This window comes from Bacillus paramycoides (assembly GCF_038971285.1).
GTDB lineage: Bacteria > Bacillota > Bacilli > Bacillales > Bacillaceae_G > Bacillus_A.
This window is the reverse complement of the sequence record NZ_CP152427.1, coordinates 5,168,872-5,226,542: the sequence shown is the minus strand read 5'-3', so window position 1 is coordinate 5,226,542 and position 57,671 is coordinate 5,168,872. Positions and strand designations below refer to the sequence as shown.

Sequence of the window (57,671 nt, the reverse complement as noted above, 5' to 3'; positions counted from 1 at the left end):
ATTCTAACCAGTTAAGTCGTGTAGAAGAGGAATTAGCAGAAGGGTTAGCAAAAATATTCTCTACACAACTTGAATTAGGTGAAGCGGAGTTGCAAAGTAAATTATTGCAAGATGCTGAGATAAAAGCATTACAAGCCCAAATTAACCCACACTTTTTATTTAATGCAATTAATACAGTATCAGCTTTATGCCGAACAGATGTAGAGAAGGCAAGGAAGTTATTATTACAGCTTAGCGTGTATTTCCGTTGTAATTTGCAAGGGGCACGCCAATTACTTATTCCATTAGAACAAGAGTTAAATCATGTACATGCATATTTATCTTTAGAACAAGCGAGGTTTCCAAATAAGTATGAAGTGAAAATGTACATTGAGGAAGAGTTAAAGACGACCTTAGTACCACCATTTGTACTTCAGTTATTAGTTGAAAATGCATTGCGCCATGCTTTTCCGAAAAAGCAATCGGTGTGCCAAGTTGAGGTACATGTGTTTGAAAGGGAGGAGATGGTTCATTTTGAAGTACAAGATAATGGGCAAGGGATTGAGAGTGAACGTTTAGGACAATTAGGAAAAATGGTAGTTTCATCAAAAAAAGGGACTGGAACAGCTTTATATAATATTAATGAACGACTTATCGGGTTATTTGGGAAAGAGACAATGCTTCAAATTGAAAGTGAATTAGAGCAAGGGACAAAAATCTCCTTCGTAATCCCGAAAAAAGTAGGGGAGGAAAAACGGAGTGTTAAAAGTATTAGTAGTTGACGATGAAATGTTAGCACGTGATGAATTGAAATATTTATTAGAACAAACAAAAGAAGTAGAAGTAGTTGGTGAGGCTGATTGTGTAGAAGATGCATTAGAAGAGCTAATGCAAAACAAACCAGATATTGTTTTCCTAGACATTCAGTTATCTGATGATAACGGATTTGAGATCGCAAATATATTAAAGAAGATGAAAAATCCACCTGCAATTGTGTTTGCGACTGCCTACGATCAATACGCATTGCAAGCATTTGAAGTAGATGCGTTAGATTACATTTTAAAGCCATTTGATGAAGAACGTATCGTACAGACATTAAAGAAATATAAAAAGCAAAAACAAATAAAATTAGAAACAAAACAAGAAGTAAAGAGTGTAGATGTAACGACGGAGATGCATAAACTAGCATTACCAATTGAGGAATCGATTGTACTTGTAAATATTGAAGATATTATATATGTAGGACTTGTGGACGGAAAAGTGACAGTAAAAACGATGAGGGAAACATATGTAACACACGATACGCTTGTAATTTTAGAAAAGAAGTTGCCGCAAGCAAGTTTTATGCGTGTCCATCGCAGTTTTATTGCAAATATTAATCATATTGCAGAAATACAACCGTGGTTTAACTCTACTTATAACTTAATTATGAAAGAAGGATCAAAAGTACCTGTTAGCCGAACATATGCAAAAGAACTCAAAAAGCTGCTTCGTATTTAAGAAGTAGCTTTTTGCATTTCATCTTCCTATTTTTGTAACTAATTTTGTATATTCGACGTTCTAATATGTAAACGCTTACAGTTTCGTTTGTATCTTATACAATAAAGGTACCAAATCGAAAGAGGTGGCCGAAATGAGTACGAAAAAAGTATATAGTTTCTTATCACAAGCATTCATATTTTCAGCTATTATGTTAGTTTCTAATATTATTGCAACACATTTACCAATTCCGATGCCTTCATCGGTGATCGGATTAGTCATTTTATTTAGCTTATTATGTTTAAAGGTTATTAAATTGGAGCAAGTTGAATCACTTGGAACAGCTTTAACGGGTATTATCGGATTCCTTTTCGTCCCATCAGGTATTTCAGTTATTAATTCTCTTGGTGTAATGGGACAATATTTTGTACAAATTTTAACTGTAATTGTTGTAGCAACAATTATTTTACTCGCTGTAACAGGGTTATTTGCACAATTCATTTTAGGAAAAGACGATAAAGAAACAAAAGATACGAAAGAATTGAAAGTAGTAAATAAAGGACGCAAGCACGGAAAAGTTGCGTAACCAATTTAGTATATATTGTTTGGAGGGAATGAACATGGCAAGCACAATGACTCCATATTTCGGAATTGTCGTTTCGTTGATCGCATACGGAATCGGAACGTTATTATTTAAGCATTCAAAAGGATTCTTCTTATTCACACCATTATTCGTAGCGATGGTATTAGGGATTGTCTTTCTAAAAGTAGGTAATTTTACTTTTGAAGAATATAATACTGGCGGAAAAATGATTAGTTTCTTCTTAGAGCCAGCAACAATCGCGTTTGCAATTCCATTATATAAACAAGTGGATAAGTTAAAAAAATATTGGTGGCAAATTTTATCGGCTATCGTAGTTGGATCTATTTGTTCAGTAATTGTCGTATTTATTGTTGCAAAAGCAATTGGTTTAGATACAGCAGTAATGAATTCAATGTTACCACAAGCAGCAACAACAGCAATTGCATTACCAATCTCTGAAAGTATTGGTGGTATACCAGCAATTACATCATTTGCAGTTATTTTTAACGCAGTTATTGTATACGCATTAGGAGCATTATTCTTAAAAACATTTAGAGTAAAACATCCAATTGCAAAAGGTTTAGCGCTTGGAACAGCAGGTCACGCATTAGGAGTGGCAGTAGGAATTGAAATGGGTGAAGTAGAGGCAGCTATGGCAAGTATTGCTGTAACAGTAGTTGGGGTTGTAACAGTCGTTGTCATACCGATGTTTATGCCATTCATTGGCTAGTAAAACTTACTTGAAAAAATGAGAAAAGCAAGCTATTTGTAGGACAGATTTCTACTGATAGCTTGCTTTTTATGTTACAGTAGTGGTAAGACCTATTTTAACAAAATGTAAGTTTCCTTAAATCTTCATTAATACTGTGTAGAATACGTTTTGAATTAGGTCATTGTATTGTAAAATAAGAAGTAAGCTACTATAGGGTCTGCTAAGGGAGACATATAATAAGCTTATAAAAATCTTCATATGAATGAATAATTAAAGGTAGAGAATAGAGAAAAAATCTACTTATTAACGTTTTACTTTATAGGACAGGAGAGAGTACTCGTCGATTATGCAAATAAAAAACCTGTTTCAAAGCAAAGGATTTCAGAGGTTACTCGTATTAGTAATACTTGCTCTCGTGTTATACGGGCTGCAAAGTATGTTGAATTTAATTTTAATTACGTTTATTCTTACGTATTTAATGGATCGATTTCAAAAGTTTATTTCCCGCAAATTAGATCATTTCATGCCCATTAATCGAAAACTCATTATAGCATTTCTATATGTCATGTTAATTGGCGGAATTGCTATTACGCTATTTAAATATTTACCAGTATTAACGATACAAATTTCACAATTAATTTATCAATTTAACGTATTTTTAAGAAATCCACCAGATAGTGAATTAATTAAGTATGCAGTTAATGCTGTCAATCATATGGAACTGTCGAAGTATGTAGGACAAGGCGTAGACATTTTGTATAAATCGATTACGAATGTTGGAAAATTTGGCCTTCAAGTGTTACTTTCTTTAATTTTAAGCCTATTTTTCTTATTGGAGAAAGCCCGTATCGTTGCATTTACTGCAAAATTTAAAGAAAGCCGACTTGCAATTTTCTATACTGAAATTGAGTACTTCGGTAAGAAATTTGCACGTTCATTCGGAAAAGTAATCGAAGCACAATTTTTAATTGCAGTTGTTAACTGTGTTCTATCCGTTATTGCACTATGGATATTAGGATTCCCGCAATTATTAGGTTTAGCGTTAATGATCTTCTTACTCGGTTTAATTCCAGTAGCTGGGGTTATCATTTCGTTATTCCCGCTTTGTATGATTGCTTACAATATCGGCGGTATTATGTACGTTGTTTATATTTTAGTTATCGTAACAGTCATTCATGCGCTTGAAAGTTACGTGTTAAATCCGAAGTTTATGTCGCAAAAAACAAACTTACCGATTTTCTATACGTTTATGGTATTAATCTTCTCAGAACACTTCTTAGGTGTATGGGGATTAATTATCGGTATTCCAATCTTCATTTTCTTATTAGATGTCTTAGATGTGACAAGTGATGAAATGGAGAAGGAAGTCGGGAAAAAATAAAGTGAAGTAAGAAAAAGCATCGATGTTCGGTGCTTTTTCTTTTATAACATGATGTTCCTTATGCCATACTGTAAGAAGAACATAGAATAGGGGTGAAAGAATGGCTGTAAATGAAAAGGTAGAGTTAGCTACATTTGCTGGAGGATGCTTCTGGTGTATGGTTTCGCCATTTGAAGAGATGGAAGGGATTATAAAAGTTGTTTCTGGCTATACGGGTGGTCATAAAGAGAATCCAACATATAAAGAAGTATGTTCAGAAACGACGGGACATTATGAGGCAGTACAAATTACATTTGACGCAAATAAAATGCCGTATGAGGAGTTATTAAATATATATTGGAGACAAATTGATCCGACCGATGTAGGTGGACAATTCCACGACCGCGGACAGTCTTACGAAACAGTAATTTTTTATCATAATGAAGAGCAACATAAAAAAGCAGAGGCCTCAAAAGCAGATCTTGCAAAGAGTGGCCGCTTTTCAAAGCCAATTGCGACAAAAATATTACCAGCTACTACGTTTTATCCGGCTGAGGAATACCATCAAGGATATCATAAGAAAAATACATTTCGCTACGAGTTATACCGTAAAGGCTCGGGACGAGATGCTTTTATTAAGCAACATTGGCCGAAGGATAATGCTCATTTAAAAGAAAAACTAAATGAGATGCAGTTTTATGTAACGCAGGAAAATGGTACAGAACCACCATTTCGAAATGAGTATTGGAATCATAAAGAAGAGGGTCTTTATGTAGACATTGTTTCAGGAGAACCGTTATTTACTTCTTTAGATAAGTTTGATAGTGGGTGTGGATGGCCTAGTTTTACGAAGCCAGTTATGTCAGCTAGTGTGAAAGAAAAAATGGATGTGAGTCATAATATGACGCGTACAGAAGTGAGAAGTAAGGAAGGAGATTCACATCTTGGGCATGTATTTCCAGACGGTCCAGGACCAAATGGACTTCGTTACTGTATTAATTCTGCAGCCCTTCGATTTATTCCAAAAGAGGAATTAGAGAAAGAAGGATATGGTGATTTTCTAGTCTTGTTTGGAAATAAAAAATAACCTCGCTAACTGCGAGGTTATTTTTTGTTATTTTGCTTTTTTCTTTTTAAATTTGCTTAATACTTCATAAACGATTGGAACAATAAGAAGTGTTAATAACGTTGAACTTGTTAATCCACCAATTACGGTTACACCAAGTCCTTTAGAAATTAAGCCGCTACCTTCAAACCCTAATGCAAGCGGGATAAGAGCCCCAATCGTTGCAATTGCAGTCATTAAAATCGGACGAAGGCGTGTTGCACCAGCTTCTAATAAAGCTTCGCGTGTTGATAGACCTTCATTTTCTTTATGAATAACTCGGTCGATAAGCACGATTGCGTTTGTTACAACGATACCGATTAACATAAGCGCACCAATCATTGCAGAGACACTTAACGTTTCACCAGAGATTAATAAGGCAACAAGAGCTCCGATAATTGTAAATGGTAGCGAGAATAAAATTGCGAATGGTGCAAGGGCACCGCCAAATGTAACGACAAGAACGAAGTATACAATGGCAATCGCAGCTAACATCGCTAAACCAAGTTGCTTAAATGATTCTTCAATATCTTTTGTAACGCCGCCCATAGAAACATCTACGCCAGAAGGAAGCTCCATTTTATCTACTTCTTTTTGAACAGCGGCAGATGCTTTTGAAACGTCATCAGATGTAAGTTTTGCACTTACTTCCGCATAAACACGGCCATCGCGGTGTTTCACTGTATTTGAAGTTTCCCCTTCTTTTACAGTCATCACATCTTTCACAGCCACTTCATTACCAAGTGGTGTTGTAAGTTTTCGATTTGTTAAGTCATCGATTGTTTCATAATTTTGTTTTTCAGCCTCTACATATACATTGACGTCTTTACCGTCTTTTTTAATTGTTGTCAGAACAGGGCGATCATGTTGATTAGAAAGTCCCATTCCAATTTGCGCCGCCGTTAGACCCATTTTACTCAGCTTTTCCTGATCTGCGACTAAAGTGTACTCTGCGTATGTTTTTGCAATACTAGAGTCTATATCTTTTAAGTCTTTGTTTTTCTTCATTATGTTTTGAATATCTTTTACGACAGGCTTAATGTCTTCCGAGCTATCTCCGTAAACGTATAGTTTAATTTCGTTACTACCGCCACTTGCTCCGAAATCTTGGTTTTTCCATTCGCCTTTTCCAGACATCTTCTGTAAATCTTTAACGACCTGTTCTTTCTCTTTTTCGAAGTTTTTCGTGTCGTTATCATATTGCACGAAGAACATTGCCTGGTTTGATTGACCAGGACTCATTGGGTTTTCGCCACCTAATGAGAATTGAATTGTTTTGACGTCTTTATTATCTTGGAAGTGCTTCTCAGCTTTCGTTGCAATTTTTTCAACGTCTTCTAACGTTTGACCTGGTTCAGGATTATACGTTGTAATGATCATTTTTTCTTCTTCAGATGGTAAGAAACTTACACCGATAACTGGAACAAGCGCAAGACTACCAACTAATAGAAGGACAGCGATACTTGATGTAATAATTTTATGATTTAAAGCCCATGCAAGTATGCGTTTATAAATGTTTGCTAATTTACTTGGTTTTTCTTCATGATGTACCTCTTTTTCCCTCATGCTCTCTTTTTTAAATAAAGAGTGAGCTAGCATTGGTACGATTGTAACTGCCACTAGTAACGATGCTAATAAAGCGAAAACGATAGTTAAGGCGAATGGTAAGAACATTTCACCAATCATACCTTTTACTAGTCCAAGTGGTAAAAATACTGCAATTGTTACGATGGTAGAAGACATAATCGGGATAAACATTTCTTTCGTAGCTTCACGAATTAAATCTTTTCCGCGCAGCTTCTCTTCTGATAATGACATACGTCGGTAAATATTTTCAATAACAACAATGGAGTCATCCACAACGCGCCCGATAGCGACTGTCATTGCTCCGAGTGTCATAATGTTAAGCGTAATATCCATTTGCTTTATAACTAATACAGCAATTAATAAAGAAAGTGGTATGGAAACGACAGAGATTAATGTTGTTCGGATATTTCGTAGGAACAGCATAATAATAACAATCGCAAAGATAGCGCCGAAAATAGCTTTGCTCAGCATTGTTTCTACTGATTTCTCAATCGGTGCACCTTGGTCAAATGTTGAAATAATCTCTAAGTCTTTATATTTTTTCTCAAGCTCTTTGACTTTATCTTTTACTGCATTTACAACATCAACTGTATTCGCATCAGCAGCTTTTACAATTTGAATTCCAATTGCTTCTTTTCCATTTGTTCGAGAAATAGATTCAGCTTTTCCGACTTCTTTAATGTCAGCAATTTCGTCTAACGTAACTGTGGGAATCCCGTTCATAGCGGCTGGATTCATTTGCGACGTTTGTGCACCAGCCCCAGGGTTTTGACTACTTTGACCGCTCGGTGAGGAAGGAACAGCTGGGATTTTCAATTCTTTTAATGCTTTCATTGTTGTAATATTGCCATCTACAACAACTGATTTTTCTGTGTCTTTAAATGTATATAAACCAAGTGGTAAAGATACGTCCGATCCTTTAATTACATTTTTTACAGTATCTTCACTTAAACCTAATTCTTTCATCTTATCTTTCTTGAAGACAAGTTGTACTTCATCTACTTGTTGACCTGAAATTTGAACAGATGCAACACCATCAAGTCCTTTTAATCCTGGAACAACATTTTTTTCGACATTTTCAGTTAAGGTAGCTAAAGATTCATTTTTACTTGCTACGCTTAATGAAATAACAGGAAAGGCATTGAAGTTTAAACGTGAAACTTTCGGATCCTTTACGCCTTCTGGCAGTTTTACATTTGCGAGTGCTTCTTTAATTTCTGTTTCAGCCTTTTCCATGTTTTTATCAAAATCATATTCTACTTGCATAGAAGATGCATTTTGAAAAGATGATGAACTAACAACGTTTACACCACTTAAATTTTGCAGTTGCTCTTCCATCGGTTTTGAAACCTTATCCGCTACTTCTTCTGGTGTAGCACCAGGATAAACCGTGGTTACTGTTACAACAGGTGTTGTAATATCAGGAATTGTTTCCAGCTTCATGTTCAGCCCAGAATAAATACCTGCAATGGTAACAATAATGGTTAGTAGCCAAACTGCGAACTTATTTTTTAACGAGAAATTAATGATTTTGTTCATGTTTGCGCTCCCTTTGTATTGTATTGACCAACTGGTCAGTCTAATACATAATATAACTGACTGATTGGTCAGCCGTCAATGAAAAGGGATGGTATAATACATTCATAATAAGATGCGAGATTAAATTTAGGAGAGACATGATATGAAAGAAAAAGAGCGTTTAATTATAGAGATGGCTATGAAGTTATTTGCGACTAAGGGTGTAAATGCGACATCAGTACAGGAAATTGTGACCGCTTGTGGCATATCTAAGGGAGCTTTTTATTTATACTTTAAATCGAAAGAAGAGCTTTTATTAGCAACACTTCGATATTACTATGACAAGATTCAAAATAAAATGATGGATATTGATAAAGAATCATTATTACCACGTGAAAAATTTGCAAAACAATTGCATTGCCAGTTTAACGATATACAAAAGCATAAAGAATTTATTATTATGCATGCGAGGGAAAATGCGATTCCTTTTAATAAAGAAGTGGAAGAGTTTATGATGCGGATGAAGTTAGAGTCTCATGCATTTTATCGAAATAGTTTATTGTCCATTTATGGTGAAAAGGTTATACCCTATTTATTGGATTTAGTAATTATGGTAGAAGGTATATGCCGCGGATACTTGGAATTAATTATTTTACAGGCGCCAGAAATTGACTTATCGTATGTCTCAACTTTTATTTTAAAAAGGATAGATCATTTAGTAGGAGGGCTTGTAGAATCTGCGGAGAAACCTGTTTTGCATGAAGAAAGGCTTGGGGAGTTTCTTTGTAAATCAGAACTTATTAAGGAGCAGGTTAAGGAACATTTTTTAAAAGAGATTATTGTATTTAAGCGAACTTTAGCTGATCAATTAGAGGATGAGGAATTGCTTGTTACATTGGATGTTTTGGAGGCAGAAATGAGAATGCAAAATCCAAGAATTCCAGTTATCCAAGGGATGTTGTTTAATTTAGAGGCATATCCAGCTTTAAAAGAGTTTCGTTTGAGACTTATGGGCTATTACAATATAAAAAGGTAACAATGATAGTTTTCATTGTTACCTTTTTTATTATTTAGGTCTTTCATCTGAATTCACTAGCTTAGAAGTATCGAAATTCCGTATTTCATTAGAGAAGTTAGTTAATCTTTGTTCGTAATCTTGTTTATTAGTAATCGGTTCAGTTGTTGCTAATTGTTTTACAATCCAATCATTTATATATCTGTAATAATGCGTTTGATCAGACATATAATTAGAAATATTATACGTAACTTCTTTTTGATCTTGGAAATCATAGAGTTTTACATTTTTTAGTTGTGCTAATTTAGTGTATACTTCTTTTTTAAATAACATATTTTCCTTTGTATGCTTTGGGTCGTTTTTATCCATAACTACGTGATATGTTACTGGATATGGCGCATAGAAAAATATAAACTGTACTTCTGGGTTTTGTTTGACAAGTTCAATAATATTAGAATCAAAAGATTTAAGCATTTGTTCATGATACCAACCATCGCTGATTGATTGATTGATGAGGTGTTCCGTCAACAACCCTTTTAGCTATATCTACTGAGAATTTTGGCTCGTCATCTCCAAATTTGTATAGCCAATGGGGATCCTGTGGAGATTTTGTTGGATCTAATTTTAATTTCATATTCTGTAATGCTACTTTTCGAGAATACGGGCTAATTAAATATTGGATATCATTCAACTTATTTGTATCATACATGTAAGTTGGAAATGGTGAAGCACCTTCTGATACCCATTCAGGTTTTTCAGAGAATGAATATAAATTAAGCTCCCAAATAACATTTTTAACAGTTTTTGAATGAGTAGCTAACTGGGCTGTCATATTTTGTTCCCTAGCTGTTGAACCTGGAAGAGAGCCATTAAAGCTGTTAGTATGAAGTAATTTATTAGCGTCAGGTTCAAGGAAATTTCTTCCCATAGAAGTCCCTACAAATAAGGTATCATAATCCATATGTTTAATAAGTCCAGGCATTTGATAGCGTTCAGTAGCATAAAAATAATCGTTCTTCTTAAATTTATATACATACAATGGGTCAAGCTTATAAACAATAGAGCAAACTATTCCAGATAAAATGAAAAGGAATATAATAAACCAACATATAAAACGTTTATACATATTTTTCACCTACGGTTATTAGAAATTAAAGTATAAGAATGAACTTACACGATTTAAATACATCAAAGAAAGTATAAACATGCTAGCTAATGCAAGAGCATAAATCGGTTTTGGATGGAAAGATTCTAATTTTTCTATAGAATTTTTTGTAAATAATACAATAGCGATTCCAATTGCTAGGTATAAAATAGTTTGGAAGTTAAAATGATCACCAGTCACTTGGAACGGGAATAAATTAAATTATCCATTATAGACACACCAGTTAATGTTTCTGGACGGAATTGAATAAGTGCTGTTTGGATGTGTAAGTAATTTACGTTGAACATGCGATTTAACATAGTTAATGCATCTTCTACAGAAGTAGCTCTGAAGAAAACCCATGTTACATGTACAAATCCCATTGTTAAAATCCAAGCAATTAATTTAGGCATTTTTCCACCCAAGTTTTTAAATAATCGATGTATTACAATAGCTAATCCGTGTAAAACGCCCCAAATAACAAACGTCCATCCAGCGCCATGCCAAATTCCACTTATAAGAAAAATTGTAAATAAATTTAAACAAGTACGAATTTGCCCTTTTCGACTCCCACCTAATGGAATATATACATATTGAGTGAAAAATCGTCCTAATGTCATATGCCAACGTCTCCAAAAATCTTGAATACTTAAAGATTTATAAGGAGAAAAGAAGTTAATTGGTAGTATAATGTTGAATAACAACGCTGCACCTATTGCCATATCACAATATCCACTAAAATCAAAATACAGTTGTAATGTATATGCAAGTGATGAAACCTATGCATCGGTCGTAGATAGTTGATTTACATTGCTAAAGCCAAAATCAGCCCATTGTGCTAGTGAATCAGCAATTACTACTTTTTTAGTAAGACCAATCCCGAATATGTAAAGTCCTTTTGTAATATTTTCAATGCTCGGACTTCTTTTAGATTCATCTTGAAATTGAGGGAGGACCTTACTATGATGGACAATGGGTCCTGCAATAAGTTGCGGGAAAAACGTTACGAACAAGCAAAAATCAATAAAATTAAACTTTGTTAATTCCCTCTTATAACAATCTACTAAAAAACCTATCTTTTGGAAGGTAATAAAACTAATGCCTAAAGGCAGTAATAACTTTAATAAAGGTACATCAGTTCCAAATAGGGTATTTATATTATCTAAGAAGAAATCAGAGTATTTAAAGTATCCCAATAATGAGATGTTAAATACTAAAACAACTATTAAAAATACTTTTCGAGTTTTTTGATTAATTTTTTGTATAATTTGTTGGCCTATAAATGCGTTTGTAAATAATGAAACCCCTATTAGTAATAAGTATTTCACCTCAAAATATGCATAAAAGTATAGGGACATACCTACTAAAAAAAGTTTCGCGAAATTTTCGTTAACTTTTTGCAATAGGAAATATCCAATTACTGCTATAGGTAAGAATAAAAGCATAAATTCAAAAGAATTAAAAAGCATAATATGGCCCCCAGCATTAATAAAATCTTACTCTATAAAAAACGTGACAACAGAACAAGATGTTGTCACGCAAAGTATAGTATAGCATAAAATATGGATAAAAATCTTATGTCTATTAATTTTTATCTTGAGACCATTCTTCTACATTCCAAACTTTTGTAATCCAATCTTCATAGAAGTCCGGTTCGTGACATACAAGGAGGATTGTTCCTTTATATGCTTTCATAGCCTTCTTAAGTTCCGCTTTCGCTGTAACATCAAGATGGTTTGTCGGCTCATCAAATAGTAGCCAGTTACTTTCTTCACCCATTAGTTTACATAAACGAACTTTTGCTTGTTCTCCACCACTTAATTGACTTAATGGGCGAGAAATATGTTCATTTTTTAATCCGCATTTTGCTAACATCGCACGAATTTGATGCTGGTCTAGGCCAGGGAATGTATTCCATACATCATCAATTGGTGTTATATTGTCCGCTTTAACTTCTTGCTCAAAGTATGCAGGCTCTAAGAAGTCACCAAGGCTTGTTTTACCGCTTAAAGGTTTAATTTTACCTAAGATTGTTTTTAGTAATGTTGATTTACCAACACCGTTACATCCAACAATAGCAATTTTTTCACCACGTTCGATGGTCATTGATAGCTTTGGTAGTAGCGGATGTGTATATCCGATTTCTACATTTTCACCTTCAAAGACGAAGCGACTACTTGCGCGACTTTCTTTAAATGAGAATTCAGGTTTAATTGCTGTTTCCGGGCGATCAATAAGTTCCATACGATCAAGTTGTTTTTGACGACTCTTTGCACGACCTGTTGTTGAATAACGAGCTTTGTTCTTTGCAATGAAGTCTTCTTGCTTTTTGATAAACTCGCGCTGTTTTTCATAAGCGTTTATATGTTGATTTTTATTGATTTCTGCTAGCTCTAGGAATTTTTCATATGTTGCTGTATAACGCGTCATTTTTGTAAATTCTAGATGGAAAATAACATCAACACATTTATTCATAAATTCCGTATCATGGGAAATCAACAGGAACGCATGTGGGTATTCTTTTAAATAATTTGTTAACCAATGAATATGTTCAACGTCTAAATAGTTGGTAGGTTCATCAAGTAATAATACTTCTGGTTGTTCAAGTAATAGCTTTGCAAGCAATACTTTTGTACGTTGTCCACCACTTAGTGCTGAAACATCACGATCTAAACCAATTGCATCAATTCCAAGACCACGTGCAGCCTCTTCAATTTTCATATCTAGTAAATAGAAACCGCCCGCTTCAAGTGCATCTTGTATTTCTGCCATTTGCTCAAGAAGTTCTTCTAGTTCTTCTGGTGTAGCAGTTCCCATTTTTTCTGTAACTTCATTTAAAGCTTTTTCCTTTTCAAATAGCGGTAAAAATGCATCCGCTAGTACGTCACGAATTGTACGTCCAGGCGTTAAAACTGTATGCTGATCTAAGTAACCGTAATGTGTGCCCGGTGTCCATTCTACACGACCTTGGTCATGAATAAGCTGACCAGTAATGATATTCATGAATGTTGATTTACCAACACCGTTTGCACCAACTAATCCAACGTGCTCACCTGCTAGTAATCGCATAGATACATCTTTAAATAATGTACGATCGCCAAATGTATGTCCTAATTTTTCAACTGTTAATAAGCTCATAGTATCCTCCGTCCAACTTGAAATAGTACCTTGAATCATGATACTAAATTCTTTCATGTAATGCCATCATTTCAAAATGTATATTTTTTCAAAAAGAGGGTTGTATTAATTTTCTGAAAATATATAATATAATTGAACAGTGGTTAATTAAATGTGTGAGGTATGAAATATGTCGCCAAGGAAAGCAGTTAAACAAGAACTAACAAGAGAAATGATTATGAATGTAGCTAGGGAGCTATTTATAGCACAAGGATATCAATATACTTCAATGCGCAAAATTGCAACAGAACTTGGATATAGCCATGGTTCGATTTATTATTATTTTAAAAACAAAGCAGAGCTATTTTACGCAATGGTGGAACAGGATTTTCAATTATTAAATAAAAAGTTAGATGAAATTTGTAATCAAAAATTATTGAGAGAAGAGCAACTAAGAGCAGTTTTATTCGGTTTTATTGAATTTGGCCTAAGAAATCAGAGTCATTATGAAATTATGTTTTTAATTAAAGATGCCGAATTAAAAGAGTGTTTGGCAAATAGTCCTAATGTTAGCTATGAAAAATTTGCGAAGGTTATTTCTTCTTTATGTGATGGAAAAGTAAATGCGACGATAATATGGTCTATTTTTTTATCATTACATGGATTTGTAGCACATTATTGCAGAAGTGGCCAAACGTTTGAAGAACTACAAGGTTTGGCTAAGATACATGTAGAGTTTATTTCAAAATCGCTTCTTATGTAAGTGATTTTCTTTTTAACATTAATTGAACAGTGGTTAATTAATTTAGGAGGGGATTTATAATGAAAAAGGCTTTAGTATTAGGTGCTTCTGGTTCAATGGGTTATGCAATTGTAAACGAATTATGTAGCCGAGGTATTTATGTAGTTGCTTTTGCAAGAAATAAGGAGAGATTAGGTGCATTATTTTCTGGGAACAAACATGTAGAATTTGTAGCAGGCGATGTATTTATACAAGAGGATATAATGAATGCTGCTAAAGGTGTTGATATTATATTTCATGCTGTAAATATTCCATATTCAAATTGGGAGAAACAGCAAGAGAAATTATTAATAAACATATTAGAGGTATCGAAACATTACGGTATCAAACTAGGAATAGTTGATAATATTTATGCATATGGAAGTCAAGGGGAAGGGCTTGTAAAAGAAGATGCTAAAAAGAGACCACACACAAAGAAAGGGAAGATTCGTTTACAACTTGAAGAGATGGCAAAACAAGCTAATGTACAAATGTTCATTGCTCATTTCCCAGATTTTTATGGTCCAAATGCAGAAAGCACACTTGTCCATCATACATTAAAGGGAATACTTGCAAATAAGATGTCTAGCTTTGTTGGAGATAAAAAGATTGCTCGTGAATATATCTTTATACCAGATGGTGCAAAAGCCATGGTTGAATTAGCTTTACATGATGAGGCCTATGGACAAACTTGGAACATACCAGGTTATGATGTCATTACAGGTGAGGAAATGATTCAACATATACGGGAATTAACGGGTTATACCAAACGAGTAATAACTGTAAAAAGAAGAATGATCCAGTTCATTGGTTTGTTTGATAAGCAGATGAAAGAATTTGTGGAAATGCTATATTTGACGGAAAAACCAGTTATATTAAGTGGAGAGAAATGTATTGGAGAGTTACCAAAAACTTCTTATTATGATGGGTTAAAAGAAACAATTAGGTATATGCAAAAAAGATGTAAATAAAGAAGTTAAGTTCCTTTTCATGATTTTGAAAAGGAACTTAATTTTATATTACCTTTTTACCTAATTTTTGTTTTATAAACCCTAAAACGAATCCACGTATTTGAGGATCAATTACAATTCCGATTATACCGTATAGTATACCAGTAAGAGTTAAAGCAACTAATGGTGGTAAGTTGATTAATGCAATTCGGTATATACCGTAACTAATAATAAAGGCTAAGGAATTAAATATAATTCCTTTAACTAATAATTGCATGCCTTTACGAATAAAGAGGGTAAATCCGATTAATAGTGTAATTTCGGTAAGAATAGCTGCGACAGCTGCCCCCATCATTCCATATTTACTACCTAATACAATATAACCTATGATGGCAACAACTAATCCAATAGTCATTGTTGTTGCACGTTTCCATTGCTGGCCAATCGTTGTTAAATTATCGGCTAGTGGATAGTTAATTGATTGTAAAATAACCATAAACGCTAGAATAGCAAGAGCGTCACCGGCGGGAGCGTATTCTTCTCCTAATAAACTAACAATCCAGAAACTTGGATCAGCAATAAAGGGGATAGAAATTCCCATTCCTAAAAAAGACATAAGTTTTAATTCAAAACTTGATAATTTTCTATGTTCTTCAATATTTTTCTCATTACCAAAAGCAAAAAGCCTTGGATAAAAGGCAGCTGCAATTACCCCAGGTATTTGATATAGTACAGCAGGTATTTTAGATGCAGCACCAAAGAATCCAACTTGATTATACGTTGAAACCTTTTCTAATATAATAGGGCCCAATTGTGGTAAGAGCATAATGATGATTCCATTGATTGTGAAAATAAGTAGTTGATCTAAAATGCCTTTGTCCCAACCCTTATGGACTTTCGTATAACGTACTGTCATTATAAAGGCGATAACACCTGTTACAAGACTAGATACCCCGTACATGGCAGCAACCATCATAAGTGACCATTGGAAAGACATCCCTAGTAATAGGGCAGCAGCAGCTGTTACACCTTGTAGTACAGAAATAATAGCTGTAAATTGCATGCGTTCTGTTACTTGGAAGTAAGCCATTCCAACACCTTGTAAGGTTGCTCCGAACATTGTTGGTAGAACAACCCAATATACCATCGCACGTAAGTAAGCATCGGGATAGAAGAACTGGGCAAAAATAGCGAAAAGTACAGAAATTACGATAGCTAATATTAAACGAATACGTAAATAACTACTTATTAGCACGCTAATATTAGCATCGCTTCTCGTTCCTTCACGCATAAACGTATGTGTCAAACCTGCATCTGTAAAGTAACAAATAACAGCTGAAACTGCTAACGCAGTTGTAAACATACCGTAATCACTTGGAGAAACATATCTTGCAAAGAAAATTGTTGCAATAGCCAGTACAAAACGGACAGTAATGTTTCCTACAAAGAGGTAGGATGCGTTTTTTAAAATTTTATTTGTTTTCATGAGAAAAGACCTTTCTATTCTTTAGGATCTCGTTAGTTCGTCCTATTTGTAATTTGATCTGTTTACAGAAAGAGAGAGTAGAATTAAATTTTTGGTTTAAGAAAACAGAAATTTAATTCGTACAAACCAAAGCATTGCATATAGTTTTTTACTACGCTTTCCATTCTTTGAATAGATTTTACGGCAATATTTCTTGATATCTTTTTTGATTAATTGAACTTGTGATTTATCTAATTGAGAGTTTCCCTTAATATATATACAAGCGTTATTGATGACTGTATAAGGGAATAAATAAGTCTCAAGAATCTCAATAAGTGACTGAGGGTCTTTTGTAATGAAATCTTGAGATTTATTATGTACCCAGTCCTTCATACGATTGAATATTTCTAGCTCTTTTGTCGTTTTTAATTCATAATCTTTATATTTTGAAGAAAGATTTCCTTCTGATAAGATTCTATAATAAGTTAAGTATTCATCAACATAACATACATTTGTTACACTCATAAGTTTAAATAAAAACTCCAAATCTTCGCCCCAACTACATCCTGGTGTAAAACGAATGTTATGATCCATTACGATGGATCGTTTGAAAATCCAAGTACTTGTTTGAGCAACAACTTGATGTGTTAGGAATGCTCTTGCCATATCACCTTTAATAAAGTTTGTTGTATGTTCAACTTTCTCGCCTGTTTCTTCGTAGAAATTCATATAACCACAATAGCACGCGTCTATGTTGTTTTTATGTATACTTTCGACTTGCTTCTCAATTTTAGTTGGATGCCATAAGTCATCACTATCAAGGAAAGCAATATATTCTCCACTAGCGTTTTCAATTCCTGTATTACGAGCTACCGAAACGCCTTGGTTTTTTTGATGAACGTATTTTACTTGCCCTGGGTATTTTTCAGCAAGATTTTTTACGATAGAAGGTGACTGATCTTTACTTCCATCATCTACAATTACAATTTCGATGTTTTTATATGTTTGATCTAGTATTGACTGCATCGTTTCTTCAATATATTTTTCTGTGTTATACAGAGGTATGACAACAGAAACAAGTTGCTTTTGTTCCATCATAGAATTTTTATCTCCTCAAGTTTTTTATGTCTTGCATCATATATACAAGCCTTTTGAAAGGAAGAAGATTACAAGAACATCTGTATAAGTTTAACGCATATAAACTTTGTAAATCAACTTTCTATTAAAAAGGTGGCGGGAAATGAGATTCTTATGGTTAATTCTCGTATTTTAAACAGTTTTAACATGTCTAGTGCATATAAATTCTTATTCATACCATTTTAACTTATTAGTAAGTAGGATATATTTATTGTAAGGATTGTGAAGGCGAATAAATTATTATTGAGAATAAAAAACCTCTTAATTTTTTGAAATAAATTAAGAGGTTTTTTATATTAGCTTTAAAATATTAGGTTAGTCTTTATCTGGCTCAGTTGCATTTAATTTTTGCTTTAGTAACGCATAATCTTGCGTTAATGTTACAAGTTGATGATGTTGTTTAGAAATTTTTCTTGTTAGGTCAAAAATTAAGATGAAACAGAATAATAGTCCAAATAAGAATAAAATGGAAGGAGGATATTCTACTTTTAATAGTTTTCCAATCCAGTTTATAATTTTATCGGTAGAACTTAAAATAGCCATTGCAATACAAACGAAAATCCATAAAACAGCATATTTTGTTTCTAAAGTTCCACGGCGAATGGAATTAATAATTAATAATAATAATAATAAAATAAAGATGAATGAAAAGGTAATTATAGGCATTTATTATCAACCTTTCACGATTTTTTGCATCAATATAGCAAGACTTACCTTAATCATGTAATATGCAGATTTAAAAGGTGTAATGGAAGATTGTCCACCTTGTCGCTCTTGCATATTTACAGATATTTCATTAATGCGAAGTTTTTTCTTTTTTAAATGAATAAGAACTTCTGGTTCTGGATAATCTTTTGGATAGTTGTGTGCAAAAATTGTAATTACTTCTCGATTGATAGCACGATATCCAGAAGTTGGATCCATAAATGTCTGTTTTGTTAGTATTTTCAATAGGGCAGTAAAATAAAAAATACCGATCCTTCTGGAAATACTACCTTTATATGCTGTTTTTTCTGTAAAACGTGACCCTAGCACCATATCGCATTCATCTTCAGCAATCGGCTTTATAATTTTATATAAATCATCTGGATTATGTTGTCCATCAGCATCGAACTGAATCGCAATATCATATCCGTTCTCATATGCGTATTTATATCCAGTTTGTACAGCTGAGCCAATACCTAGGTTATATGGTAAATTCACAAGGTGAACAGGAAAATCTTTTACGATTTGAGCTGTTTTATCGTGTGATCCATCATTAATAACGCAAATGCTTAATCCTGTAAAATGCTGTTTTAGTTTTAATAATCTTGTTAATGTATCTGCAATTGCTTCTTCCTCGTTATACGCTGGAATAATAATTAACGTTTGTGGTATTGAAATTGGTACTTCAATAGTCATTACCGCACCATCCCTTATATACTTAATCATATTATGGTTATTTTAAAACGAACTTTATTTAATATACCATTAATAGTATAACAAAATAAAGGAAAAGCTGGTGCATGATTTTGGAGAACAGATCGAGAATAAAATGGTGATAGGTGGTATTTTATATAAAAAAATACATGCAAGGAAGAAAAAACCCATGCATGTATATAGAAGAGTATTGTATTAAATATTCCAAGGTTTATTTAAAGTTAAAACCTCAGCCATTTCTTTGCTTTTTAAACGTCCTTTTTTTCTATTTTCCGCGCGTTCTGAACCGGTTGTGTGTAACCAATGTTCTTCCTCAGTTTCAGGAAGTACTTGTGGTACGGACGAAGGTTTTCCATCTTTTATTGCCACAAATGTAATGAAGCAAGTAGCGGCAATTCTACGCTCGCCTGCTAATAAATTTTCTGCGATTACTTTTACGAAAACTTCCATTGAAGATTTCCCTGTATAACATACAAATGCTTCATAACAAACAGAATCAGCTTGGTGAATTGGAGTTAAAAAATCGACTGAATCAATAGATGCTGTTACGCAATGTTTACGACTATGTCTTGCAGCCGCAATTGAAGCAATACTATCAATTTCTGCTAATAATTTCCCTCCAAAAAGTGTTTGGTGATTATTTAAATCGTTAGGAAAAACACGTGTTGTCTTAATTGCTTTAGATTCTCGCATGAATTTCTTTTCCATATATTCAGCCCCTATAGTCTGTTTTCAATCAGAATAATATGTGTAAGCGGAGTACTCATATTAGATATTTAATATGAAGTAAAGTGTATTCCAAAAGAGGAGTATTTAAACTTCTGTATTTGTATTCATGTAACTGAAAGAAAATTTATTTTATCTAAAATGTAGTGTAAAAGAGGATTCGCTTACATTGCAAGAAAAAAGTAATGACTATGTATTTGTCATAGAAATTCTCTATCAGCCGTGTATCCATTCATGATAGAATCATTTTGTTATGAATGGAAATAGAGGTGCAATGGACATATGAATCATATACAAACAAATTTTTCATCTTTCTTCAATAAAACTACAATCGGTGCAATGCTCGCATTTTTTGTTTATAGTTGTTGGACAGCTTTTGAGACAAGTAAGCAATTTTTTGGAGGAAGTACAACAAGTGTAACAATTATATTAGCAATTTTTGTCATACTCATTTTGTTAGTGGCATCAATTCTACAATATCGTTTTACAGATAAACAATTTCTTATTTTTCTTATAAGTATATCTATAGTTGTGAGGCTTAGCATGCTGTTATTTGTAGACGCTCCAATAATTGGTGATATGAAAGTGATGTATGAGTCTGCAAAGCAGATTGCAATTGGTAATAATATAGGGACTGTCACTTATTTGCCTTTTATTATATATGAGTCAGTAATTATCCGTATATTTGGTGATACAATATTCGCTTTACAACTATTTAATGTGTTATTTTGCGCAGGAACTGCATTTTTTATTTATCGTATTGCGGCAATGGTTTTTGGAGAAGAATGCGGTCGTATTGCTTCCATATTTTATGCTCTGTATATTCCAAATATATTCATGAGTTCCGTATTAACTCCTGAGTCACTTGCAATATTTTTATTTTATTTTGCTTGTTACATACTTTTATATAAAGGATTAGATCATCCTTATATGTGGGTGTTTTCAGCGATTTTATTTGCATTTAGTAATATGATTTTCCCAATGGGATTATTTCTTCCTATTTTTATCACGATATATGTATTATTAATTGAAGTGTTTCAATCAGCAACGAAACAAAAAGTGTTACTAAAGACAATAGGGATACTTATTCTATTTTATAGTGCTCATTTTAGTGTGAATTATGGAATTAAGACAATGGGACTGTCACAATATACGATTACGAATGAGACGTATGTTCAATCTGTCTTAATTGGGAAAACGCAACGTGAGGAAAAAGTATCGAAAAATCAAAGTGTAACAGAGCATATTGGTCAAAAGTTAAAAGAGATTGAGGGAGAAAGATTTAAACTTTTAGAACCGATGATAAATCAGTTTTCAGATGAGGGAATAAATTCTATTCTTTTCAAATGTGAAAAACTGATATATATAGCCGTAACATTGTTTATGACTATAGCTCTATTACACTTCCTTATTAAGAAACAACAAAATGAGGGATATATGTTGTTCTTATTTTTAACTAGTGGCTACGTATTGTTAAAGCTCTTCCAAGTAAATATGGCATATTACAATGTAATTATGCCAGCATTGTTTATTTTGCAGAGCTTTGGTGTTTATATGAGTTATGTGTATTGTCAAAAAATATTTTTCAGAAAATAAAAAGAATCCATTCTGGATTCTTTTTTGATGGAAGATGAAATTTAGTAGTCAGTGCAGACGAAAAGTATAACTGACCTGAATTTTATCCCACTATTTTCCGGACAGTAAGACCCCCACCTCAAAATTCAGTGAAAGCAAAGAAATTAGGTGGGGGCGCTGCTATCCGTAAAAGCCTGATTGGTGAGGGCTAATAATCAATGGGGAATAAACAAAACCCCCACTGATTAAAGTTTTACTTTATCTTATCGATTTAGTTCTAGTTGCAAATTATCGGCTGTTAGAGCCATTTTTGAGGAATCGTCTTGAATTCCTTTCATTACTTGTGAAATGGTTTCTAACTCATTTTCAATTTTTTTATTCTGTTCTTTCGAGTTAGACATGTCTTTTACGATTTCTTGGAAGTATTGATCCGTTGCAGACATACTATCAGTTCCTTCAGATACGAGAGAGCTAATTTGTTTCACGGAAGAAGAGACACGAATAATCTGTTCATTTGTTTTTTCAACGAGCTTTGTAACGTTAAATATAGATTCTTTCGTTTGCTCTGATAACTTTCTAATTTCTCCAGCTACAACAGAAAAGCCTTTGCCAAATTCCCCAGCACGCGCAGATTCAATTGCAGCATTTAGTGCGAGTAAATTTGTTTGCTCGGCAATTGATTTTACAATATCTATAATTTCGTTAATTTTGTTAGAAATATCGAGAAGTTCATGCGTATCTGTAATAATCGTTTCCATGTTCGTTTGAATGTATTCCATTCGTTTATTTTGCTCATTTAATTGTTCTTTACCTTTATTTGCTTTTTCTTCTGATGTTGTAGCTAATGACGTACCTGTTTTAGCAATTTCTACAATCGTTTCAGATTTAGCGGTTAACTGCTGAATAGAAGCGCTTGTTTTTTCAGATACAGATGCTAGCTCTGTTGCAATATGCGTAATGGTCATAGCTGTTATTTCTTTTTCTTTTTCAAGTTCTTTTTGCATTCTTTCATATTCAGATTCATAAGCCGCAATAACGAGTTCTTGTTCAAGAGTAAATAATTTATTTATTACGTTTATAGAATAAGAAAAATCGTCAATTGTTGTAATTTTCGTTTTTAAAATCTTCATGATAGAGCGGAATAATTCTTGATAAGCGGCAGTATACCATTTTCTATGTAACCCAATTTGTACATGTCTTTTGGCAATTCTAACACGTTGTTCAATAAAGTCTTCATGCATATTTCCACTAAATAATTCTTTTATATGTGTTTTTAAAGTTTGCTTTAGTTTTGGAATAGAGCTATAACGCTCGATAATCGTAATTAAATTAGGTTGTTTTGTAATATTGGAATAGAATTTTTCAGTAATCCAATCAATTTCTTCATAAATAAAGGGCTGTAGTACCTTTACGATTTGTAAATCTTCTTTTGAAATATGTAGCATATCCATTTGAATTTTCAGTTCAGAATTAGTAGGAACGTTAAAAGTGATTTGTTGATTCTTACTTAATTCAAGTATACTGACGTTTGTTTTATTGTTATGTTTTTTAAAAACCCCAAGCATCGTTCTTCCCCCTGTTTGTAAAGCGTTTTCATTTTTAGTTCTAATATAATTATATATTTTTATATGCAATTACTCTATATTAGTGTGTAGAATAGTATATAAATTAAGAGAATTCTATATAGAATTCTCTTAATGGCCTTTATTAATTTTAGCATGTGTTTTAAAGAAAACTGGGAAATGTACATTATATATGACAGTGACAACACGAATAATGAATGTTACTAGTAAACAAACATAGAAAGCCAATACGTGTGCCCCCATTGCATATGTGATTAGGAAACTAATTGCCCCTAAAATAGAAGCGATGGCGTAAATTTCTTTTCGGAATACGTAGGGGATATCTTGAGCGCAAATGTCACGCAAAATACCGCCTCCAATACCTGTAATGACTCCCATTGAAACAACTAAAAATGAGGCGTCAACATGATGTGACATTGCCGCATTTGCACCAATAGCTGTAAAAACGCCTAAGCCAACAGCATCAGAAAGCATAATAACGACTTGCAGTTTATTGATACGCTCAAAAAACATACAAGTAAATAATGCTGATAATACGCTTACGAAAAAGTAAATGGGTTTAACAAATGCGACGGGAGGCAGGTTACCGATCATAATATCACGAATAATACCGCCGCCGAGCGCAGTAGCTACAGCTAAACAAAGGACACCGAATAAATCTAAATCTTTTTTTAAACCAACTAATGTACCGGAAATAGCAGCGGCGATAATGCCAAGAAACGTAAATATGTCGATTAATAACATTGCTGTAATCCCTTCCTCCTAAAGATGTTCCAGAGAAAAAATATACACTAAAGTATTGGAAATAACAATTACTTTTCGCTACATGTAGAAAAACGGATAAAATACATAAAGAAAGCGTTTGAAAATGTTTGGAAAATAGCTATAAAGTAATTTGAAAAAGATATGAAAAGATTAATTTTACATTTTTTTGGCGTTGCCTAGTTGGTAAAATGTTACAATATTAGATATGTTGTTTACATCTGTATAAAATAATAAAAAAATATGTATATACTGACAAAAATAAGGGGATGGTTGTTAGATAGCTTTTGTAAAAATAGGGAGTATAGCTAAAGGACAGTAATTTCTATTACTGATTAATACTTGTCCTGGCTAGTTTTAGCCAAAAAAATAGTTCTCGATTTGAATATGAGTTATGTTATAATTGCTAGGTGTGTTTGGATGATAAAAAATTATGATTAAAAGATAATGTTAAGATTTTGTATGGAGGTCTTGGAATGTTAGCAAATCAAGCTAGGGTTAGATTTGAGCGTTTTTTGCTCTTTTTTATTATTTTACAGCCTGTTTTAGATTTATTAACGTCTCTTAGCATCACTTTATTAAAGTCAAGTGCTACCGTTGGAATTTTAGTAAGATTCCTTATTATGGCTGTTGGTGGTATTTATATTTTAATTCAGGCAAAAGAGAAGGGAAATAGAAAGTTTTTAATTTATCTTATATTATTAGCCGGAGTTTTAGGGGTAGGATTTATTAATAACAAACTAGTTAAGGATCCTATTGTACTTAGTGAAGAAGTTAAATTCGTTGCGAAAGCATTATATATATATATCATGCTGGGATCATACATTTTAGCTTTAAAATCATTGAAAAAGAAAGTTAATATTAGTGATAAGGTTCGAAATAGTATTGTATATTCTACATTAATCATTAACGCAATTATGGTTATTTCTATTTCAACATCTACTGACTTTGGTAGTTATGAATGGATGAAGGTGGGTTCTCGAGGTTGGTTCTATGCAGGGAATGAACTAGGTTCAATCTTAGCTATTATTTTCCCTATTGTGGTACTATATTCTATTCAAAAAACAAAGAGCTGGAAACACATTTTATATTGGATTCCATCACTTTTAATGATTTATTCGCTAATTCAAGTTGGTACAAAAGTAGGGATGGGCTCAATTGGTGCTACGTTAGCGGCAGCAATCGGGATTATTTTACTACAATTATTATTTGATAGAAAAAATCCGAACAAAAAATCCCTTGCACTTAATGCAGTAATTGCTATTGTCCTATTAGCTGGTGTAGTTGGAACGTTTAGACAAACGCCATTAGCACAAAATATGGGTATTCACAATAATTATTTATCAGAGCAAAATGTGGCACAGCAAGGTCAAAAAGAAAAAGAAATTAAAGAGAAGCTGAAAAAAGAACAAGAACTTAAAGCAAAAGAAGAAAAGCATCATAAAGGTGAAAAGCCAGAAGAAAAGGCGAAGATAGAAGAGGAAGTTAAGAAAGAGCTTGAGAAAGAGCAAAAGAAAGAAAATCAAGAAAATCTTATTTTCAGTGGACGTCAAGTATATGAAGAAAGACATAAGCAGTTCTTTAAAGAAGCACCAGTGTCACAAAAGTTATTAGGAATGGGTTATGCAGGTAACTTTAAATACAATGAACAAAAGCAGCCAGATCCAAAGCTAATTGAAATGGACTTCCACGATTGGTTTTATGACTTTGGGATTATTGGTTTTGCATTACTAATGATTCCATTTATTTATTACGGCTTAAGAATCCTACTAGTATTTATTACAAGGTTTAAAGAGATATTTAATATAAAATATGGAATGATTGCAGCAAGCTTATTGTTAGCATTAGGTATTGCTTATATTGCAGGACATATTTTAACAGCACCAGGAGTTGGGATTTACTTTGTAGTGGTGTTAGCTTATCTAATTGTAGACTTAGAAATTGAATGATCAAAATAAAAGCTAACTTTTGTTAGCTTTTATTTTTTAGTACAGTAAAATAAAGATAGATGGAAATGTAGCGAGGATTTAAAGGAGGAAAAAATATGAGGATATTGCATATGAATGCAGGAGCAGAAGATGGGGGAGGGAAAACACATATTATTTCACTTCTCGATCAGTTTCCAACTGGTGAAGTAGAATTAGCGGTATTTGAAGATGGAATTGTTGCGAAAGATGCAAGAGAGTTAGGGATAAAAGTCCATGTGTTTTCACAAAAATCGCGCTATGATTTATCCATTTTAAAGAATATAAGTGAATTTATTAATAAAGAAAAATTTGATGTAGTTCATACGCATGGTCCTAGAGCTAATTTCTATGTTTCTTTAATGAAAAAGAGAATAAAGGCAAAATGGGTAACGACTATTCATAGTGATCCATTTCAAGACTTTACTAAACAAGGCTTAAAAGGTTGGATTTTTACGAAATTAAATTTGAAAGCCTTAAAAAATATAGACTTATTTTTCGTTGTAACAAATAGATTGAAAAAAAGCCTGGCAGCATTAGGTATTTCAAATGAAAAGATGCATGTTATTTATAATGGAATTGAATACGATAAGGAAAAAGCAGAAAGCTATAATAAAAAGGAAATGTTCAATATTGATGAAGATGTATTTACGGCAATCCAAGTAGCACGATTACATCCTGTCAAAGGACATGAAGTTTTATTCGATGCGTTACAACAAACAAAATTAGAGAAAATTAAAGTATTGTTAGTTGGCGATGGCCCGTTAGAAGAAAATCTAAAGTCATTGGCTACTGAAAAAGGGATTAATAATAAAGTTGAGTTTTTAGGGCATCGTCAAGATGTAAAACAATTATTTGCGTCTTCACATGTAAATTTATTAACCTCCCATAGTGAAGGGTTCCCACTAGTTTTATTAGAAGCGGCAAATCAACGCGTACCATCAATTGTGACTAGGGCTGGAGAAATTGAACCATTAATTGTAGATGAAACGTACGGATGGATTGTGCCAACAGGTGATGGAAAAGCATTAGCATTAGCTTTAGAAGAAGCGTATGATAAGTGGAAAACTGGAGAATTAGCAGCAATGGGGAAACATATTTATGAGCATGCTACTATGAACTTCTCACTTCAAAAACTATATGAAGATACAAAGGAAACATATAAGCAATTAATAGCGAAAAACTTGTAATGATAGAGAGGATAGTTAACTATGGCAGTACAAACAGTTGATATTCTAGGCGTTCCTTTTTCTACAATGACAATGGATGAAACGGTCCAATATTTAAAAGAACAACTAGAAGTGGAGCGAACACATACTTTTCAGGTAGTAACAGCAAATCCTGAAATTGTTATGTGTGCAAAAAAGGATGAAGCATTCCATCAAACATTATTAAATGCAGATTTAATTACACCTGATGGTATTGGAGTGGTAAAAGCAAGTGGTATGTTAGGTACACCTGTAAAGGAACGTGTAGCAGGTTTTGATTTAATGTGTAATTTATTTGCGAAGCTATCAGAAGAGAATAGACCGGTATCTGTTTTCTTACTTGGTGCAAAACCACATGTTGTACAAGCTGCAGCAGATCATCTAACGAAGACATATCCAGCTGTATCTGTTGTTGGTATACAAGATGGGTATTTTAAACAAGAAGAAGAAGAGAATATCGTTTCTCGTATTCAAGAAGCAAAGCCGGATTTATTACTTGTCGCACTTGGTTTCCCAAGACAAGAGAACTTTATCCAAACGAATAAGCATCGTTTAGAAACAAAAATGGCTGTAGGAGTGGGCGGAAGTTTAGACGTATGGGCTGGAGAAGTAAAACGCGCACCAAAATGGATTCAAGCAATCCATTTAGAGTGGTTTTATAGATTGTGTAGTAATCCAACGCGCTGGCGTCGTCAGTTAGTATTAGCGGAATTTTTAAAAGAAGTCATGCGTTCGAAAAAGTAGCGTCCTATCGCTACTTTTTTATTTGGCCATTTTTGATAAAGTAAGGTTTTTATCATCTATCATTCATTGCTCCAGCTGAATTTTGAGGCAAGGGTCTTACTGGGCGCTCAAATAGTGGGATAAGTATTTTATTTTTTGGGAATGATGAAGGAGAATTTTTTACACGAAAGTATTTTACTTATACAATTCACACATGTAAAATGATGTGTAAAGACAGCTGTGTAAGGAGGACTTCTTGTGGGTAAGGTGAAAGAAATTTCGAAGCGAAAGCTACTTGGTATAGCAGGGCTTGGATGGTTATTTGACGCAATGGATGTTGGAATGCTTTCATTCGTAATGGTAGCGCTGCAAAAAGATTGGGGATTAAGTACGCAAGAAATGGGCTGGATAGGAAGCATTAATTCAATTGGTATGGCAGTTGGAGCGCTCGTTTTTGGAATATTATCAGATAAAATAGGACGGAAATCAGTCTTTATTATTACATTATTACTATTTTCTATCGGTAGTGGTTTAACTGCTTTAACGACAACACTTGCGATGTTCCTTGTTTTACGATTTTTAATTGGTATGGGGCTTGGCGGAGAACTTCCAGTTGCTTCTACATTAGTATCGGAGAGCGTTGAAGCACATGAACGTGGCAAAATAGTTGTGCTATTAGAAAGTTTTTGGGCAGGTGGATGGCTAATTGCAGCTCTTATCTCTTATTTTGTTATTCCGAAATATGGTTGGGAAGTTGCAATGGTATTGAGTGCGGTTCCAGCACTATATGCTTTATATTTAAGATGGAATTTACCGGATTCTCCGAGATTCCAAAAGGTTGAAAAAAGACCGTCGGTTATTGAAAATATAAAATCAGTTTGGTCTGGGGAATACCGTAAGGCAACAATTATGTTATGGATTCTATGGTTTTCTGTTGTCTTTTCCTATTATGGGATGTTCCTTTGGTTACCTAGTGTTATGGTATTAAAAGGATTTAGCTTAATAAAAAGTTTCCAATACGTACTGATTATGACGTTAGCTCAATTGCCAGGGTATTTCACAGCTGCTTGGTTTATTGAACGTCTTGGTCGTAAATTTGTTTTAGTTACGTATTTAATCGGTACAGCGTGCAGTGCTTACTTGTTTGGAGTGGCAGAGTCATTAACGGTATTAATCGTAGCAGGCATGTTATTATCCTTCTTTAATTTAGGTGCTTGGGGTGCATTGTATGCTTATACACCTGAACAGTATCCGACAGTTATTCGTGGTACAGGTGCAGGGATGGCTGCAGCATTTGGTCGTATTGGCGGTATTCTTGGTCCGTTATTAGTAGGATATTTGGTTGCTTCACAGGCCTCACTATCACTAATATTTACGATTTTCTGTGGATCGATTTTAATTGGCGTATTTGCTGTAATTGTACTTGGACAAGAAACGAAACAACGAGAATTAGTATAAGGTGAGATTTTAATCAGTGAGGGATTTATTCCCGCGCTGATTATTGGTATTTACCAATAGCAGGATAAAAAGGAAGGGGAACCGTGAAGGTTTCCTTTTTTCTGTTTTTTTAGATAAATAATGGTATAGTAAGAAAAAGGGAATGTTCTTTATAAAAGCGAATGTATACAACAGGACATACGGACAAAAGAATTAGGTGGTTGAAGAAATGAAAATTTTACTGATCATGGAAGAAGCAGAAGAGCGAAGAAGTTTAGCTGAAAAATTCACTGAAAATATAAGGAATGTAGAATGTTTTGAAGCAAACACAGGAACAGAATCGTTATTTATCATGAAAAAGCATACACCAGATTTTGTTTTTTTGAATTCGAAATTACTAGATGGAACAGGTTTTGAATATGCAAGTTTATTACGTGAAGTAAATTGTTATACAAAATTTATTTTTATGGGTGGAGATATAGAAGAGTCGATTACAGCATTTCGTTTTCAAGCATTTTATTATTTACTACGCCCATTTCGCGAAGAAGATTTGCAATTCCTTTTATATAGAATGGGGAAAGAGCAAGGCGAGAAAGCAAAGAGTTATTTACGAAAATTACCGATAGAAGGTCAAGAGGGGATTCGGTATATTTTCCCTGAAGATATTGTATATGTAAGCAAAAATAAGGAAAACAAAACGGTTTCAATTTATACAACAAATAATCAGTATATTTCAACATATACACTTCAGGAGCTGGAAAATAAGCTAAATGTATATGATTTTTTACGTGTGCATAAAAGTTATTTAATTAACATGTCATATGTACAAGAGCTAAAACCTTACTATAATGGCACATATAATTTGTATTTGGATAAATATGATGAGCAACCGATTCCAGTTAGTCGTAATTATGTGAAAAAACTCCGAAATAAAATTGAATTATAGTAGATAATGCAAACTTTTTAACATGATAAACTAAAAATCCTTCATGATAAGGAGGATTTAAGTTAAATATTCAGAAAATTTAGTACAATCCCACTAAGAAATAGTATTGGGGGGATTGTATGTGAGAACATTGAAGTCGATTTTGCTTTGGGGAGTTATTGCAGCAGTAGGAGCGGGTGCTTTTGGTGTAATAGCTTTATCGCAAGGTGAAACTATTAATGCCGTGTGGCTCTTAGTAGCTGCGGTATGTGTATATGCAGTTGCTTATCGATTTTATAGTAGATTTATAGCGAGAAAGGTATTCGGTTTAGATAATAATCGGCAAACACCAGCCCATACATTAAACGATGGAAAGGACTATGTTCCGACGAATAAATGGGTATTATTTGGGCATCATTTTGCAGCGATTGCTGGGGCAGGACCGTTAGTAGGACCGATTTTGGCAGCGCAAATGGGTTATTTACCAGGGACAATATGGATTATTGTTGGGGTAGTTGTCGCTGGAGCTGTACAAGATTTTGTAATTTTATTTGCTTCGATGAGACGTAATGGTAAATCTTTAGGAGAAATGATTAAAGATGAAATCGGTCCTGTTACAGGGCTCATTGCAATGATTGGCATTTTAGGCATTATGATTATTTTATTAGCGGTATTAGCATTAGTAGTAGTAAAGGCGCTTGTCGGAAGTCCTTGGGGAATGTTTACAATAGCAGCGACGATTCCTATCGCTATTTTAATGGGAGTGTACATGCGCTACATTAGGCCTGGACGGGTTGGTGAAGGATCAGCAATCGGAATTATCCTACTTATACTGTCCCTTATTGGAGGGCAGTATGTAGCCGAAAATCCAATGCTTGCAAGTATGTTCACGTTTAGCGGTGAAACGATTGCTATTATGCTTATTGTATATGGATTTATCGCATCGGCCTTACCAGTGTGGATGCTTTTAGCACCACGTGACTATTTAAGCACATTTTTAAAAGTTGGAACAATTGTAGGGTTAGCAATCGGTATTTTAATTGTAGCACCCGATTTACAAATGCCGGCAGTTTCAAAATTTATTGATGGAACTGGTCCTGTGTTCTCCGGAAACTTATTCCCATTCTTATTTATTACAATTGCTTGTGGTGCAGTGTCTGGATTCCATGCTCTCGTTTCGTCAGGTACGACGCCGAAGATGATTGAGCAAGAGGGACACGCACAACCAATCGGTTACGGAGCAATGTTAATGGAGTCGTTTGTAGCGGCGATGGCGATGATTGCAGCTTGTGTATTAACACCAGGAACTTACTTTGCAATCAATAGTCCAGCAGCACTTATCGGTACGGATGTCTCTCAAGCAGCTCAAGTTATTTCTTCATGGGGATTTGCTATTACACCAAATGAATTAAAAGATCTTGCTGTGAATGTTGGAGAGCAAACGATTTTATCACGTACAGGTGGTGCGCCAACGTTAGCTATAGGTATGGCATATATTTTCTCGCAAGTAATAGGCGGAACGGCCATGATGGCCTTTTGGTATCATTTTGCAATCCTCTTTGAAGCTTTATTCATTTTAACAACAATTGATGCTGGAACGCGCGTAGGCCGATTTATGATTCAAGATATTTTAGGGCATGTATATAAGCCGTTTGGGAAAACGGATTCTACATTAGCAAATGTAATAGCTACAACGTTATGTGTATTAGGATGGGGCTATTTCTTATATCAAGGGGTAGTTGATCCGCTTGGTGGAATTAATACATTATGGCCACTTTTCGGCATTGCAAACCAAATGTTAGCAGGTATTGCATTATTACTTGGAACGACAATTTTGTTCAAAATGGGGAAAAAGGCATATGTTTGGGTGACACTTATTCCAACTGTCGGATTGCTTATTGTAACAATGACGGCGGGTTATCAAAAGCTATTTCATGAAAATCCTAAAATAGGATTTCTATCTCATGCAAAGGTGTTTCAGGGAGCATTAGATGAGGGGAAAGTGTTAGCACCAGCTAAAAATGTCGCTCAAATGAAGCAAATCATCTTCAACGATTATATCGATGCAGCACTTTGCGGAATTTTTATGATCGTTGTAATTGCTGTATTAATTTCTGCAATTAGAATTTGGATTCAAGTATTAAGAAATAAGCTAATGCCGCTAAAAGAGGCACCATATATACCTAGAGATGAAAGTGAGTCGAGGAACTATGCTTAAAAGACTACGACAAGTATGGGGACAAAGAAAACACTTTATTAGTTTGCTCGTTGGGGTACCAAGTTATGAAAAATATGTAGAGCATATGAAAAGGCATCATCCAGAAGAAGAGGTTGTATGTCAAAAACAGTTTTTTGCAGAAGCGCAAGAAGCTAGATTTAATGCAAAGGGCGGAAAGATATCACGCTGTTGTTAATGAAAAGGACGAATTTTCGTCCTTTTTTATTTTTGCTGTTTCACGTGGAACAGCAAAAAATAAATAAAAAGCTTTGGGAATTATAGGTATTTCGTATACAATAAAATAAGGAAAGGGATAGATAGAAAAGTAGGGAGATTATTTTATGTTAAAGGACTTATTTGTAAATACAACGATTATTCTTTCCTTTATTTTTGTTGGAGGTCAGATTTTAAGAGATAAACCGTTAAAAGAAGGGCTCTCTTTTTGGCAGAAATGTGTAGTAGGTATTATTACTGGAATGTTAAGTGTATTGTTGATGTACTTTGGTGTACATATTGAAAATATTATGTTGGATCTACGTTATTTAGCGGTTATTTTGGCAATTATAATCGGAGGTCCGATAGCTAGTAGTATAACAGTTACTATTATTTTGATCACCCGATTATTTTTAACTGAGTATTCTTTAGCCTCTGAATTGGCTTGTTATACGATTATATTGATAGGTATTGGGATTACTTTCATTTGGCGGATGAAAGCTTCTATATTTACAAAGTGGATCTGGTTTAATGTATATAGTTTATTTATTTTAGCAGTGCCACTTTCTATTTTATTTAAGGATATGTCTATAGTAGCACTATATTTAGTTTGTAGTAGTGTTGCAGCATATATCACATTTATAAGTGCAAATTATGTATTGCAATCCAATGAGTTATTTCAAACGATGAAGCAATATGCAACGATAGATGCATTGACAGGTTTAGGAAACGTAAGACAATTTGATTTAGAGATGAATCGTCATATTGGTAATAAGCGTATGACAAATGATTCACTTTGTTTACTACTTATAGATATTGATCATTTTAAGTATGTAAATGATACGTATGGGCATCCGGCAGGAGATGAAGTGTTAAAACAAATAGGTTATATTTTAAGAGAAGTTTCACCGTTCCCAAATTTGGCCTTTCGAAAAGGTGGAGAGGAGTTCGCGCTTTTGATACCAAAAAAGGGAATAGCTTATGGAATGCGTACGGGAGAACAAGTTCGTACAGCTGTTGAAAACCATTCATTTCAGTTGTTAAATGGGACAAAAATAAATATTACAGTTTCAGTAGGCATTTCAGTGTATGAAGAATCTCCAGAGCAATTTATTCAAGCAGCTGATGATGCATTATATTATTCCAAAAGAAATGGTAGAAATCAGGTTAGTTCTGCCTCCTAAAGGTAAGATGACCCGAAGAGCTTATAAAAAAACACCCACAGAGAAGGAATATATTCACTCTGTGGGTGTTTTCATTTACAGGTTAGACAAGTTCTTTTGATACAACGAATTTACGATATGCACCGTGATGTGTTGGGCCTACGTATTCGTTAATCTTGAATGAATAACGGATAGCAGCTGTGATAAATTCTTTAGCAGTTTTTACTGCTTCTTTCACAGGTTTTCCTTTTGCAAGTTCTGCTGTAATTGCAGCAGAATATGTACAACCTGCGCCGTGTGTATTTGTCGTATCAATCTTTTCTGATTCTAGAAGATCGAATGTTTCTCCGTCATATAGGACGTCGATAGCAGTTTCTGTACCAAGCTTGCTACCGCCTTTAATTAGGACGTATTTCGCACCTAAAGCGTGGATTTTTTTCGCTGCTTCTTTCATGTCTTCAAGAGAATTAATTTTTACACCACTTAATTGGTAAGCTTCAAATAAGTTTGGTGTTACAACTAATGCTTTTGGAACTAGAACGTCACGTAAGCAATCATTCGTTTCAGGATGTAATGCTTCATCAGCACCTTTACATACCATAACAGGGTCCACTACTACATTTTTGAAATTATGTTTTTCGATTGTTTCTGCAACCATTTCAATAATTTCTACTGATCCGAGCATACCTGTTTTTAAAGCATCTACTCCAACACCTTCAATTGTCGTTTCTAATTGTGGTTTTAATGTAGAAGCTGGGATTGGGAATACGTTATGTGCCCAACCGTTATGTGGATCCATCGTTACGATTGTCGTAAGAGATGTCATTCCGTATACACCAAGTTCTTGGAATGTTTTTAAATCTGCTTGTATACCAGCACCGCCACTTGTGTCAGAACCAGCGATAGTAAGTGCTTTATTTAATGTCATTATGAAAGCCCCCTCAGGTGATATAATGAAAACTATGTTTTCACCATTATATCAATGTTACGAATAAGTACAAAGTGAAAAGTAGATGATTTATGTTAGAGGCTATGTAAAATCTTGTATGTAGGAGACGAATTATGTTTCAAGAGAATCGTACAAATGAATTAGTTATATTAAAAGAAATTGCAGAAACACTAAATACATCAAATGATACATATCATGTATTGCAAGCAGTACTAGAAAAATTACTTAGTGTAACAGGTTTAACGACAGGATGGATTTTTCTGGCGGATGAAAATGGGAGATATACGAAATTAATTGATTACCAGTTACCAGAGGCACTTACATATGAAAACAAACGCCCGATGTGTGAAGGGGAATGTTGGTGTTTACGAGGCTTTGTGGATGGAAAATTAGAGCGGGCTGTTAATATTATTGAATGTAAAAGAATTAATAACGCAATTGAATATAATTGGGGAGATACGGAAGGGATTCTTCATCATGCAACCGTTCCTTTAAAGGCTGGAGGAGAAAAATTTGGTTTGTTAAATGTGGCGAGCCCAGGTAAAACACATTTTTCAGAAGAAGAGCTAGTGTTGCTCCAATCAGTTGCTTTTCAAATTGGAACGGCTTTAAAACGAGCAAAGTTATATGAAAATGAGAAGCGAAGAGCGCATTATTATGTGAAATTAGAACGGTTCATTCAAGTTTTAAGAACGATTCATCAAATTAATATATTGCCTGAAAAAGTTGTAAATCAATTAGGTGAAGTGTTTCAGTGGAATCAAATCGCATTCTTTATTAGGGAAGAAAAAGAATTATCCTTGCGGGCATCTTATTGCCTGGAAGAATTACAAGAAGATATAAAAGAAGCAGCGAAAGAAGCGTTAGAAAAAAGTGAACCTATTTTATTAAATCATCAAACCCATCATAAGGTAGCCTCTAATAGAACGGTTATTGCTACACCAATACAGATTCAAAGTCATATATTTGGTGTTTTATGTGTTAGTTCAAATAATGGTGAATTTGATGTGAATACGATAGATGTACTTCAAGCAATAACAAATCATATTTCTTTTGTGATAGAAAATATAAGATTAAATGAGCAACGACGTGAACTTGTACGAATGGAAGAAAGAAACCGATTAGCAAGGGATTTACATGATTCTGTTTCACAAAAATTATTTTCATTAACCTTTATGACAAAAGGTGCTGAGGCAGTTTTAAAAGGTCAAAATGAAAAGGTAGACCAATCTTTACATGAGATGCGTGAATTAGCGCAAGGAGCTTTAAAGGAAATGAGGACGTTAATTTGGCAATTACGTCCAGCTGGTTTAGAGAAAGGATTACTACCAGCTTTAAAGCAGTACGGTGAAAACTTGGGGCTGAAAATTAGGGAACAAGTTACAGGTGTCCGTGATTTGCCACGCGTAGTAGAGGAAGCGCTATGGAGAATTGGACAAGAAGCTTTAAATAACGTAAGCAAACATGCGAATGTTAGAGAAGCGACGATTTATTTCAAAGTGACGGAGAAGAATGTATCATTGGAAATAGTCGATCAAGGAAACGGCTTTGTAGAAAAGGATATAAAAGAGAAGAAATCACTTGGCATGACTACGATGCGAGAAAGAGTAGAATTAGTCGGTGGAACAATTAAAATTGTAAGTGGTAAGAAAAGGACCAGTGTAAAAATAAGCGTACCATTATGATGTGAAAATGAGGGAAGTTCGTGAAAATAAAAGTATTGTTAGTCGATGATCATACAGTTGTTTTAAAAGGATTGGCATTTTTTTTAAGTACGCAGGAAGATTTAGAGTTAGTTGGAGAAGCAAGTAATGGGAAAGAGGCATTAGTGAAAGTAGGGGAGACAAATCCTGATGTTGTACTAATGGATTTATACATGCCCGAAATGGATGGTGTTGAGGCGACAGCGTGTATTAAAAAAGAATATCCAAATGTGAAAGTAATTGTATTAACTAGCTTTTCTGATCAGGCGCATGTTTTACCAGCATTAAGGGCGGGAGCAAGTGGCTATATTTTAAAAGATGTAGAACCAGATCAGCTTGTTGAAGCGATTCGAAGCGCATATAAAGGTAATATTCAATTACATCCCGATATAGCAAATGCCCTTCTCTCTCAAACATTACCTGTGGTAGAAAAAGAAGAAGAACCTTCTATTCAAGTAGATGTGCTAACAGCAAGAGAAAATGAAGTGTTGCAACTATTAGCGAAGGGGATGAGTAATAAAGAAATCGCTTCTGTTTTAGTTATTACAGAAAAAACGGTAAAAGCTCACGTCAGTAGTATTTTGAGTAAGTTGAATTTATCTGATCGTACGCAAGCGGCGTTATATGCAGTGAAAAATGGAGTCGTATAAGACAAAAGTCGTAAGACCTAGTTCGCCTTTAGAAGGTGGACTTTTTTTATGGAAAAATACGTCTATGTGAGGACGAAATTATCTTGGTATAAAGATAAAATATGTTTGTAAGCAACAAAACAACAATTACAAGGGATACCTTTTTTGAAAGCATATAACAACATACGAGTGAGTAGTAGGAGGAAGAAATAATGGCAACAGTTTTATTTGTAAAAGCAAACAACCGCCCAGCGGAACAAGCAGTTAGTGTGAAATTATACGAGGCATTTTTAGCAAACTATAAAGAAGCACATCCAAACGATACAGTAGTAGAGCTAGATTTATATAAAGAAGAACTACCATATGTAGGCGCCGATATGATTAACGGTACATTCAAAGCAGGTAAAGGATTTGACTTAACGGAAGAGGAAGCAAAAGCAGTAGCAGTTGCTGATAAGTATTTAAATCAATTTCTAGAAGCTGATAAAGTCGTTTTCGGTTTCCCGTTATGGAACTTAACAATTCCAGCAGTGCTACACACATATATTGATTATTTAAACCGAGCTGGTAAAACGTTTAAATATACGCCAGAAGGCCCAGTTGGTCTAATTGGAGATAAGAAGATTGCATTATTAAACGCACGCGGCGGCGTATATTCTGAAGGCCCGGCAGCTGAAGTAGAAATGGCTGTTAAATATGTAGCAAGCATGATGGGCTTCTTCGGCGCAACAAACATGGAAACAGTAGTTATTGAAGGACATAATCAATTCCCAGATAAAGCAGAAGAAATCATTGCAGCTGGTCTTGAAGAAGCAGCTAAAGTAGCAAGCAAATTTTAATTGAAAATAGAATCGTCACTCGAAAAAAGTAGCATTAACAGATCTGCGTTAATGCTACTTTTTTATATTTTAAGTTCGTCAGCCAGTTTTTCCAATTGCATTCGATCTTGTATGTAATAGGTTCTTCCGTCTTTTTTTAAATAGTGTTGTTGGCAAAATTGGTTTAATACATATAAAAGATGGCGGTAGCTGACATTTAAATATTCCGAGACCTCGGTATGTTTTTCTGTATAACTGTTATTTTGTTCTGTTAATAGAATAAATGCCGCTAAACGGCTTTCGAATGGATAACTATTATTTTTAGCATAACTTTCTGTTCGGGTAATTGTTTTTTTACCGATAAATTTGCATAGTTTCTGTAGAAAGGTAGCATCTTGTAACAAAAGATGCTGACAATCTTTAAGAGGAAGCGCTAAGCATATACAATCTTCGATTACTTCCACCGTTTTCGTGACGGATTCCACGCCAATTAATCCTAATTCCCCAATGAACGAAGGTGCTTGAATAAAGTTAATTAAGGAGATCTTTCCGTTTTTGTGACTCATATATATTTTTGCTTTCCCGGAAATTAAGTAATAAAGATAAGGAACATGAACCCCTTCATTACATATCTTTTCTCTCTCCTGAAAGGAATGTAGTTCAGCATACGGTAAGATGTCAAAAGAAAAGAGAGTATGGAAGTTGTAAGTTTGTATGTAATGAGAGATTTCTTCGCTATTTTTGCTGACTTTCATATTTTCACCTCATACTTAGTATGAGATATCTCCTATTATTTTTACAAGAAAGAATGATACGATTTACTTAAATTTGTTTTTGTAGAAAAGAGAGTGTGAGGGGTTTATGAAAAAATACAAAACACTATTATTTGATGTAGATGATACATTGTTAGATTTTCAAAAGGCGGAAAAAACGGCGTTACGTATGCTTTTTGAAGAGAAAGGGATGTCTCTAACTAGCGAGATTGAAGCGCAATATAAAAAAATTAATAAAAGTCTTTGGACCGCTTTTGAAGAAGGTGAAATAAATCGTGATGAAGTCGTAAATACACGATTTTCGATTTTGTTTAAAGAATACGGGGAAGAAGTAGATGGGATATTATTCGAATATAATTATCGCAACTACTTAGAGGAAGGGAATCACCTCATACAAGGTGCATTTGAATTTATAAATCAAATTCAAGGAGAGTATGATTTATATATAGTGACAAACGGTGTTTCTAAAACGCAAGATAAACGTTTGCGTAATGCAGGATTACATTCAATGTTTAAAGATATTTTTGTTTCTGAAGATACAGGTTATCAAAAGCCAATGAAGGAGTATTTTGATTATGTTTTTGAGCGAATTCCTAATTTTTCTCCTGAAGAAGGGCTCATTATTGGGGATTCGTTAAGCGCTGATATTAAAGGTGGATATGTAGCGGGAATTGATACTTGTTGGTTTAATCCAGAAAAGAAATCAAATCATAGCGAGATTATGCCAACATATGAAGTGCAAAATTTTGAAGAATTATATGCACTGTTGAAGCAGCATGTGTAATAAAAATAGGCAGTGGAACTTTTGTCCCTACTGCCTATTTTTATGCGTTTGTAGCTTCGCTGTTTTTAGGAAGTGGAAATGTATTACCAATCGCTGCCGCTCCAAGCATTGGTAATAGTAAATTGAGCGGGAAAAACATGAGTAGTAGTAAGGTTATAGCAATTGGTTTTCTTAATGCATAGCTTGAAATTGCTGTCGTGACGATGGCTACCGAAGCGATTGGATCTATCGGGATAATGGACGCTATCGCATATCCAATACTAGATCCAGCAAATATAATGGGGAAAATATGCCCGCCGCGCCAACCTGTATTTAAACAAACGGCAGTAATACATAATTTTAAAACACCTGAAAGAAGTAGTACCCAGAAGGATAAATGGCTCCATTCCACGACTAAATCTTTTAATTGATGTTCTCCTGAAAATAACGTGTACGGGAGAAACGTTCCTGTAATTCCTAATAAAATACCACCAATAATTCCAAGTGCTAGTTTATATTCTTTTAAGGGATGGATTAATTTCTCTAATGTGAATTCTAATTTGAAATAAAAGAATCCAACTATAGCACCGATACTAGCAAGTGGTAGAAAGGCAATCCATTCGTTAAGAGAAAGAGAACCTTCTCCGAAATCAACGATAAAGGATCCGCGATTATCGAATTTACTAAGTAATAAATAAATGGAAAAACCAGCGAAAGTAGTAGCTAAATATACAATTGCTTTTTGTCCTTTAGAAAATTCATTAATTTGGTCACCCTCATTTTCATTTGGAGCTAAATAACCGAATAGCGGCGCATTAAAAATTACACTTAAAGTAGCACCAATTCCAACCTCTGTTAGTTCATTCATTCCCTTTAAGGCGAATGTAAAACGATCCCCTACCCATGTACAAAGTCCACCAATAATGCCAACAAGTGCTGCTTCAGGACCTAAGCTAGCTCCAAAGATTAAAACGATAATCGCAGTTAAAGTAGCTTTATGTACAAAGCGGTATTCAATTCTACCTGTTTCTTTGTATTCACCCATCACTTCTGGCATAAGACGTGGATATGTGCCGAAATACTTTTGAGTTAAACCAACGAGAATACCACCGATAGTTGTGACGCAAATAGTGTAGTAAGGGGGAGAAGCGAAAATAGTAGGTAAGTACTCCCAAATAAAGTGAATGCCGATATTTATTGTAACTAAAAATAACCAGACTGTTGCTCCTACTATAGAGCCTAAAAGAGTGCCGTATAGGACGAGTATATAGTGCATGTCCTTTGTGTTTGTCATGTTATACCTCCGTTATGTAAGTTGTAATGTTAAAAGGATTAAATATGCTACTTTTAAATGAATATGTATAGTATTTTTTTGAGAGGGTGACTTATTCAATATATTGAGGTCTCGTGAGAATTTGAAATGTATACGTTAAACTACTTATTTAATTCTATATAGTAATCAGGGGTTTTGAAAGGTCTTTTTCACATAGATATGGAATATATTTCTTTTGTTATGCATGTTAAATTCTTCGTAATTAATTTAGAACATTCAGACAAACTGATTGACATTAGGAAATTATTGCTATAAAATCAACGGTAATTGCATAGTCTTATCAAGAAAAGGTGGAGGGACAGGCCCGATGAAACCTTGGCAACAGCCGTATAACGGAATTGTGCCAAATCCTGCAGGTAATAATCCTGAAAGATAAGAAAGAGCCTTTAGAGCGTGTTTTCAAACTGCTCCTTTCTTGTTTTCAGGAAAGGAGCAGTTTTTTATTTTGTATAAAAAGAAAGGAGAATGAGAGATGGGAGAATCATGGGGAAAAGGGACAATTTGTGTGCAAGGTGGCTATACGCCAAAGAATGGTGAACCGCGTGTTTTACCGCTTTATCAAAGTACAACGTATAAATACGATACTTCGGATGATTTAGCAGCCTTATTTAACTTAGAGGCGGAAGGGTATATATATACGCGTATTGGAAACCCTACTTTAGCTGCATTTGAGCAAAAGCTAGCGGATTTAGAGGGTGGTGTAGGAGCTGTTGCAACGGCTTCTGGGCAGGCTGCTATTATGCTTGCTGTTTTAAATATTTGTAGTAGCGGAGACCACTTGCTTTGTTCTTCCACAGTTTATGGCGGGACATTTAATTTATTTGGAGTGAGTTTGCGTAAGCTTGGTATTGATGTTACATTCTTTAATCCGAATTTAACTGCTGATGAAATTGTGGCCCTTGCTAATGATAAGACGAAACTCGTTTATGCAGAATCGCTAGGAAATCCAGCGATGAACGTTTTAAATTTCAAAGAACTTTCAGATGCAGCGAAAGAGTTGGAAGTGCCTTTTATCGTGGATAATACATTAGCAACTCCTTATTTATGCCAAGCATTTGAACATGGAGCAAATATTATCGTTCATTCTACGACGAAATATATTGATGGTCATGCGAGTTCGTTAGGCGGCATTGTCATTGACGGAGGGAACTTCGATTGGAAAAATGGGAAATATCCTGAACTAGTTGAACCGGATCCAAGTTATCACGGCGTAAGTTACGTTCAAAATTTTGGTGCAGCAGCTTATATTGTGAAGGCACGTGTTCAATTATTAAGAGACTACGGAAACTGTATGAGCCCATTCAATGCCTATATTAGCAATATCGGTTTAGAAACACTGCATTTACGAATGGAGCGTCATAGTGAAAATGCTCTTGCAGTTGCTAAGTGGCTTGCTAACCATGATCGTATTGAATGGGTGAATTATCCAGGGTTAGATAGTAATGAAAATTATTCGTTAGCACAAAAGTATTTGAAGAAAGGTGCTAGTGGGGTTTTAACATTCGGCATTAAGGGAGGATTAGAAGCAGCGAAAGAATTTATCGCAAATGTAAAACTAGCAACTCTCGTAACGCATGTAGCTGATGCGCGAACTTGCGTTATACATCCCGCTAGTACAACGCATAGACAATTAAGTGCTGAAGATCAACGTTTAGCTGGCGTTACATCAGATTTAATTCGTTTATCGGTTGGTATAGAAGATGTTTCGGATATTATTGCCGATTTAGAAGCAGCGTTAGTCGGAGGCAAACAACATGCCGATCATAATTGATAAAGATTTACCGGCTCGCAAAGTGTTGCAGGAGGAAAATATTTTTGTAATGACGAAGGAGCGAGCAGAGACACAAGATATACGGGCCTTGAAAATTGCTATATTAAATTTAATGCCTACAAAGCAAGAAACAGAAGCGCAATTACTTCGTTTAATTGGCAATACACCGTTGCAATTAGATGTTCATTTACTTCATATGGAATCACATTTATCCCGTAATGTAGCACAGGAACATTTAACGAGTTTTTATAAGACATTCCGTGATATTGAGAATGAGAAATTTGATGGACTGATTATTACAGGAGCACCAGTTGAAACCCTTTCTTTTGAAGAGGTAGATTATTGGGAAGAGCTTAAACGTATTATGGAGTATTCAAAAAAGAACGTAACATCTACGCTTCATATTTGCTGGGGGGCACAGGCTGGTTTGTATCATCATTATGGTGTTCCAAAGTATCCTCTTGAGGAGAAAATGTTTGGTGTATTTGAACATGAAGTTCGTGAGCAACATGTGAAATTGTTACAAGGGTTTGATGAGTTATTTTTTGCCCCGCATTCTCGTCATACGGAAGTACGAGAGAGTGACATTGGAGAAGTGAAAGAGTTAACGTTATTAGCAAACTCTGAGGAAGCGGGTGTTCATCTTGTTATTGGGCAAGAAGGAAGACAAGTGTTTGCGCTCGGTCATAGTGAATATAGTTGTGATACGTTAAAGCAAGAATACGAACGAGATCGTGACAAAGGGTTAAATATTGATGTGCCGAAAAATTATTTTAAGCATGATAATCCAAATGAGAAACCGCTTGTAAGGTGGAGAAGCCATGGAAATCTATTATTCTCTAATTGGCTAAATTATTACGTGTATCAAGAAACCCCTTATGTATTATAAAAAAAGATTGTGTAACACGTGGCAACGTTTTCTTTGCAATGGTTAACTTATATTTTTCCGAATGTTCTAAAAACATTGTTTTTCAGATTTTTTACTCATATAATTTCATCTAAACACAATTTTTGAGGGGTGGACAGTATTATGAAAGAAATTCAAGTTGGTTTATTAGGTCTTGGGACAGTTGGTAGCGGTGTAGTTCGTATCATTACAGATCATCAAGAGCGACTCATACACCAAGTAGGTTGTCCTGTAAAAGTAAAGAAAGTACTAGTACAAAATATTGAAAAAGAGAGAGAAGTAGAGGTACCTTCTACTCTATTAACGCAAAATGCAAATGAAATTTTAGATAATCCAAATATTGATGTTGTCATCGAAGTGATGGGTGGCATTGATGATGCAAAATCATATATTTTACAAGCTTTACAAAGCGGGAAGCATGTTGTGACTGCCAATAAAGATTTAATGGCGTTACATGGAGCGGAACTCTTAGCGGTAGCAAAAGATAATAAAGCAGATTTGTTTTATGAAGCAAGTGTAGCCGGAGGAATTCCGATTTTACGAAGTATCGTAGAGGGACTTTCTTCAGATCTTATTACGAAAGTAATGGGAATTGTAAATGGAACGACAAATTTTATTTTGACGAAAATGTCAGATGAAGGGAGAGCATATAACGACGTGTTAAAAGAAGCCCAGCAACTTGGATTTGCAGAAGCAGATCCAACATCAGATGTAGAAGGTTTAGACGCAGCAAGAAAAATGACGATTTTGGCTACCCTTGGTTTCTCTACAAATGTAGAGCTTGGAGATGTGAAGGTAAAAGGAATTACTTCTATTACAGAAGAAGATATTGAATACAGTAAGAGTTTAGGATACACGATTAAATTAATCGGCCTTGCGAAGCGAGATGGTGAAAAATTAGAGGTTACAGTTGAACCGACACTACTTCCAAATACACATCCTCTTGCGGCCGTACAAAACGAATATAACGCTGTATATGTGTATGGGGAAGCGGTCGGAGAAACGATGTTTTATGGACCAGGTGCAGGAAGTTTACCAACAGCAACAGCTGTTGTTTCCGATTTAGTAGCTGTAATGCAAAATATTAGATTAGGGGTAACAGGAAATAGTGCTGTAGTCCCGCAATATCAAAAAGTATTAAAAGAGCCAGACGAAATTGTTGTGAAGAAATTTTTAAGACTTCATGTGAAAGATGAAATTGGTGTATTTGCAAAAATTACTTCGTTATTCTCTGAGCGTGGCGTTAGCTTTGAAAAGATTATTCAAATGCCACTTGAAGAGAAAGGAAAGGCTGAAATTGTAATTGTAACGCATCGTGCGTCTCTTGCTGATTATGATTATATTCTACATACATTGCAATCGTATGAAGAAATAGATTGTTTGAAAGCAAACTATCGAATTGAAGGGGATGCTAAGTAGCATCTCGTATCATAAAACAGAAAGGGCCTATTAAGCAGCTTGCTTAATAGGCCCTTTTCTATTTAAAATCTTCGTACCAACTTGAATAAATGCTTGGATAATCCAGCCTGTTGTAAAGGATAAAATGATTGTTCCAAAATAGATAGGTCCATCTAATAAGAAGCTTAATGTTAAAAATAAGAATGCTAACGAAATTTCCGTTCTTCTAAATGTCCATTTCTTTTTCTCAGCAACTGTTAAAACGAAAGCTTCTTGAGGTGCTGCGCAAAGATTTGTAGAGACGTAAAGGCCAATACCGGCTCCAATGAATAGATTTCCACAAACAAGTGTTATATATTTTGGAAGAGAACGGATAGCGTCCATAATAGTTGTAATGGAACCAATCCAATCAACAAAAAGAGAAATAAGAACCATTGTTACAATTGTACCAATTGTAATTTGTTTTTTATTCCAAAAGAGTACGATAAGGGTAAAAGCAAAGTTAATCATGAAAATCCAAAAACCAATACTTATCCCGAAATTTTGATATAGTGCAATAAAGAAGGAATCATAAGGGCTAAGTCCAAAGGAAGTAATTGTCGTCATCATATTAATGCCGATGGCGAGAATGAGTAGACCGCCAATGAAAAATATATATTCTAATTTGAGTCGAAGCATAGTTGTATATCCTTTCAAAAAGTATTTGCTAGGAAAGGATATATTGTGGAAAGCTTACCAGGTCAAGGGAGAATTTTTACAGGGAAGGGGAAAATGAGATGACGAATATAAGGAAGATTGCTGAGCTTGCTGGGGTATCTGTTTCAACTGTTTCACGTGTACTAAATAATCATCCATATGTGAATGAACAGAAACGAAAAGAAATTTTAGCAATTATAGAAGAATTAAATTATACGCAAAATGTGAATGCAATTCATTTAGTGAAAGGAAAAACGAATGTAATTGGCGTGTTATTACCGCACGTAAATGATCAATATTATAGCGCTATTATCGAGGGGATATCAAAGGAAACAGCAAAGAATAATTATAATATGATGCTTTGTCAGACGAATTATAGTGAGAAAAGGGAATTAGAAATTTTAAATATGTTAAAAATGAAAAAACTTGATGGGGTTATTATATGTTCGCGGGCAAATAGTAAGGAAAAGCTTGAAGAATATACAAAATTCGGCCCTATTGTTATGTGCGAAGAAATCGACTCGAATTTCATTTCGAGTGTGCATATTGATTACTATAAAGTGTTTTCGCGCGGAATGAAAAGCTTAATAGATGCGGGCCATACAAGTATTGGGTATTGCATTGGAAGAAGTAATAGCATTAATAGTCAGAGAAGAAAACAAGCATATGAAGATTCCCTTCAACAGATTGCTGTAACACCGATAGAGGCTTGGAAGTTTAAAGGCTGTTTTACAGTGGAAGATGGGCGTAATGTGATTAGGGAATGGACACGTATGTCAGTAAAACCAACAGCGTTTCTTGTATCTTGCAACCATATTGCCGCGGGGATAGTAACGGAAGCGAAAAAACAAGGCATTCGTATTCCGGAAGATATTACGATTATCAGTTGTGATGATCAAGATGTGGCAGATATTTTAGGCATTACGACGATTTCGTATTGTAGTAAAAATGTTGGTGTGAAGGCATTTGAATTATTATATGAAAAGATTAATGATGAGCAAATCGATATAAAGCACGTAGAGTTATTGCCAGAATTAGTACATAGGGAAACAACATAATAGATAAGGTTTGAAAATCGCTTTTCAAAATTGCGTTTGGTATAATTATGGACAATCTATGAGGGCTAAAAGGGGTTTTGATATGAGATCAAAAGTAGTAAAAGTAATTCTACTCATTACAATTGCATCTTTCTGTTTATTTGCATATGGCTTTGTTTCAGGTGTAAATGATGTATTAAATCCGAAAGCTTCAAATTTAATTAAAAAGACCGATGTAGTGGCAAAAGAGAAAAAGAAAACGGGAACGTTACAAATCGTTAGTTTAGGTGATTCATTAACACGCGGTGTTGGTGATAAAGAAGGAATTGGCTATGTTGGACGGATGAAAGAAGATTTACAAAAAGATTATAAGCAAAAGGTTGCTTTAACTAACTTAGCGGTTAGTGGTGCGAAAATGCCTGACTTATTAAAACAAATTGAGAGTAGTGGCGCTCAATATTCAATTAAGCAAGCAGATGTAATCGTTTTAACGATTGGAGGAAATGATTTATTTCCAGGTTGGGACTCGCTTGGAAAGATAGATTTAGAAACATACCGTCCTGATACAGAAACATTCCAGAATGAAGCGAAGAAAATTATAGAAGAAATTCGTAAGTTAAATACAGATAGCCCAATTTTTTGGCTAGGTTTATATAATCCTTTTGAAAATGTAGAAGATTTAAAAGGGTCTTCAAACATTGTTGTAGACTGGAATGCATCTTTAGAAAAATTGGCGATAAATAATAAAAATGTGTATATTACACCGACATTTGATTTATTCCAAAACCGTGGGAAAGATTTATTATACTCCGATCATTTCCATCCGAATGAAATAGGATATACATATATGGCGGACCGATTAGTTCAAAATGTTGCGAGTAAATTAAAACTAGAACAAGGAGGGGTAAAATGACGACGATACTTTCCGTACGAGACGTGAAGAAGGTAATTGGAAAGAAGACGATTGTAGAGAATATTTCCTTTGATGTAAAACAAGGAGAAGTGTTTGGCTTCCTAGGGCCGAATGGTGCCGGAAAAACGACTACCATTCGAATGTTAGTTGGATTGATTAAGGAAACAGAAGGCACGATTTCTATCGGCGGTTATTCTATTAAGGAAAATTTCAGAGAAGCGATGCGTCAAATTGGGAGTATCGTTGAAAACCCAGAACTGTATACCTATTTAACGGGATGGGAAAATTTAAAACAATTTGCCCGTATGTTAGGTGGTATATCAGATGAACGTATTATTGAAATTGCTCAAATGGTTCATTTGGATGAAAGAATTCACGATAAGGTAAAAACATACTCACTCGGTATGAAACAGCGTCTTGGTATTGCGCAAGCGCTTCTTGGAAATCCCAAATTGCTCATATTAGATGAGCCGACAAACGGTTTAGACCCAGCTGGGATTAGAGAACTTAGGGAATTTATACATAAGCTTGTGAAAGAAGAAAATATGAGTGTGTTTATTTCAAGTCATTTGCTAAGTGAAGTGCAAATGATATGTGATCGCGTTGCTATTATTCATAAAGGAAAAATGATAACAGTTGCCAAGGTTGAAGAATTAATTCAAACAGCAAGTGATCGCGTAGAATGGATTGTTACACCAATTCTTAAGGCAAAAGATATGCTAGAAGATGTTGAGGAAGTAAGAGAAGTGAGTATAGAAGGTAATCGATTACTATGCCGCATGAATATCGCATCTATAAGTAATTGGAATAAACATTTTGTAGAAAACGGGATAGATGTACATAGCGTTAAGGAACTTGTATTTACGCTAGAAGATTTATTTATTGAACTCACAAGGGGTGAGCAGCATGCATGAATTTGCGAATCTAGTTTTAAATGAATCAGAAAAGATTTACCGCAAGAAACGTATTTTTGTTGTCATGCTTATTTTAGCAATCTTGATCCCGCTTTTTGTGTACGCGCAGTATCGTGAAATAGAAACGACACAAAAAAGACTCGGTACAACTGATTGGAAGGTTTCATTACAACAGCAAATTGTTGATTCTCAAAATCGATTGAACAATTCTAGGTTGCCAGAAGAATGGCGTGATTGGTTAAAGGTAAGAGTTGAGCAACAACAATATTATTTAGATCATGATATTAACCCGATGGCACCGGGTGCACCGACTTTTGTCAGAGCATTTATTGAACAAGGAATTACGTTATTTATTCCGCTTCTCGTAATGATTGTCGCCATTGATATCGTTTCAGGAGAACGAAGTGATGGGACGATGAAGATGTTACTTACGCGGCCAATTCGGCGCTGGAAAATACTCCTTAGTAAATACGTGACGATGTTATTTTTCATTTCGCTCATACTGTTTCTTGTAGGTTTGTTTGCTTACATACTATCAGGGCTTGTATTTGGGTACTCGGGATGGAATTTACCTGTTTTAACAGGGTTCGTCATTGATAAGGAAACGTTAAATACGAACTTTGTGCACCTTATTCCGCAGTGGCAATACATCTTAATGGCGTATGGACTAGCCTGGTTTGTTGCTATCGTTGTTGGAACTATATCATTTATGGTCTCTGTTTTAATTCGTAATACACCAGCTGGTATGGGCGTTATGCTAGCTGCATTAATTGCAGGCGGTATTTTAAGTTCGTTCGCAACATCTTGGGAAGGCGCAAAATATATTTTTAGTGTGAATTTATCATTAACGGATTATTTATCAGGAAAATTACCTGCATTACAAGGTTTATCGATGGGATTTTCTTTGATGAATTTAACTGTATGGGCCGTTGTGTCCCTAATTATTTCGTTTGTAGTATTTACAAAGCAGGATATGGTGAATTAATTGGACGGGAAGTGAAAGTATGAAAAATGTTTTAAAAAATGATTGGGGGCCATTATTGGCACCGGAATTCGAGAAAGAATACTATCTTACTTTAGCTAATTTTTTGAGAGAAGAGTACAGCACACATGTAGTGTATCCGAAAGTAGAAGATATTTTTAACGCTCTAGAATATACAAGTTATGAAAATACAAAGGTCGTTATTTTAGGACAAGACCCATATCACGGACCGGATCAAGCACATGGTTTAAGCTTTTCGGTACAACCAGGTATTAAAACGCCACCATCATTGTTAAATATGTATAAAGAACTTCGAGATGAATATGGTTATGAAATTCCGAATAACGGTTATTTAGTAAAGTGGGCAGAGCAAGGAGTTTTATTATTAAATACTGTATTAACAGTTCGACAAGGTGAAGCAAATTCTCATAAAGGGAAAGGATGGGAGCACTTCACGGATCGCGTAATTGAGCTATTAAACGAACGTGAAAAGCCAGTTATTTTCATATTGTGGGGACGTCATGCACAGGCGAAGAAAAAGTTAATTACGAATACGAAGCACCATATTATCGAATCTGTACATCCAAGTCCACTATCAGCAAGACGTGGTTTCTTTGGGAGTAAACCATATTCTAAAGTGAATACGATTTTAGCTAATATGGGCGAGAGTGAAATTGATTGGGAAATTCCAAATTTGTAAATAAAAAAGGTAGTTAACAGTCGTTAACTACCTTTTTATTATTGTTGTTCGTTCTTTAATTTAGCATCTAGTACAAAAGTACCAAATGGGATAACTGATGAAACGAATGCTCCAAGTGCCCATAAAATTGATTTACGGTGTGCGATTGTTACTTGAATTACTGCAAAGATGAATAGAATAAATAGAACACCATGAGCCATGCCTGTAATTTTAACAGCCGTTGCAAATCCTGCGAAATATTTCAATGGCATTGCTACAAATAATAGTAATAGGAAAGAAATACCCTCAACTAGTCCAATTGCTCTTAATCGTCCGATTGGTGTAGATAACATAAAGCAACCTCCTTTAACGTATGCTTGTATATAGTAAATTTGTATTCTTTTTCAAAATAAAATAGTCTATTTTGTTTCATTATATACAAAAAGAAAGTTTACACTACGAGAATAGTGCAAAGTTCAAAATATAGTCACAAAAGAGTGGTAATTTAAATAAAAACCTATTTGAAGTATTTGACTTCAAATAGGTTTTATGGGTGAAAATATTAAACAAGCGCTTCTTTTTTTAGTACGAACTTCTCTACAACTTTTGCAACGCCATCGTTCATATTTGTATCTGTTACGTAGTTTGCAATTTCTTTAATATCATCAGGTGCATTGCCCATTGCAACGCCAAGACCAGCAAATTCGATCATCGCTTGGTCGTTATAGCTATCGCCCATTGCGATCACTTCTTCACGCTTAATGCCAAGCTTTTGGATCAGTTTGTTTAAGCTTGTTCCTTTTGTAACACCGGCTTCAGTAAATTCTAAGAAGAATGGTTTAGAACGCATAACGCTTAATTGGCCTTCTAGTTGTTGTTGTAGTTTCTTTTCTACTACAACAAGGCGTTCAGCTTCCTTATTCATTAATACTTTGACTACAGGCTCTTTAACTGCGGCTTTAAAGTCATCTACTACAACAATTGGCATACCAGTAATATCGCCCTCAATTTCAGTATAAGGATTATTTTCTTCCGTTACGATATCATCGCCCATATAAGTATGAATCCATACATCTTCAGCTTTACTAATTTCAAATAGGTTGTGAACGATTTCAGGAGATAGCGTACTACTAAAGATTTCTTCGTTTGTTTTACAGTTAATAATTTTTGCACCATTAAAAGATAGAATGAAACTACCGTATTCTTCTAAACGAAGTTCTTTCGCTACATTGCGCATACCAAACGTTGGACGACCAGAAGCAAGTACAACTTTTACACCTTGCTCTTGTGCAGTCATTAGAGCCTCTTTCGTACGAGGTGAAATAGTATGATCATCACGTAATAAAGTATCATCTAAATCTAAAACAATCATTTTATAAGTCATATTGAAAATTCCTCTCTTTGTTGAAATAGAAATAAAGTTTTATGAAGATATTAGGGAATATATAGTAAGACATCGAACCTCTTCATTCCACATTAACTGCCCGTAAAAGTCCGATTGGTTCAACTAATAATCAGTGGAGGATGAACAAAACCCCCACTGATTAAAGTTTCACTTTATGTGAAGTTAGGAGAAGTTCTATATTGTTAGTATAAATTACCATGAGTGTGTTGCCCATGATAATTTATACTGTTAACTCCTGATTAGCTTTCAATTTATTATTATCGTAACAACTCTATAGGTAGAGTGCAATAATGGAAGTTTTCCAATTTACGATCGTTGTTTTTCTGTTGAACGAGAAAATAGTATTTCGAGCAAAATTGCCATTACAGATCCAAGAACGAGACCGTTACTTAAAAATGATGCTAGAAATGGTGGGAGTGTAGAAAATGCTCCTGCTGGAACGAACATAACGCCGACGCCTGTAAAGATTGAAAGCCCCGCTACTTTAAATAATCGTTCTTTATTCTGCACCGTTTCGTATTCGCGGAAGGCAAGACCGATCATGCTTGCAAATACAGGATAAATGGCAGCGTATCCAACTGCGACAGGTATCGCCGCAAAGAATGAAGTAATCTTTGGGAATATACTAACGAGAATAATAAAGCTTGATCCTAACATAAATGGGAGTCGTTTATAAATATTAGTCGTTGCAATAAAGCCTGCTGATCCAGAAATAGCGACAGGACCAATCGCTGAAAAAAGACCTCCTAGCAATTGATTTATTCCCGTTATAATGCCGGCTTGTTTGAAACGATCTGGTGCAGTATTCTCCTCATATTTAGAAACAACCTTTTGCACAACACGAATGCTTGCTAACATATTTGTTAGAAGTAATAGTGTAACGAAAACGACCGTAATGGCCATGTTCCACTCAATACGAGGCATCCCGAAAACAAATAGAGACGGAAAACGGATTATATCTGTCACAGGCGTTACTGGATTGGATAATCCGAAACATGCAAATAAAATCCAACCGCAGACGATACTGAAAAGAACAGAGTATTGTCCGATAATAGGTAGCTTCATGATGAAGAAGGATAGTAAAATAACAATCAGTGATAGAATAAATACGTCAGCTTGTACTTCTGTATGTTGTCCGTCAAGGCCAAACATTCCCTTTAAGAAGGACCCACTCAGTTGTGCGACAAGAAGAAATAAATATGTTCCAATGACTGTCGGTGTAAAATAGCGAACTAGTTTATCGATAAGTCCAAAAACGCTAAGAATAATACAAATGATTCCGCTTAATAGGAAAGCGTACTGAAGGACCTTAAGTGTTTCATTGCTTGATCCAAATAATACGACACCTAAACTTGCATAAAGGGAGAAAATCCCCCACCAAAGCCCTGCAGGGCCTTCTTGAATAGGAAGTTTATGCCCAAATATAGCTTGCAGTAGGCCAGCAAAACCAAGAACAAATAATGTTCTTTGTACGAATGCAATAGCTTCAGCACCATCGAGACCATAACTAGTTGCGACGCTAATTGGTACGATAAGGCTCCCAGCTAAAATAAAGAGCGCCCATTGTAAGGCGGAAAGAAATGTTTTCATTATATCAACCTCTTTCATAGATTCCGTATCTAGTATATATGTATTTCATTTCCACTGGCAAAGATTGTAGATAGAGAAAAGAGTTGAAACACGATATGAATGCACGTAAGCAATTATGGATAGCAGTTATATGTATGACTTTTGTTGTAATTCTAGGAACGTTAGGATTTATGACGATTGAAGAGATTAGTTTGTTTCAAGCATTTTGGATGACGATGATTACTGTATTAACCGTTGGATACGGAGATGCCGTTCCTGTAACACATGCAGGAAAAGTTTTTGCACTTCTTATTATACCTGTTGGCGTCGGTATCGTTACATATGCAATTGGTGTAGTGGCAGCTATGATTATTGAAGGGAATTTCTTTCATGCAGTGCGGAGGAAGAAGATGGATAAACAAATAGCGCAGTTACAAAATCATATTATCGTATGTGGTTGTGGTAGAGTCGGGCTTCAAGTTGTACATGAATTACAAGAAAAGAAAATCCCATTTGTCGTCGTGGATAAAGATGAAAGCATATTAGAGAAGGAAAAACTTTTGTATGTACATGGAGATGCAACGGAAGACCAAGTGCTACATCATGCCGGAATTTCAAAGGCAGCGGGTTTAGTTGCTATCGTTGCAAATGATGCTGAAAATGTATTTATTACATTAACAGCTAGAGGATTAAACGATGCAATTAAAATTGTGGCAAGAGCAGAAAAACCAGAAACTGAAGACAAATTAAAGAGAGCTGGCGCAAATAAAGTGATTAATCCATCTAGCATGGCAGGGATTCATATTGCAAAAGGTATTGCGAATCCGCTAACAGTTCATTATATTGATACAGTACTGTATGGCGTGGAGCAGTCATTTGTAATTGAAGAGATTGCAGTCGGCGAGGGCTCTATTTTAGCTAGTAAATCATTACTCGAGAGTGATGTGAGAAATCAATTTGACGTAACAATTTTAGCGATTTTGAGAAATGGGAATGTTATACATAATCCAACGGGGCAGGAAAAACTACAAGAACATGATATGATAATAGTATTTGGTTCAGTAGAGAAGCTGGGACAATTTGAGAAAGAACTACAAAGTAAGAGGTGACAAGGAATGCAAATATCGAGTGATAAAATTTTAAATAAAATGGCGAATGAAATTGCAAAAGCAAAAAGTAGTGAAGGACAAAAGTCAAAAGAGCATGTATTAGTTGTGCGTGCTTTATGTGATTTACTATTAGATGAACAGGTTGAATCTTCTACGTATAGAGAGCCACAAATTCAATCACAAATCATCGGATCACAACCAATAACGATGCAACCAATCACACCAATTTCTGATGAGCCAGTATATATAAAAGAAAGTGATGCAAACGGTAATTCTTTATTTGATTTTTAGAAGATAAATCGTTTGGCTTATATGAAAAAATTGCTTATGATAAAGGTAAAAAAGGGGAATTAAGATGAAAATTTTCTTTTTACTAGGTTGTATTGCAGCGGGGCTATCTGTTGCGTTAGGGGCATTTGGAGCACACGGTTTAGAAAATAAAATTTCTGCAAAAATGTTAGAAGTTTGGAAAACAGGTGTTACATATCAAATGTTACATGCAGGTGGGCTATTCGTAGTTGCTTTATTGATGGATAAAATTCAATCATCACTTTTAACTACTGCTGGTTGGCTTATGGTAGCTGGGATTATTATGTTCTCAGGTAGTCTGTATGCGTTAAGCACAACAGGGATTAAGTTTTTTGGTCCAATTACACCTCTTGGTGGTGTAGCGTTTATCGTGGCATGGATCTTAGTCGGAACTGCAGTTGTAAAAGGATTATAAAGAACAAAAGCTGGCATATGCCAGCTTTTTTTATGGTCTTGGAGCATAAGTTGCTTGTTGACTAGGTAAATACGTAATTTCTTCTGGGAATTCTACATAATCTAAATAAATCATTAATAGTAAATAACGTTTCCCTGATTGTGGCTCACTAATTACAATATGATCACGACCAGCAGCCTCAATAATACCTGTATACGATTGTGTACCGAGTGAGCTACCGCGCTCATAAGTCATTACAACTGTAGCTTGCTTGCCCTTGTTCAAGCGAAGGATATTTTCAATATAGGATTGTTCTAGAGGCAACATGCCTTGAGAAATTGCATATTGAGCTTGCGCAGCTTGAGCTGCTTGTTGTTGCATTGCTTGCTGTTGTTGCTGTTGGGTCATTTGTTGCGGCTGTACGTAAGTTCCAGATGGTTGATAAAATCCAGTTCCGTAATACGGATTTTGTTGCTGTGCCATTCAAAAATCCCTCCTCATTATCAATCCTTAAAATACGCTAGGACAATCCGCGCCAGATGGCTGAAAGAAGCAGTGCTTTTTAAAGCGACCAGAGTTTTGCTGGTTATACCAAGTTGGTGGACATGCACCTTCAGGTCTAAAAAACCATAAGGCAAAATTTGCAGGCCAAAAGCGTTGTCCTTGAATCGTTCGTCTTGCTAAGGCAATATCTTGTTCCCTTGCACGTTGATAAAAATATCCTTTTTGCGTTGCCTCAAAACCACCAGGATTTTGATATACCATTTGACGTAAATTACGTATTTTTTTAAAATCTAAACAATTTCCGCGGACACGATTTACTCCAACGTTTCCGACCATCAACATTCCCTGTTGACCTTCTCCTTCAGCTTCAGCACGCATCAGTCTAGCTAATAACTTTACATCTTCTTCGTTATACGCGATAACGCCCATTATGTGTCACCTCTCTTTTTGGAATCCCTTGTGGAAAGAGGTTTATCTCTAGATGAAGTGTGTAACAATTACTAGTTCATACGTATGAGAAAAAGGACTCAGATATGACAACCAAACGAAGTTTTAAATTGAGGGAAGAAAATAAAAAAAGCTAGCTTTTCATCATTAAAATACTTTAGACCATAAGTTTGAGAAGAAATCTCCGATAGAGCGCATTGATAACATAAACCAGTTTGCTTTTTCAACTTCTTCTGTCGTTTTTGCGGTAACCTTCATACTTTTACTACCGTCTAAGAAACCATATTTATCAGTTGATTCTAAAGTAATCGATCCTACCTTGGCATCTTTCTTAACAGGGGCAACTAAATGTCCATCCTCAGCGAGGGATTTATCTACCTCAGTCCCAATTTTATAAGAATCTTTACTACCTTTCTTCGCAATTACTGTTATTTCTTTTTCCGGTGTAACAGTGACTTGGTCTTCTTTCCCTTTTACTACAGAGATTGTATTGTTTTCATCCACTTTTAGTTTTTGTTTTTCGAAATTATTAAATCCGTATTCAATTAATTCACGGGATTCAGTGAAACGCTCGTCCATTGATTTTGTTTTTATAATTACTGAAATGAGGCGTAAGTCACCACGTTTTGCTGTAATAGTGAATCCGTATCCAGCAGTATCAGAACTACCGGTTTTTAAACCATCTGTTCCTTCATAAGAGAAGGCGGCACCTGGTAACATCCAGTTCCAGTTTTCCATACGGATTGGTTTCGGATGATTATCTGGGAAGTTTCTAAATCTTTGTTTTGTATCCTCTAGCATTTCTGGATACTTTGTAATCATTGCTTTTGAAAGCATACCCATATCGCGAGCTGACATGGAATTTTCTCCATTCGAATCAGTTCCTTCAGGATGTTTTCCTTTTAAGTCAGCGTTATTTAACCCAGTAGCGTTTACAAACTTATATTTCTTTAACCCTAGTTTTTTTGCATGATCATTTGCAAGATTTAAGAAGTTTTTCTCACTGCCTGCAAGAAGTTCTGCTAAGGCAATACTAGATCCGTTTGCAGAGAAGATAACGATAGAATGATATAGTTCTCTTACAGTATATTGACGTCCCTTTTCGAAGGGAACGTTAGAGAATTCATTATTACGTGAAACTTCATAAGCGTAATCAGAAATGTTTACCTTTGTATCCCAAGTGATTTTTCCTTCTTTAATTGCTTCTAACACGGCATAAACAACAATTAATTTTGACATACTAGCGATAGCTAGTAATTCATCTGGATTTTGTTCATGCAGTATTTTTCCTGTATCTGCATCAAATAGAAGTGCAGCAGCTGCCTCAATGTGTATTTTTCCTTCGGCATGGGATGTTGTTACTGATAAGGAAGAAATTGACAATAAAAGCATTAGTAAAACAGATAAGATTTTCTTCATATAGATTATCACCTTCGCATCGTTATTAGCATATAGCTCGTACCATTTTAGCATAAATTTGGATATAGAAAGGTTACAATTTTGTAAGGAATTTGAAAGGTATTTGTCGATTTTTGTTCAAATTTGTGGAGAAAAGAAGTTTTTTGAAGAGAAATATAGAAGGTAATAAAAAAAGGAACGAATTTCGTTCCTTTTTTACGATTTTATATGTGTAAAAATTTCTCTACTTTTTCGTCTGGTAAAATGTTTCCAACGAAAAATGTTCCGAATTCACCATAACGAGCACTTACTTCATCGAAGCGCATTTCATATATAAGTTTTTTAAATTGAAGAACATCGTCAGCGAATAATGTTACGCCCCACTCAAAATCGTCGAATCCAACAGATCCTGAAATAACTTGG

53 protein-coding genes, 3 pseudogenes and 1 riboswitch (2 of these 57 only partly in view) are annotated in these 57,671 nt (G+C 34.8%); of the genes and pseudogenes, 33 read left to right on the top strand and 23 right to left on the bottom strand.

The window, feature by feature from the left end:
- The 6 genes from lytS to msrB all read left to right on the top strand — a co-directional run.
- Positions 1-761, top strand: partial view of a two-component system sensor histidine kinase LytS gene (gene lytS, locus AAG068_RS27160; RefSeq protein WP_342716519.1) — the 3' portion only. The gene continues 1,009 nt to the left of window position 1, outside the view; only the last 761 of its 1,770 coding nucleotides appear in the window; its start codon lies beyond the left edge, outside the window; its stop codon occupies positions 759-761.
- Positions 739-1,479 carry a LytR/AlgR family response regulator transcription factor gene (locus tag AAG068_RS27155; RefSeq protein WP_342716518.1) on the top strand — a complete coding sequence of 247 codons (741 nt, stop codon included), beginning with the start codon at positions 739-741 and terminating at the stop codon, positions 1,477-1,479. Before lytS ends, AAG068_RS27155 begins: the two co-directional genes overlap by 23 nt.
- Before the next feature lie 133 nt (positions 1,480-1,612).
- The gene (gene lrgA, locus AAG068_RS27150) at positions 1,613-2,044 is read left to right on the top strand and encodes an antiholin-like murein hydrolase modulator LrgA (RefSeq protein WP_016085373.1); all 432 of its coding nucleotides are present in this window, start codon (positions 1,613-1,615) and stop codon (positions 2,042-2,044) included.
- Between the two features lie 34 nt (positions 2,045-2,078).
- Positions 2,079-2,771, top strand: a complete 693-nt coding sequence (gene lrgB / locus AAG068_RS27145; RefSeq protein ID WP_000168869.1) for an antiholin-like protein LrgB — start codon at positions 2,079-2,081, stop codon at positions 2,769-2,771.
- A gap of 328 nt (positions 2,772-3,099) precedes the next feature.
- A complete protein-coding gene (locus AAG068_RS27140; protein WP_342716517.1) occupies positions 3,100-4,134 on the top strand; it encodes an AI-2E family transporter in 1,035 nt (344 codons plus the stop codon).
- Positions 4,135-4,234: 100 nt separating this feature from the next.
- A complete protein-coding gene (gene msrB / locus AAG068_RS27135) occupies positions 4,235-5,200 on the top strand; it encodes a peptide-methionine (R)-S-oxide reductase MsrB (protein ID WP_342716516.1) in 966 nt (321 codons plus the stop codon).
- 27 nt (positions 5,201-5,227) lie between these two features.
- On the opposite strand, the gene AAG068_RS27130 is transcribed toward msrB, so the two are convergent.
- Positions 5,228-8,344, bottom strand: coding sequence for an efflux RND transporter permease subunit (locus tag AAG068_RS27130; protein WP_342716515.1), 3,117 nt, complete (start codon positions 8,342-8,344; stop codon positions 5,228-5,230).
- 142 nt (positions 8,345-8,486) lie between these two features.
- Here AAG068_RS27130 and AAG068_RS27125 point away from each other — a divergent pair, with 142 nt between their 5' ends.
- Entirely contained in the window at positions 8,487-9,359 is an 873-nt protein-coding gene (locus AAG068_RS27125) for a TetR/AcrR family transcriptional regulator (RefSeq protein WP_342716514.1), read from the top strand.
- 30 nt (positions 9,360-9,389) lie between these two features.
- Here AAG068_RS27125 and AAG068_RS27120 read toward each other — a convergent pair.
- The 3 genes and pseudogenes from AAG068_RS27120 to AAG068_RS27105 all read right to left on the bottom strand — a co-directional run bounded on the left by AAG068_RS27120 (position 9,390) and on the right by AAG068_RS27105 (position 13,620).
- Positions 9,390-10,464, bottom strand: a pseudogene (locus AAG068_RS27120) (hypothetical protein).
- A gap of 18 nt (positions 10,465-10,482) precedes the next feature.
- Positions 10,483-11,951: pseudogene (locus tag AAG068_RS27110) on the bottom strand (MBOAT family O-acyltransferase).
- Positions 11,952-12,066: 115 nt separating this feature from the next.
- Complete coding sequence (locus tag AAG068_RS27105; protein WP_342719825.1) at positions 12,067-13,620, bottom strand: ABC-F family ATP-binding cassette domain-containing protein; 1,554 nt, start codon at positions 13,618-13,620, stop codon at positions 12,067-12,069.
- 169 nt (positions 13,621-13,789) lie between these two features.
- Here AAG068_RS27105 and AAG068_RS27100 point away from each other — a divergent pair, with 169 nt between their 5' ends.
- Both AAG068_RS27100 and AAG068_RS27095 read left to right on the top strand, forming a co-directional pair.
- Entirely contained in the window at positions 13,790-14,362 is a 573-nt protein-coding gene (locus AAG068_RS27100) for a TetR/AcrR family transcriptional regulator (protein WP_342716512.1), read from the top strand.
- A gap of 59 nt (positions 14,363-14,421) precedes the next feature.
- On the top strand, positions 14,422-15,351 hold the full coding sequence (locus tag AAG068_RS27095; protein ID WP_342716511.1) for an SDR family NAD(P)-dependent oxidoreductase: 930 nt from the start codon (positions 14,422-14,424) through the stop codon (positions 15,349-15,351).
- A gap of 43 nt (positions 15,352-15,394) precedes the next feature.
- Here AAG068_RS27095 and AAG068_RS27090 read toward each other — a convergent pair whose 3' ends face one another.
- The 5 genes from AAG068_RS27090 to AAG068_RS27070 all read right to left on the bottom strand — a co-directional run bounded on the left by AAG068_RS27090 (position 15,395) and on the right by AAG068_RS27070 (position 20,059).
- Positions 15,395-16,816 carry an oligosaccharide flippase family protein gene (locus AAG068_RS27090; protein WP_342716510.1) on the bottom strand — a complete coding sequence of 474 codons (1,422 nt, stop codon included), beginning with the start codon at positions 16,814-16,816 and terminating at the stop codon, positions 15,395-15,397.
- A gap of 96 nt (positions 16,817-16,912) precedes the next feature.
- Positions 16,913-17,893 carry a glycosyltransferase family 2 protein gene (locus AAG068_RS27085; protein ID WP_342716509.1) on the bottom strand — a complete coding sequence of 327 codons (981 nt, stop codon included), beginning with the start codon at positions 17,891-17,893 and terminating at the stop codon, positions 16,913-16,915.
- A 354-nt stretch (positions 17,894-18,247) separates the two neighbouring features.
- Positions 18,248-18,598, bottom strand: coding sequence for a DUF2304 domain-containing protein (locus tag AAG068_RS27080; protein WP_001121774.1), 351 nt, complete (start codon positions 18,596-18,598; stop codon positions 18,248-18,250).
- Between the two features lie 6 nt (positions 18,599-18,604).
- Positions 18,605-19,333, bottom strand: a complete 729-nt coding sequence (locus AAG068_RS27075) for a glycosyltransferase family 2 protein (protein ID WP_342716508.1) — start codon at positions 19,331-19,333, stop codon at positions 18,605-18,607.
- A 213-nt stretch (positions 19,334-19,546) separates the two neighbouring features.
- The gene (locus tag AAG068_RS27070) at positions 19,547-20,059 is read right to left on the bottom strand and encodes an acyl-CoA thioesterase (protein ID WP_000412121.1); all 513 of its coding nucleotides are present in this window, start codon (positions 20,057-20,059) and stop codon (positions 19,547-19,549) included.
- 300 nt (positions 20,060-20,359) lie between these two features.
- On the opposite strand from AAG068_RS27070, the gene AAG068_RS27065 reads away from it, so the two are divergent.
- Positions 20,360-21,673 carry an ArnT family glycosyltransferase gene (locus AAG068_RS27065; RefSeq protein WP_342716507.1) on the top strand — a complete coding sequence of 438 codons (1,314 nt, stop codon included), beginning with the start codon at positions 20,360-20,362 and terminating at the stop codon, positions 21,671-21,673.
- A 242-nt stretch (positions 21,674-21,915) separates the two neighbouring features.
- Here the strand turns inward: AAG068_RS27065 and AAG068_RS30005 are convergent, their stop codons facing one another.
- The 3 genes and pseudogenes from AAG068_RS30005 to AAG068_RS27055 all read right to left on the bottom strand — a co-directional run bounded on the left by AAG068_RS30005 (position 21,916) and on the right by AAG068_RS27055 (position 23,979).
- On the bottom strand, positions 21,916-22,722 hold the full coding sequence (locus AAG068_RS30005; RefSeq protein ID WP_428846010.1) for a methyl-accepting chemotaxis protein: 807 nt from the start codon (positions 22,720-22,722) through the stop codon (positions 21,916-21,918).
- Positions 22,720-23,097, bottom strand: a pseudogene (locus AAG068_RS30000) (protoglobin family protein); the annotation flags it as partial. The pseudogene AAG068_RS30000 and the gene AAG068_RS30005, both read right to left, overlap by 3 nt.
- 249 nt (positions 23,098-23,346) lie before the next feature.
- The gene (locus tag AAG068_RS27055; protein ID WP_000924376.1) at positions 23,347-23,979 is read right to left on the bottom strand and encodes a trimeric intracellular cation channel family protein; all 633 of its coding nucleotides are present in this window, start codon (positions 23,977-23,979) and stop codon (positions 23,347-23,349) included.
- 494 nt (positions 23,980-24,473) lie between these two features.
- Here AAG068_RS27055 and AAG068_RS27050 point away from each other — a divergent pair, with 494 nt between their 5' ends.
- The 8 genes from AAG068_RS27050 to AAG068_RS27015 all read left to right on the top strand — a co-directional run bounded on the left by AAG068_RS27050 (position 24,474) and on the right by AAG068_RS27015 (position 33,869).
- On the top strand, positions 24,474-25,946 hold the full coding sequence (locus AAG068_RS27050; protein ID WP_342716505.1) for an O-antigen ligase family protein: 1,473 nt from the start codon (positions 24,474-24,476) through the stop codon (positions 25,944-25,946).
- Between the two features lie 95 nt (positions 25,947-26,041).
- Positions 26,042-27,151, top strand: coding sequence for a glycosyltransferase family 4 protein (locus tag AAG068_RS27045; protein ID WP_342716504.1), 1,110 nt, complete (start codon positions 26,042-26,044; stop codon positions 27,149-27,151).
- A 21-nt stretch (positions 27,152-27,172) separates the two neighbouring features.
- Complete coding sequence (locus tag AAG068_RS27040) at positions 27,173-27,913, top strand: WecB/TagA/CpsF family glycosyltransferase (RefSeq protein WP_342716503.1); 741 nt, start codon at positions 27,173-27,175, stop codon at positions 27,911-27,913.
- Positions 27,914-28,150: 237 nt separating this feature from the next.
- Positions 28,151-29,350, top strand: a complete 1,200-nt coding sequence (locus tag AAG068_RS27035) for an MFS transporter (RefSeq protein WP_342716502.1) — start codon at positions 28,151-28,153, stop codon at positions 29,348-29,350.
- A gap of 208 nt (positions 29,351-29,558) precedes the next feature.
- The gene (locus AAG068_RS27030; protein ID WP_342716501.1) at positions 29,559-30,275 is read left to right on the top strand and encodes a LytR/AlgR family response regulator transcription factor; all 717 of its coding nucleotides are present in this window, start codon (positions 29,559-29,561) and stop codon (positions 30,273-30,275) included.
- 121 nt (positions 30,276-30,396) lie between these two features.
- Positions 30,397-32,472, top strand: a complete 2,076-nt coding sequence (gene cstA, locus AAG068_RS27025; protein ID WP_342716500.1) for a carbon starvation protein CstA — start codon at positions 30,397-30,399, stop codon at positions 32,470-32,472.
- Positions 32,465-32,668, top strand: a complete 204-nt coding sequence (locus AAG068_RS27020; RefSeq protein ID WP_342716499.1) for a YbdD/YjiX family protein — start codon at positions 32,465-32,467, stop codon at positions 32,666-32,668. Before cstA ends, AAG068_RS27020 begins: the two co-directional genes overlap by 8 nt.
- A gap of 145 nt (positions 32,669-32,813) precedes the next feature.
- A complete protein-coding gene (locus AAG068_RS27015) occupies positions 32,814-33,869 on the top strand; it encodes a diguanylate cyclase (RefSeq protein ID WP_342716498.1) in 1,056 nt (351 codons plus the stop codon).
- Between the two features lie 82 nt (positions 33,870-33,951).
- Here the strand turns inward: AAG068_RS27015 and pdxK are convergent, their stop codons facing one another.
- Entirely contained in the window at positions 33,952-34,776 is an 825-nt protein-coding gene (gene pdxK / locus AAG068_RS27010; protein ID WP_000174252.1) for a pyridoxine/pyridoxal/pyridoxamine kinase, read from the bottom strand.
- A gap of 134 nt (positions 34,777-34,910) precedes the next feature.
- On the opposite strand from pdxK, the gene AAG068_RS27005 reads away from it, so the two are divergent.
- From AAG068_RS27005 to AAG068_RS26995, 3 genes are all read left to right on the top strand, one after another.
- The gene (locus tag AAG068_RS27005; RefSeq protein ID WP_342716497.1) at positions 34,911-36,482 is read left to right on the top strand and encodes a GAF domain-containing sensor histidine kinase; all 1,572 of its coding nucleotides are present in this window, start codon (positions 34,911-34,913) and stop codon (positions 36,480-36,482) included.
- 20 nt (positions 36,483-36,502) lie between these two features.
- Positions 36,503-37,150 carry a response regulator transcription factor gene (locus AAG068_RS27000; protein ID WP_342716496.1) on the top strand — a complete coding sequence of 216 codons (648 nt, stop codon included), beginning with the start codon at positions 36,503-36,505 and terminating at the stop codon, positions 37,148-37,150.
- Between the two features lie 191 nt (positions 37,151-37,341).
- Entirely contained in the window at positions 37,342-37,968 is a 627-nt protein-coding gene (locus tag AAG068_RS26995) for an FMN-dependent NADH-azoreductase (protein ID WP_342716495.1), read from the top strand.
- Between the two features lie 62 nt (positions 37,969-38,030).
- Here the strand turns inward: AAG068_RS26995 and AAG068_RS26990 are convergent, their stop codons facing one another.
- Positions 38,031-38,702 carry a transcriptional regulator YeiL gene (locus AAG068_RS26990; RefSeq protein ID WP_342716494.1) on the bottom strand — a complete coding sequence of 224 codons (672 nt, stop codon included), beginning with the start codon at positions 38,700-38,702 and terminating at the stop codon, positions 38,031-38,033.
- A 106-nt stretch (positions 38,703-38,808) separates the two neighbouring features.
- Between AAG068_RS26990 and AAG068_RS26985 the strand changes: the two genes are divergently transcribed.
- Positions 38,809-39,504 (top strand): YjjG family noncanonical pyrimidine nucleotidase, encoded by a 696-nt coding sequence (locus AAG068_RS26985; protein ID WP_342716493.1) that lies wholly within the window; start codon positions 38,809-38,811, stop codon positions 39,502-39,504.
- A gap of 40 nt (positions 39,505-39,544) precedes the next feature.
- On the opposite strand, the gene AAG068_RS26980 is transcribed toward AAG068_RS26985, so the two are convergent.
- Entirely contained in the window at positions 39,545-40,777 is a 1,233-nt protein-coding gene (locus AAG068_RS26980) for a chloride channel protein (RefSeq protein WP_342716492.1), read from the bottom strand.
- A 313-nt stretch (positions 40,778-41,090) separates the two neighbouring features.
- Positions 41,091-41,195, top strand: a riboswitch (SAM riboswitch).
- A 93-nt stretch (positions 41,196-41,288) separates the two neighbouring features.
- Between AAG068_RS26980 and AAG068_RS26975 the strand changes: the two genes are divergently transcribed.
- The 3 genes from AAG068_RS26975 to AAG068_RS26965 all read left to right on the top strand — a co-directional run bounded on the left by AAG068_RS26975 (position 41,289) and on the right by AAG068_RS26965 (position 44,913).
- Positions 41,289-42,587, top strand: a complete 1,299-nt coding sequence (locus AAG068_RS26975) for a bifunctional O-acetylhomoserine aminocarboxypropyltransferase/cysteine synthase (RefSeq protein ID WP_342716491.1) — start codon at positions 41,289-41,291, stop codon at positions 42,585-42,587.
- Positions 42,571-43,476: a homoserine O-acetyltransferase MetA gene (metA, locus tag AAG068_RS26970; protein WP_342716490.1), complete on the top strand. Its 906-nt coding sequence runs from the start codon at positions 42,571-42,573 to the stop codon at positions 43,474-43,476. The genes AAG068_RS26975 and metA overlap by 17 nt, the downstream gene beginning before the upstream one ends.
- 141 nt (positions 43,477-43,617) lie before the next feature.
- Positions 43,618-44,913: a homoserine dehydrogenase gene (locus tag AAG068_RS26965; protein ID WP_342716489.1), complete on the top strand. Its 1,296-nt coding sequence runs from the start codon at positions 43,618-43,620 to the stop codon at positions 44,911-44,913.
- A 30-nt stretch (positions 44,914-44,943) separates the two neighbouring features.
- On the opposite strand, the gene AAG068_RS26960 is transcribed toward AAG068_RS26965, so the two are convergent.
- A complete protein-coding gene (locus AAG068_RS26960; RefSeq protein WP_342716488.1) occupies positions 44,944-45,570 on the bottom strand; it encodes a YczE/YyaS/YitT family protein in 627 nt (208 codons plus the stop codon).
- 98 nt (positions 45,571-45,668) lie between these two features.
- On the opposite strand from AAG068_RS26960, the gene AAG068_RS26955 reads away from it, so the two are divergent.
- Genes AAG068_RS26955 through AAG068_RS26935 form a run of 5 tightly spaced genes read left to right on the top strand, consistent with a single transcriptional unit; the run spans position 45,669 to position 50,134 of the window.
- A complete protein-coding gene (locus AAG068_RS26955) occupies positions 45,669-46,646 on the top strand; it encodes a LacI family DNA-binding transcriptional regulator (protein WP_342716487.1) in 978 nt (325 codons plus the stop codon).
- Positions 46,647-46,656: 10 nt separating this feature from the next.
- Positions 46,657-47,538, top strand: coding sequence for an SGNH/GDSL hydrolase family protein (locus tag AAG068_RS26950; protein WP_342716486.1), 882 nt, complete (start codon positions 46,657-46,659; stop codon positions 47,536-47,538).
- Positions 47,535-48,452, top strand: a complete 918-nt coding sequence (locus AAG068_RS26945; protein WP_342716485.1) for an ABC transporter ATP-binding protein — start codon at positions 47,535-47,537, stop codon at positions 48,450-48,452. The genes AAG068_RS26950 and AAG068_RS26945 overlap by 4 nt, the downstream gene beginning before the upstream one ends.
- A complete protein-coding gene (locus AAG068_RS26940; protein WP_342716484.1) occupies positions 48,445-49,437 on the top strand; it encodes an ABC transporter permease subunit in 993 nt (330 codons plus the stop codon). The genes AAG068_RS26945 and AAG068_RS26940 overlap by 8 nt, the downstream gene beginning before the upstream one ends.
- 19 nt (positions 49,438-49,456) lie before the next feature.
- A complete protein-coding gene (locus tag AAG068_RS26935) occupies positions 49,457-50,134 on the top strand; it encodes a uracil-DNA glycosylase (RefSeq protein ID WP_342716483.1) in 678 nt (225 codons plus the stop codon).
- A 38-nt stretch (positions 50,135-50,172) separates the two neighbouring features.
- On the opposite strand, the gene AAG068_RS26930 is transcribed toward AAG068_RS26935, so the two are convergent.
- From AAG068_RS26930 to AAG068_RS26920, 3 genes are all read right to left on the bottom strand, one after another.
- A complete protein-coding gene (locus AAG068_RS26930) occupies positions 50,173-50,466 on the bottom strand; it encodes a DUF3817 domain-containing protein (protein ID WP_098668222.1) in 294 nt (97 codons plus the stop codon).
- A 209-nt stretch (positions 50,467-50,675) separates the two neighbouring features.
- Positions 50,676-51,497 (bottom strand): Cof-type HAD-IIB family hydrolase, encoded by an 822-nt coding sequence (locus AAG068_RS26925; RefSeq protein WP_342716482.1) that lies wholly within the window; start codon positions 51,495-51,497, stop codon positions 50,676-50,678.
- 327 nt (positions 51,498-51,824) lie between these two features.
- Positions 51,825-53,108, bottom strand: coding sequence for a purine/pyrimidine permease (locus AAG068_RS26920; protein WP_342716481.1), 1,284 nt, complete (start codon positions 53,106-53,108; stop codon positions 51,825-51,827).
- Between the two features lie 95 nt (positions 53,109-53,203).
- Between AAG068_RS26920 and AAG068_RS26915 the strand changes: the two genes are divergently transcribed.
- From AAG068_RS26915 to AAG068_RS26905, 3 genes are all read left to right on the top strand, one after another.
- On the top strand, positions 53,204-54,196 hold the full coding sequence (locus AAG068_RS26915; RefSeq protein ID WP_342719824.1) for a potassium channel family protein: 993 nt from the start codon (positions 53,204-53,206) through the stop codon (positions 54,194-54,196).
- A 6-nt stretch (positions 54,197-54,202) separates the two neighbouring features.
- Complete coding sequence (locus tag AAG068_RS26910) at positions 54,203-54,487, top strand: YwdI family protein (protein ID WP_098668218.1); 285 nt, start codon at positions 54,203-54,205, stop codon at positions 54,485-54,487.
- A gap of 64 nt (positions 54,488-54,551) precedes the next feature.
- Positions 54,552-54,920, top strand: coding sequence for a DUF423 domain-containing protein (locus tag AAG068_RS26905; RefSeq protein ID WP_342716480.1), 369 nt, complete (start codon positions 54,552-54,554; stop codon positions 54,918-54,920).
- Positions 54,921-54,950: 30 nt separating this feature from the next.
- Here AAG068_RS26905 and gerQ read toward each other — a convergent pair whose 3' ends face one another.
- From gerQ to hemQ, 4 genes are all read right to left on the bottom strand, one after another.
- The gene (gene gerQ, locus AAG068_RS26900) at positions 54,951-55,382 is read right to left on the bottom strand and encodes a spore coat protein GerQ (RefSeq protein ID WP_342716479.1); all 432 of its coding nucleotides are present in this window, start codon (positions 55,380-55,382) and stop codon (positions 54,951-54,953) included.
- 27 nt (positions 55,383-55,409) lie between these two features.
- Positions 55,410-55,832, bottom strand: a complete 423-nt coding sequence (cwlJ, locus tag AAG068_RS26895; protein WP_342716478.1) for a cell wall hydrolase CwlJ — start codon at positions 55,830-55,832, stop codon at positions 55,410-55,412.
- 165 nt (positions 55,833-55,997) lie between these two features.
- Positions 55,998-57,269 carry a serine hydrolase gene (locus tag AAG068_RS26890; RefSeq protein ID WP_342716477.1) on the bottom strand — a complete coding sequence of 424 codons (1,272 nt, stop codon included), beginning with the start codon at positions 57,267-57,269 and terminating at the stop codon, positions 55,998-56,000.
- Positions 57,270-57,472: 203 nt separating this feature from the next.
- On the bottom strand, positions 57,473-57,671 hold the 3' end of the coding sequence (hemQ, locus tag AAG068_RS26885; protein ID WP_001287590.1) for a hydrogen peroxide-dependent heme synthase. 545 nt of this gene lie beyond the right edge of the window; the window shows 199 of its 744 coding nt (coding positions 546-744); the start codon falls outside the window, past its right edge; it ends in the stop codon at positions 57,473-57,475.

Coding starts and splice junctions, on each gene's coding strand:
- lrgA (WP_016085373.1), top strand. CDS start 1,613: ATGAGTACGAAAAAAGTATATAGTTTCTTATCACAAGCATTCATATTT.
- lrgB (WP_000168869.1), top strand. CDS start 2,079: ATGGCAAGCACAATGACTCCATATTTCGGAATTGTCGTTTCGTTGATC.
- AAG068_RS27140 (WP_342716517.1), top strand. CDS start 3,100: ATGCAAATAAAAAACCTGTTTCAAAGCAAAGGATTTCAGAGGTTACTC.
- msrB (WP_342716516.1), top strand. CDS start 4,235: ATGGCTGTAAATGAAAAGGTAGAGTTAGCTACATTTGCTGGAGGATGC.
- AAG068_RS27130 (WP_342716515.1), bottom strand. CDS start 8,344: ATGAACAAAATCATTAATTTCTCGTTAAAAAATAAGTTCGCAGTTTGG.
- AAG068_RS27125 (WP_342716514.1), top strand. CDS start 8,487: ATGAAAGAAAAAGAGCGTTTAATTATAGAGATGGCTATGAAGTTATTT.
- AAG068_RS27105 (WP_342719825.1), bottom strand. CDS start 13,620: ATGAGCTTATTAACAGTTGAAAAATTAGGACATACATTTGGCGATCGT.
- AAG068_RS27100 (WP_342716512.1), top strand. CDS start 13,790: ATGTCGCCAAGGAAAGCAGTTAAACAAGAACTAACAAGAGAAATGATT.
- AAG068_RS27095 (WP_342716511.1), top strand. CDS start 14,422: ATGAAAAAGGCTTTAGTATTAGGTGCTTCTGGTTCAATGGGTTATGCA.
- AAG068_RS27090 (WP_342716510.1), bottom strand. CDS start 16,816: ATGAAAACAAATAAAATTTTAAAAAACGCATCCTACCTCTTTGTAGGA.
- AAG068_RS27085 (WP_342716509.1), bottom strand. CDS start 17,893: ATGATGGAACAAAAGCAACTTGTTTCTGTTGTCATACCTCTGTATAAC.
- AAG068_RS27080 (WP_001121774.1), bottom strand. CDS start 18,598: ATGCCTATAATTACCTTTTCATTCATCTTTATTTTATTATTATTATTA.
- AAG068_RS27075 (WP_342716508.1), bottom strand. CDS start 19,333: ATGACTATTGAAGTACCAATTTCAATACCACAAACGTTAATTATTATT.
- AAG068_RS27070 (WP_000412121.1), bottom strand. CDS start 20,059: ATGGAAAAGAAATTCATGCGAGAATCTAAAGCAATTAAGACAACACGT.
- AAG068_RS27065 (WP_342716507.1), top strand. CDS start 20,360: ATGAATCATATACAAACAAATTTTTCATCTTTCTTCAATAAAACTACA.
- AAG068_RS27055 (WP_000924376.1), bottom strand. CDS start 23,979: ATGTTATTAATCGACATATTTACGTTTCTTGGCATTATCGCCGCTGCT.
- AAG068_RS27050 (WP_342716505.1), top strand. CDS start 24,474: ATGTTAGCAAATCAAGCTAGGGTTAGATTTGAGCGTTTTTTGCTCTTT.
- AAG068_RS27045 (WP_342716504.1), top strand. CDS start 26,042: ATGAGGATATTGCATATGAATGCAGGAGCAGAAGATGGGGGAGGGAAA.
- AAG068_RS27040 (WP_342716503.1), top strand. CDS start 27,173: ATGGCAGTACAAACAGTTGATATTCTAGGCGTTCCTTTTTCTACAATG.
- AAG068_RS27030 (WP_342716501.1), top strand. CDS start 29,559: ATGAAAATTTTACTGATCATGGAAGAAGCAGAAGAGCGAAGAAGTTTA.
- AAG068_RS27020 (WP_342716499.1), top strand. CDS start 32,465: ATGCTTAAAAGACTACGACAAGTATGGGGACAAAGAAAACACTTTATT.
- AAG068_RS27015 (WP_342716498.1), top strand. CDS start 32,814: ATGTTAAAGGACTTATTTGTAAATACAACGATTATTCTTTCCTTTATT.
- pdxK (WP_000174252.1), bottom strand. CDS start 34,776: ATGACATTAAATAAAGCACTTACTATCGCTGGTTCTGACACAAGTGGC.
- AAG068_RS27005 (WP_342716497.1), top strand. CDS start 34,911: ATGTTTCAAGAGAATCGTACAAATGAATTAGTTATATTAAAAGAAATT.
- AAG068_RS26995 (WP_342716495.1), top strand. CDS start 37,342: ATGGCAACAGTTTTATTTGTAAAAGCAAACAACCGCCCAGCGGAACAA.
- AAG068_RS26990 (WP_342716494.1), bottom strand. CDS start 38,702: ATGAAAGTCAGCAAAAATAGCGAAGAAATCTCTCATTACATACAAACT.
- AAG068_RS26985 (WP_342716493.1), top strand. CDS start 38,809: ATGAAAAAATACAAAACACTATTATTTGATGTAGATGATACATTGTTA.
- AAG068_RS26980 (WP_342716492.1), bottom strand. CDS start 40,777: ATGACAAACACAAAGGACATGCACTATATACTCGTCCTATACGGCACT.
- AAG068_RS26975 (WP_342716491.1), top strand. CDS start 41,289: ATGGGAGAATCATGGGGAAAAGGGACAATTTGTGTGCAAGGTGGCTAT.
- metA (WP_342716490.1), top strand. CDS start 42,571: ATGCCGATCATAATTGATAAAGATTTACCGGCTCGCAAAGTGTTGCAG.
- AAG068_RS26965 (WP_342716489.1), top strand. CDS start 43,618: ATGAAAGAAATTCAAGTTGGTTTATTAGGTCTTGGGACAGTTGGTAGC.
- AAG068_RS26960 (WP_342716488.1), bottom strand. CDS start 45,570: ATGCTTCGACTCAAATTAGAATATATATTTTTCATTGGCGGTCTACTC.
- AAG068_RS26955 (WP_342716487.1), top strand. CDS start 45,669: ATGACGAATATAAGGAAGATTGCTGAGCTTGCTGGGGTATCTGTTTCA.
- AAG068_RS26945 (WP_342716485.1), top strand. CDS start 47,535: ATGACGACGATACTTTCCGTACGAGACGTGAAGAAGGTAATTGGAAAG.
- AAG068_RS26940 (WP_342716484.1), top strand. CDS start 48,445: ATGCATGAATTTGCGAATCTAGTTTTAAATGAATCAGAAAAGATTTAC.
- AAG068_RS26935 (WP_342716483.1), top strand. CDS start 49,457: ATGAAAAATGTTTTAAAAAATGATTGGGGGCCATTATTGGCACCGGAA.
- AAG068_RS26930 (WP_098668222.1), bottom strand. CDS start 50,466: ATGTTATCTACACCAATCGGACGATTAAGAGCAATTGGACTAGTTGAG.
- AAG068_RS26925 (WP_342716482.1), bottom strand. CDS start 51,497: ATGACTTATAAAATGATTGTTTTAGATTTAGATGATACTTTATTACGT.
- AAG068_RS26920 (WP_342716481.1), bottom strand. CDS start 53,108: ATGAAAACATTTCTTTCCGCCTTACAATGGGCGCTCTTTATTTTAGCT.
- AAG068_RS26915 (WP_342719824.1), top strand. CDS start 53,204: ATGAATGCACGTAAGCAATTATGGATAGCAGTTATATGTATGACTTTT.
- AAG068_RS26910 (WP_098668218.1), top strand. CDS start 54,203: ATGCAAATATCGAGTGATAAAATTTTAAATAAAATGGCGAATGAAATT.
- AAG068_RS26905 (WP_342716480.1), top strand. CDS start 54,552: ATGAAAATTTTCTTTTTACTAGGTTGTATTGCAGCGGGGCTATCTGTT.
- gerQ (WP_342716479.1), bottom strand. CDS start 55,382: ATGGCACAGCAACAAAATCCGTATTACGGAACTGGATTTTATCAACCA.
- cwlJ (WP_342716478.1), bottom strand. CDS start 55,832: ATGGGCGTTATCGCGTATAACGAAGAAGATGTAAAGTTATTAGCTAGA.
- AAG068_RS26890 (WP_342716477.1), bottom strand. CDS start 57,269: ATGAAGAAAATCTTATCTGTTTTACTAATGCTTTTATTGTCAATTTCT.